This is a genomic window from Streptomyces sp. NPDC107522, from assembly GCF_055657525.1.
This window is the reverse complement of record NZ_JBVKAU010000011.1, coordinates 103,410-159,202: the sequence shown is the minus strand read 5'-3', so window position 1 is coordinate 159,202 and position 55,793 is coordinate 103,410. Positions and strand designations below refer to the sequence as shown.

General features: G+C 71.2%; 52 protein-coding genes, 1 tRNA gene and 2 pseudogenes (2 of these 55 cut by a window edge). 25 read left to right on the top strand and 30 right to left on the bottom strand.

The features are described from left to right. The 3 genes and pseudogenes from rutA to ACZ7L6_RS30185 all read left to right on the top strand — a co-directional run. A protein-coding gene (gene rutA, locus ACZ7L6_RS30195; protein WP_471929284.1) for a pyrimidine utilization protein A crosses the window boundary here: on the top strand, window positions 1–1,044 show its 3' portion. It extends 24 nt beyond the left edge of the window; 1,044 of the gene's 1,068 nt are visible here — the last part of the coding sequence; its start codon lies off the left edge, out of view; it ends in the stop codon at window positions 1,042–1,044. A 38-nt stretch (window positions 1,045–1,082) separates the two neighbouring features. Further along, window positions 1,083–1,775, top strand: a complete 693-nt coding sequence (locus ACZ7L6_RS30190) for an isochorismatase family protein (RefSeq protein ID WP_471929282.1) — start codon at window positions 1,083–1,085, stop codon at window positions 1,773–1,775. Next, window positions 1,772–2,161: pseudogene (locus ACZ7L6_RS30185) on the top strand (NAD(P)H-dependent oxidoreductase); the annotation flags it as partial. The gene ACZ7L6_RS30190 and the pseudogene ACZ7L6_RS30185, both read left to right, overlap by 4 nt. A gap of 29 nt (window positions 2,162–2,190) precedes the next feature. Here ACZ7L6_RS30185 and ACZ7L6_RS30180 read toward each other — a convergent pair. The 3 genes from ACZ7L6_RS30180 to ACZ7L6_RS30170 all read right to left on the bottom strand — a co-directional run bounded on the left by ACZ7L6_RS30180 (window position 2,191) and on the right by ACZ7L6_RS30170 (window position 4,048). Further along, window positions 2,191–2,826, bottom strand: coding sequence for a GtrA family protein (locus tag ACZ7L6_RS30180; RefSeq protein ID WP_471929437.1), 636 nt, complete (start codon window positions 2,824–2,826; stop codon window positions 2,191–2,193). A gap of 293 nt (window positions 2,827–3,119) precedes the next feature. After that, on the bottom strand, window positions 3,120–3,503 hold the full coding sequence (locus ACZ7L6_RS30175; RefSeq protein WP_471929280.1) for a hypothetical protein: 384 nt from the start codon (window positions 3,501–3,503) through the stop codon (window positions 3,120–3,122). 62 nt (window positions 3,504–3,565) lie between these two features. Next, complete coding sequence (locus ACZ7L6_RS30170; protein ID WP_471929435.1) at window positions 3,566–4,048, bottom strand: MarR family winged helix-turn-helix transcriptional regulator; 483 nt, start codon at window positions 4,046–4,048, stop codon at window positions 3,566–3,568. A gap of 116 nt (window positions 4,049–4,164) precedes the next feature. On the opposite strand from ACZ7L6_RS30170, the gene ACZ7L6_RS30165 reads away from it, so the two are divergent. From ACZ7L6_RS30165 to ACZ7L6_RS30150, 4 genes are all read left to right on the top strand, one after another. Beyond that, the gene (locus tag ACZ7L6_RS30165; RefSeq protein ID WP_471929278.1) at window positions 4,165–4,539 is read left to right on the top strand and encodes an HGxxPAAW family protein; all 375 of its coding nucleotides are present in this window, start codon (window positions 4,165–4,167) and stop codon (window positions 4,537–4,539) included. Window positions 4,540–4,677: 138 nt separating this feature from the next. Continuing rightward, entirely contained in the window at window positions 4,678–5,556 is an 879-nt protein-coding gene (locus ACZ7L6_RS30160) for a DUF2797 domain-containing protein (protein ID WP_471929276.1), read from the top strand. Window positions 5,557–5,616: 60 nt separating this feature from the next. Then, window positions 5,617–5,832, top strand: coding sequence for a bacteriocin immunity protein (locus tag ACZ7L6_RS30155; protein WP_471929274.1), 216 nt, complete (start codon window positions 5,617–5,619; stop codon window positions 5,830–5,832). Window positions 5,833–5,943: 111 nt separating this feature from the next. Next, the gene (locus tag ACZ7L6_RS30150; RefSeq protein ID WP_471929272.1) at window positions 5,944–6,351 is read left to right on the top strand and encodes an antibiotic biosynthesis monooxygenase family protein; all 408 of its coding nucleotides are present in this window, start codon (window positions 5,944–5,946) and stop codon (window positions 6,349–6,351) included. On the opposite strand, the pseudogene ACZ7L6_RS30145 reads toward ACZ7L6_RS30150, so the two are convergent. Next, a pseudogene (locus ACZ7L6_RS30145) lies at window positions 6,342–6,428 on the bottom strand (DUF397 domain-containing protein); the annotation flags it as partial. The gene ACZ7L6_RS30150 and the pseudogene ACZ7L6_RS30145 sit on opposite strands and share 10 nt — an antisense overlap. A 232-nt stretch (window positions 6,429–6,660) precedes the next feature. Between ACZ7L6_RS30145 and ACZ7L6_RS30140 the strand changes: the two are divergent. The 6 genes from ACZ7L6_RS30140 to ACZ7L6_RS30115 all read left to right on the top strand — a co-directional run bounded on the left by ACZ7L6_RS30140 (window position 6,661) and on the right by ACZ7L6_RS30115 (window position 15,398). Beyond that, window positions 6,661–7,401, top strand: a complete 741-nt coding sequence (locus ACZ7L6_RS30140; protein ID WP_433043379.1) for a response regulator transcription factor — start codon at window positions 6,661–6,663, stop codon at window positions 7,399–7,401. Further along, window positions 7,398–9,047 (top strand): ATP-binding protein, encoded by a 1,650-nt coding sequence (locus ACZ7L6_RS30135; protein WP_471929270.1) that lies wholly within the window; start codon window positions 7,398–7,400, stop codon window positions 9,045–9,047. The genes ACZ7L6_RS30140 and ACZ7L6_RS30135 overlap by 4 nt, the downstream gene beginning before the upstream one ends. Window positions 9,048–9,061: 14 nt before the next feature. Next, window positions 9,062–10,558 carry a bifunctional glycosyltransferase family 2/GtrA family protein gene (locus ACZ7L6_RS30130; RefSeq protein WP_471929268.1) on the top strand — a complete coding sequence of 499 codons (1,497 nt, stop codon included), beginning with the start codon at window positions 9,062–9,064 and terminating at the stop codon, window positions 10,556–10,558. Beyond that, entirely contained in the window at window positions 10,555–12,801 is a 2,247-nt protein-coding gene (locus ACZ7L6_RS30125; RefSeq protein ID WP_471929266.1) for an ArnT family glycosyltransferase, read from the top strand. The genes ACZ7L6_RS30130 and ACZ7L6_RS30125 overlap by 4 nt, the downstream gene beginning before the upstream one ends. A 91-nt stretch (window positions 12,802–12,892) precedes the next feature. Beyond that, on the top strand, window positions 12,893–14,404 hold the full coding sequence (locus tag ACZ7L6_RS30120; RefSeq protein ID WP_471929264.1) for an MFS transporter: 1,512 nt from the start codon (window positions 12,893–12,895) through the stop codon (window positions 14,402–14,404). 154 nt (window positions 14,405–14,558) lie between these two features. Beyond that, window positions 14,559–15,398 (top strand): TetR/AcrR family transcriptional regulator, encoded by an 840-nt coding sequence (locus tag ACZ7L6_RS30115; RefSeq protein WP_471929262.1) that lies wholly within the window; start codon window positions 14,559–14,561, stop codon window positions 15,396–15,398. On the opposite strand, the gene ACZ7L6_RS30110 is transcribed toward ACZ7L6_RS30115, so the two are convergent. From ACZ7L6_RS30110 to ACZ7L6_RS30095, 4 genes are all read right to left on the bottom strand, one after another. Further along, entirely contained in the window at window positions 15,395–15,868 is a 474-nt protein-coding gene (locus tag ACZ7L6_RS30110; RefSeq protein ID WP_471929260.1) for a PPOX class F420-dependent oxidoreductase, read from the bottom strand. The genes ACZ7L6_RS30115 and ACZ7L6_RS30110 overlap by 4 nt on opposite strands. 5 nt (window positions 15,869–15,873) lie before the next feature. After that, complete coding sequence (locus ACZ7L6_RS30105; RefSeq protein WP_471929258.1) at window positions 15,874–16,698, bottom strand: YceI family protein; 825 nt, start codon at window positions 16,696–16,698, stop codon at window positions 15,874–15,876. Between the two features lie 91 nt (window positions 16,699–16,789). Beyond that, the gene (locus ACZ7L6_RS30100; RefSeq protein WP_471929433.1) at window positions 16,790–19,279 is read right to left on the bottom strand and encodes an MFS transporter; all 2,490 of its coding nucleotides are present in this window, start codon (window positions 19,277–19,279) and stop codon (window positions 16,790–16,792) included. A 125-nt stretch (window positions 19,280–19,404) separates the two neighbouring features. Next, the gene (locus ACZ7L6_RS30095) at window positions 19,405–19,854 is read right to left on the bottom strand and encodes a MarR family winged helix-turn-helix transcriptional regulator (protein WP_471929256.1); all 450 of its coding nucleotides are present in this window, start codon (window positions 19,852–19,854) and stop codon (window positions 19,405–19,407) included. A gap of 206 nt (window positions 19,855–20,060) precedes the next feature. On the opposite strand from ACZ7L6_RS30095, the gene ACZ7L6_RS30090 reads away from it, so the two are divergent. Next, complete coding sequence (locus ACZ7L6_RS30090; RefSeq protein WP_433043349.1) at window positions 20,061–20,252, top strand: hypothetical protein; 192 nt, start codon at window positions 20,061–20,063, stop codon at window positions 20,250–20,252. 45 nt (window positions 20,253–20,297) lie between these two features. Here ACZ7L6_RS30090 and ACZ7L6_RS30085 read toward each other — a convergent pair whose 3' ends face one another. The 9 genes from ACZ7L6_RS30085 to ACZ7L6_RS30045 all read right to left on the bottom strand — a co-directional run bounded on the left by ACZ7L6_RS30085 (window position 20,298) and on the right by ACZ7L6_RS30045 (window position 25,650). Beyond that, on the bottom strand, window positions 20,298–21,062 hold the full coding sequence (locus ACZ7L6_RS30085) for a hypothetical protein (RefSeq protein ID WP_471929254.1): 765 nt from the start codon (window positions 21,060–21,062) through the stop codon (window positions 20,298–20,300). Between the two features lie 49 nt (window positions 21,063–21,111). Further along, entirely contained in the window at window positions 21,112–22,023 is a 912-nt protein-coding gene (locus ACZ7L6_RS30080; RefSeq protein WP_471929252.1) for an RNA polymerase sigma factor SigF, read from the bottom strand. A 268-nt stretch (window positions 22,024–22,291) separates the two neighbouring features. Beyond that, entirely contained in the window at window positions 22,292–23,176 is an 885-nt protein-coding gene (locus tag ACZ7L6_RS30075; RefSeq protein ID WP_471929250.1) for an RNA polymerase sigma factor SigF, read from the bottom strand. A gap of 176 nt (window positions 23,177–23,352) precedes the next feature. Then, window positions 23,353–23,646, bottom strand: a complete 294-nt coding sequence (locus ACZ7L6_RS30070) for a Dabb family protein (protein WP_471929248.1) — start codon at window positions 23,644–23,646, stop codon at window positions 23,353–23,355. A gap of 33 nt (window positions 23,647–23,679) precedes the next feature. Next, complete coding sequence (locus ACZ7L6_RS30065) at window positions 23,680–23,856, bottom strand: hypothetical protein (RefSeq protein WP_471929246.1); 177 nt, start codon at window positions 23,854–23,856, stop codon at window positions 23,680–23,682. Between the two features lie 85 nt (window positions 23,857–23,941). Next, a tRNA-Ser gene (locus tag ACZ7L6_RS30060) sits at window positions 23,942–24,026 on the bottom strand. 55 nt (window positions 24,027–24,081) lie between these two features. Continuing rightward, complete coding sequence (gene tadA, locus ACZ7L6_RS30055) at window positions 24,082–24,513, bottom strand: tRNA adenosine(34) deaminase TadA (protein ID WP_471929431.1); 432 nt, start codon at window positions 24,511–24,513, stop codon at window positions 24,082–24,084. A 77-nt stretch (window positions 24,514–24,590) separates the two neighbouring features. Then, window positions 24,591–25,121, bottom strand: a complete 531-nt coding sequence (locus ACZ7L6_RS30050; RefSeq protein WP_471929429.1) for a tRNA adenosine deaminase-associated protein — start codon at window positions 25,119–25,121, stop codon at window positions 24,591–24,593. 313 nt (window positions 25,122–25,434) lie between these two features. Further along, on the bottom strand, window positions 25,435–25,650 hold the full coding sequence (locus tag ACZ7L6_RS30045) for a hypothetical protein (RefSeq protein ID WP_471929244.1): 216 nt from the start codon (window positions 25,648–25,650) through the stop codon (window positions 25,435–25,437). Between the two features lie 164 nt (window positions 25,651–25,814). On the opposite strand from ACZ7L6_RS30045, the gene upp reads away from it, so the two are divergent. After that, complete coding sequence (upp, locus tag ACZ7L6_RS30040) at window positions 25,815–26,450, top strand: uracil phosphoribosyltransferase (RefSeq protein ID WP_398812124.1); 636 nt, start codon at window positions 25,815–25,817, stop codon at window positions 26,448–26,450. A gap of 106 nt (window positions 26,451–26,556) precedes the next feature. On the opposite strand, the gene ACZ7L6_RS30035 is transcribed toward upp, so the two are convergent. The 8 genes from ACZ7L6_RS30035 to ACZ7L6_RS30000 all read right to left on the bottom strand — a co-directional run bounded on the left by ACZ7L6_RS30035 (window position 26,557) and on the right by ACZ7L6_RS30000 (window position 32,651). Then, the gene (locus ACZ7L6_RS30035; RefSeq protein ID WP_471929242.1) at window positions 26,557–27,198 is read right to left on the bottom strand and encodes a LytR C-terminal domain-containing protein; all 642 of its coding nucleotides are present in this window, start codon (window positions 27,196–27,198) and stop codon (window positions 26,557–26,559) included. A gap of 110 nt (window positions 27,199–27,308) precedes the next feature. Next, complete coding sequence (locus tag ACZ7L6_RS30030) at window positions 27,309–27,605, bottom strand: type II toxin-antitoxin system VapB family antitoxin (protein ID WP_003999914.1); 297 nt, start codon at window positions 27,603–27,605, stop codon at window positions 27,309–27,311. Window positions 27,606–27,907: 302 nt separating this feature from the next. Then, entirely contained in the window at window positions 27,908–28,033 is a 126-nt protein-coding gene (locus ACZ7L6_RS30025) for a hypothetical protein (RefSeq protein ID WP_471929240.1), read from the bottom strand. A gap of 47 nt (window positions 28,034–28,080) precedes the next feature. After that, complete coding sequence (locus ACZ7L6_RS30020) at window positions 28,081–28,404, bottom strand: hypothetical protein (RefSeq protein WP_471929238.1); 324 nt, start codon at window positions 28,402–28,404, stop codon at window positions 28,081–28,083. A gap of 86 nt (window positions 28,405–28,490) precedes the next feature. After that, window positions 28,491–29,162, bottom strand: coding sequence for an HdeD family acid-resistance protein (locus ACZ7L6_RS30015; protein ID WP_471929236.1), 672 nt, complete (start codon window positions 29,160–29,162; stop codon window positions 28,491–28,493). Between the two features lie 620 nt (window positions 29,163–29,782). Further along, the gene (locus tag ACZ7L6_RS30010; protein WP_471929234.1) at window positions 29,783–30,367 is read right to left on the bottom strand and encodes an HhH-GPD-type base excision DNA repair protein; all 585 of its coding nucleotides are present in this window, start codon (window positions 30,365–30,367) and stop codon (window positions 29,783–29,785) included. 25 nt (window positions 30,368–30,392) lie between these two features. Next, window positions 30,393–31,880 (bottom strand): hypothetical protein, encoded by a 1,488-nt coding sequence (locus tag ACZ7L6_RS30005; protein ID WP_471929232.1) that lies wholly within the window; start codon window positions 31,878–31,880, stop codon window positions 30,393–30,395. Between the two features lie 66 nt (window positions 31,881–31,946). After that, window positions 31,947–32,651: a siderophore-interacting protein gene (locus tag ACZ7L6_RS30000; RefSeq protein ID WP_471929230.1), complete on the bottom strand. Its 705-nt coding sequence runs from the start codon at window positions 32,649–32,651 to the stop codon at window positions 31,947–31,949. A gap of 84 nt (window positions 32,652–32,735) precedes the next feature. Between ACZ7L6_RS30000 and ACZ7L6_RS29995 the strand changes: the two genes are divergently transcribed. The 4 genes from ACZ7L6_RS29995 to ACZ7L6_RS29980 are packed head-to-tail and all read left to right on the top strand — an operon-like array spanning window position 32,736 to window position 36,793. Further along, window positions 32,736–34,946 (top strand): penicillin acylase family protein, encoded by a 2,211-nt coding sequence (locus ACZ7L6_RS29995; RefSeq protein WP_471929228.1) that lies wholly within the window; start codon window positions 32,736–32,738, stop codon window positions 34,944–34,946. Next, window positions 34,939–35,559, top strand: coding sequence for a GNAT family N-acetyltransferase (locus tag ACZ7L6_RS29990; protein WP_471929226.1), 621 nt, complete (start codon window positions 34,939–34,941; stop codon window positions 35,557–35,559). The genes ACZ7L6_RS29995 and ACZ7L6_RS29990 overlap by 8 nt, the downstream gene beginning before the upstream one ends. Continuing rightward, window positions 35,556–36,029 (top strand): cupin domain-containing protein, encoded by a 474-nt coding sequence (locus ACZ7L6_RS29985; protein WP_471929224.1) that lies wholly within the window; start codon window positions 35,556–35,558, stop codon window positions 36,027–36,029. Before ACZ7L6_RS29990 ends, ACZ7L6_RS29985 begins: the two co-directional genes overlap by 4 nt. Next, window positions 36,026–36,793 carry an SDR family NAD(P)-dependent oxidoreductase gene (locus ACZ7L6_RS29980; protein ID WP_471929222.1) on the top strand — a complete coding sequence of 256 codons (768 nt, stop codon included), beginning with the start codon at window positions 36,026–36,028 and terminating at the stop codon, window positions 36,791–36,793. Before ACZ7L6_RS29985 ends, ACZ7L6_RS29980 begins: the two co-directional genes overlap by 4 nt. A gap of 61 nt (window positions 36,794–36,854) precedes the next feature. Here the strand turns inward: ACZ7L6_RS29980 and ACZ7L6_RS29975 are convergent, their stop codons facing one another. After that, window positions 36,855–37,403 (bottom strand): DUF1062 domain-containing protein, encoded by a 549-nt coding sequence (locus ACZ7L6_RS29975; RefSeq protein ID WP_471929220.1) that lies wholly within the window; start codon window positions 37,401–37,403, stop codon window positions 36,855–36,857. Between the two features lie 358 nt (window positions 37,404–37,761). Between ACZ7L6_RS29975 and ACZ7L6_RS29970 the strand changes: the two genes are divergently transcribed. From ACZ7L6_RS29970 to ACZ7L6_RS29945, 6 genes are all read left to right on the top strand, one after another. After that, on the top strand, window positions 37,762–39,564 hold the full coding sequence (locus ACZ7L6_RS29970) for a copper resistance CopC/CopD family protein (RefSeq protein WP_471929218.1): 1,803 nt from the start codon (window positions 37,762–37,764) through the stop codon (window positions 39,562–39,564). A gap of 266 nt (window positions 39,565–39,830) precedes the next feature. Then, the gene (locus ACZ7L6_RS29965) at window positions 39,831–41,144 is read left to right on the top strand and encodes an ABC transporter substrate-binding protein (protein WP_471929216.1); all 1,314 of its coding nucleotides are present in this window, start codon (window positions 39,831–39,833) and stop codon (window positions 41,142–41,144) included. Between the two features lie 5 nt (window positions 41,145–41,149). Continuing rightward, complete coding sequence (locus ACZ7L6_RS29960) at window positions 41,150–42,130, top strand: carbohydrate ABC transporter permease (RefSeq protein WP_471929214.1); 981 nt, start codon at window positions 41,150–41,152, stop codon at window positions 42,128–42,130. Continuing rightward, window positions 42,127–43,023: a carbohydrate ABC transporter permease gene (locus ACZ7L6_RS29955; RefSeq protein WP_471929212.1), complete on the top strand. Its 897-nt coding sequence runs from the start codon at window positions 42,127–42,129 to the stop codon at window positions 43,021–43,023. The genes ACZ7L6_RS29960 and ACZ7L6_RS29955 overlap by 4 nt, the downstream gene beginning before the upstream one ends. Before the next feature lie 29 nt (window positions 43,024–43,052). After that, complete coding sequence (locus ACZ7L6_RS29950) at window positions 43,053–44,375, top strand: glycoside hydrolase family 36 protein (protein WP_471929210.1); 1,323 nt, start codon at window positions 43,053–43,055, stop codon at window positions 44,373–44,375. Further along, complete coding sequence (locus tag ACZ7L6_RS29945; protein ID WP_471929208.1) at window positions 44,372–46,378, top strand: beta-galactosidase; 2,007 nt, start codon at window positions 44,372–44,374, stop codon at window positions 46,376–46,378. The genes ACZ7L6_RS29950 and ACZ7L6_RS29945 overlap by 4 nt, the downstream gene beginning before the upstream one ends. A gap of 4 nt (window positions 46,379–46,382) precedes the next feature. Here ACZ7L6_RS29945 and ACZ7L6_RS29940 read toward each other — a convergent pair whose 3' ends face one another. The 4 genes in view from ACZ7L6_RS29940 to ACZ7L6_RS29925 are tightly spaced (each overlapping or abutting the next) and all read right to left on the bottom strand, a layout consistent with a single transcriptional unit that may run on beyond the window. After that, entirely contained in the window at window positions 46,383–48,191 is a 1,809-nt protein-coding gene (locus ACZ7L6_RS29940; RefSeq protein ID WP_471929206.1) for a hypothetical protein, read from the bottom strand. Then, on the bottom strand, window positions 48,188–50,326 hold the full coding sequence (locus ACZ7L6_RS29935; protein WP_471929204.1) for a serine/threonine-protein kinase: 2,139 nt from the start codon (window positions 50,324–50,326) through the stop codon (window positions 48,188–48,190). The genes ACZ7L6_RS29940 and ACZ7L6_RS29935 overlap by 4 nt, the downstream gene beginning before the upstream one ends. After that, window positions 50,323–53,118 carry a hypothetical protein gene (locus ACZ7L6_RS29930; protein ID WP_471929202.1) on the bottom strand — a complete coding sequence of 932 codons (2,796 nt, stop codon included), beginning with the start codon at window positions 53,116–53,118 and terminating at the stop codon, window positions 50,323–50,325. The genes ACZ7L6_RS29935 and ACZ7L6_RS29930 overlap by 4 nt, the downstream gene beginning before the upstream one ends. After that, a protein-coding gene (locus ACZ7L6_RS29925; RefSeq protein ID WP_471929201.1) for a tubulin-like doman-containing protein crosses the window boundary here: on the bottom strand, window positions 53,115–55,793 show its 3' portion. 1,086 nt of this gene lie beyond the right edge of the window; the window shows 2,679 of its 3,765 coding nt (coding positions 1,087–3,765); its start codon lies beyond the right edge, outside the window; its stop codon occupies window positions 53,115–53,117. The genes ACZ7L6_RS29930 and ACZ7L6_RS29925 overlap by 4 nt, the downstream gene beginning before the upstream one ends.

The following is a 55,793-nucleotide window of genomic DNA, read 5'->3' as shown; positions in this document are numbered from 1 at the left end:
ATCGGCAACAACGGTTGGCTCATATCGAAGAGTTCGCCTCAATACATGCCCACCTTCGAGCTGAACAAGGCCATCGTGCAGAAGGCCGAGGAGCACGGTCTCGACTTCGCGCTGTCGATGATCAAGCTCAAGGGGTTCGGTGGCGAGACCGAGTTCTGGGACCACTGTCTGGAGTCCTTCACGCTGATGGCGGGGCTCGCCGCGGTCACCGAGCGGATCAAGCTGTACGCCTCCACGCCCATCCTCGTCCTGCCCCCTGCCATCGTCGCCCGCATGGCCGTCACCGTCGACTCGATCGCCCCCGGCCGCTTCGGCGTCAACATCGTCACCGGCTGGGCGCCCGGCGAGTACTCCCAGATGGGCCTGTGGCCCGGCGACGAGCACTTCGGCAACCGCTACGACCGGGCTGTCGAGTACGTCACCGTGATGAAGGAGCTGTGGCGCGAGGGCGTCAGCAACTTCAAGGGCGAGTTCTACGAGATGGACGACTGCGTGCTGTCGCCGCGCCCGGCGAACGGGCACATCGACATCGTTGCCGCCGGGCAGAGCAACACCGGCATGCGGTTCGCCGCCGAGCACGCCGACTACAACTTCATCCTCGGCAGCGGCGTCAACACCCCGCTCGCCTTCGCCGACACGACGGCCACCCTCATGGACGCGGCGCGCGAGACCGGCCGCGACGTCGGCGCCCTCTCCCTCTTCATGGTCATCGCGGACGAGACCGACGAGGCGGCCCAGGCCAAATGGCGCGACTACCACGACAACGCCGACCGCGCCGCCCTCGCCTACATGGCGGGCGAGTCTGCCTCGGACACCACCGCCGACGACTCCTCGACCGCCCGGACCATCGTGCTGCCCGAAGGCGCGGTCAACTTCAACATGGGCACGCTCGTCGGGTCGTACGAGACCGTGGCGCGGATGCTCGACGAGGTCGCCGAAGTCCACGGCACCAAGGGGATCATGCTGGTCTTCGACGACTTCCTGGAGGGCATCGAGAACTTCGGCACGCGCATCCAGCCGCTGATGAAGTGCCGACGGGGATGAGCGGGTTACGGCGGCCGGCCTCGCGTGAGGCTTCGCGGGTGGTCCCGGGGGAGGCCTCGCGGGACCTCTCGCAGGAGGCTTTGCGGGAGGAGGACTACGAGCGTGCCGGTCTGGTCGGGCAGCTGGCCCCCGGCACGTCCCCCGCCCTGCTTCTGGTGGACCCCGCCCGCGCCTACGTGGACCCCGACTGCCCTCTGTACGCCGGGGTCGAACCGGCCGTGGACGCGATGAGGGCGCTGCTGGCGGCCGCACGGCGCGCGCGGATTCCGGTGGTCGTCACGCGGGTGCGGTTCCGGTCCGACGGCAGCGACGGTGGTGTCTTCTTCCGCAAGGTGCCGATGCTACGGGTGTTCGCCGAGGGAAGCCCGTACGGCGACTTCATCGACGGACTCGCCCCGGCCGCGGACGAGTTGACGGTCACGAAGCAGTACCCGAGCGCCTTCTTCGGCACGCCGCTCGCGGACTGCCTCACGGCCGGCGGAATCGACACGCTCCTCATCGGCGGCCTCTCCACGAGCGGTTGCGTACGCGCCACCGCGCTCGACGCGATGCAGCACGGGTTCGTTCCGGTCGTCGTGGAGGAGGCGGTCGGCGACCGGGATCCGGATGTGCACGCGGCGAACCTCTTCGACATCCGGCACAAGATCGGTGAGGTGTGGCCTATGGGGCGTGCGGAGGAGTACCTCGCACGTGTACGGACCGAAGTCGGGCCGGGAGGTGAACGCCGGTGACGACAGCGGTGGTTGCGGGGAACCCGAAACCCGCCTCACGCACTCTCGACGCGGCCACGAGACTCGCGACGGAGCTCGTCGGCCAGCCGCCGGACACGGTCGTCGACGTGATCACGCTGGGTCCGGGACTGCTCGGCTGGGGCGACGAGCGGGTGTCCGACGCCGTACGGGCCGTCGCGGCGGCGGACCTCGTGGTCGTGGCCAGTCCGACCTTCAAGGCGACGTACTCCGGAGTCCTCAAGCTGTTCCTGGACCAGTTCGCGACCGGCGAGGGCCTGCGGGGCGTGGTCGCGGTGCCGCTGATGCTGGGCGCGGGCCCGGCGCACGCCCTCGCGCCCGACCTGCTGCTCAAGCCGGTTCTGGTGGAGCTGGGTGCGGTCACTGCGGCGCCGGGCCTGTATCTGAGGGACAGCAGCTATGCGACGGACGGGACCATCGGGGAGTACGCGGGGCGCTGGGCGCCGGTGTTGAGGATGTTGACGGCGTCGGCGGTGGAGAGGGCGGAGAGGGTGGAGTGGGCTGAGGGAACGGAGGGGATGGAGCGTGCGCCGCGGGGGTGAGTCTCCTTCTTCCGCTCGGCGAACACGAACAGCCGCAGGACCAGGAACCGGCCGATGCCGGCCAGCCCGGAGGCGGTGAGGTAGACGGCCTGCTCGCGGAGCAGCGTGGGGGACGGCTGGACCGCGTGGAGCATGAGCATCGCGGCGGTCGTCACGAGGTAGGCGGCGGTGGCCGAGCCCGCCGACTGGAGGTGTTCGCGCAGCCCCGGGCGGCGGCCGGTGCCGAAGGTGAACAGGGCGTGCAGTTCGGTGCACAGGAGGGTGGAGGCGACGGTGACCAGGGCGTTCGCCAGCGCCCAGGGCATCGCCGTGCCCAGCAGCGGCACGGCGGCTCCGGCGAGGAGCCCGACACCGCCGCCGCACGCTACGAACCGGGCGAAGGAGGAGAGGGGGCCGGGCTTTGAGGGCCCGGACTTCGAGGGGGCGGGCTTCGAGGGGCCGGACTTCGAGGGGGTCGGCTTTGCCGGGCTCGACTGCCACAGGCTCGGCATCGGCGGGCGGCTCGGCTTCGACGGGCGCTGCGACTCCATGGCGGCTTCCTTCCGGGCCGGACTGTTCCTCTGAGGGACACAGCTCATCCCGGCGCGGCTTCAGCGCTGCCTCAGTCGGACTTCAGCCGGTTTCGAGGCGGCTTCAGCCGGGATCAACCGAGGCCAACGATTCCGTGGTCCGCCCGCGAAAACGATGGAGTGATCTACCGGACCGATGGTGGGGAGGCCCCACCATGGGGGGTCGGGTATTGCCGAGTTCGGCCGGCGCCCAGGCCGGTCAGCGCCGACTGGGGTCACCCCATGAGCGTCACGAAGCCGCCGCGGGACGTGCCGGAGTCCAAAAGCTGGGCGAGGTCGAGCGCTTCGGGTATCCGATCGACCGACAGCACGACCGCGCCGCCCGCCCGCTCGGCGTCCCCGCACCAGTCCCCCATGTCACCGGGCCCGGCAGCGTCGAGGACCGGCGCGGCGAGCGAGGGGACCATGAGGCCGTACTCCCCCGGCCCGTCCACGACGCACAGGGTGAGTTTGGGTACGACGCCCCAGCCCGCGCACAGAGGCATCTGCCCGTCGGACGAGTCGAGGGCCGGCAGGGCGTCGTGGACGGAGGCACCGGCCAGGAGGAGGACGGGAGTCTCGCCCCGTACGAAGAGGGTGTTCTCGGGCTCGTGAAGCATGCGGCCCACTATCTCCCAGTCGTGGATCAGGCCGGTGGGCAGGGCCGGAGGTCAGGCCGGCGTCAGGCCTTGTCCTGGTCGCGCAGTTCGTCGATGTAGGCCTGCGCGAGGCCGGTCGTGCGGGTGAACCAGTCCGTGAGTACGGCGATCTCGTCGGCGGAGTAGGAGGCGAAGAGGTCGTTCAGGCGGGCGTAGTAGGGGCCGTAGAGCTCCTCGGCCCGGGTGACCGCGGAGGGGACGGCGGCCACGCGGACGCGGCGGCGGTCGTTCGGGTCGGGGCGGCGGGTGATGAAGCCTGCGCGTTCGAGGCGGTTGAGGATGCCGGTCATCGCGCCGGTGGTGACGTGCGCGTGCTCGGCGAGTTCGCCCGCCGTGAGGAGGTTCTCGCCGGCCTTCAGGACGCAGGCGAAACAGAGCAGGTCGGTGATGTTCAGGCCCAGCCGCTGGGCCATCTCCTGCTGGCCGAGCAGGTGGGCCGCGATGAGGGAGTCCATCGCCTCCAGCGCCTGGGCCGGGGTGGCGGTGGGGCGCGGCTTGGCTCGCATCTTCCTCATTACCTTAGCTTGTGAGAGATTAAGGCTCTAAACTTCTCACGCCGTGAGGGAATGTCGATCCCTCCGACGCGGGTGATTCCGCTGCCCTACGAAAGGGAGGCAGGCACGTGAGCCAGTATGACGAGGGGCATACGGTCGCAGGATGGACCGGAACCGCGATTGCGACCATCGGTTCCGCCGTGCTGGGCGCGGGGATATGCACGGTCTCGGCGGCGCTGATCGTCGGCGGAGTCGGCATCACGGCGGCGAGTGTCCTCGTCACCTGGGCCCTGCACCTCGCCGGATGGGGCAAGCCGCCGGGCGTACGTCCGCGCGGTCAGTGGCGGATGGGGGCACGTGACCTGACCGCACGGGCCGGGCACGCGGACTGCTGGGGGTGCCGGCTGGCGGGGCGGGGCCGGCGTACGGCCGCGGTGGCGTCCGAGGCGGTGCCCGTGGCGGTCGGGGAGCCCGAGCCGGCTGCCGCTGAGGCCGGGCGCTGAGGTCGGTCATGGAAGTCGGTCGCTGAAGCCGGTCGCTGAAGCCGGTCTCTATATCGCTCGCTGAGGTGGGTCGCGGAACCGGCGGCGCCAACTCGCCGATCCGGCGTTGTCAGTGGTGGCCTCTAGTCTCGAAGAGCGATGGCACAGGCATGGAGATGCTCGGGGCTGCGGTGGTCGGCGGACGGCCCCGCACTGGCGTGGGACGGCGGTCGGCGCTCAGCGCTGACCTGGGGGAAGCGGGTGGCCTTCGGGGTCGCGGAAGGGGGAGTGCGGACATGCGTGGGAGCGCGGGGGCATGCGTGTCCGCTGCGGGCGGTCGTGCCGGGGCGGAGCACGGGAGCGCGGTGCGAGGAGTGTGCGCGGCTGGACCGCGCCCACTCGGTGGCCGCGGACACGATCGCGGACGACCCGCGGCCGTACCACGTATATCTGGCGTGGTTCGGCCCCGGCATGACCAAGGTCGGCATCACCGCCGTTGAGCGCGGCTCGGCACGCCTGCTGGAACAGGGCGCGGTCTGCTTCACCTGGCTGGGCGCCGGCCCACTGATGGCGGCCCGCCGCACCGAGGAACTGCTGCGCGCGGCCTTGCGAGTGCCGGACCGGATTCCGTACGGCGACAAGCGGGCGGTGCGCTCCGCACTCCCGACGTCAGCGGCGGAACGAGCGGCCGAGGTGACAGACCTGCACGCCCGCGCCGTGGCCCTCCCCGGCTGGCCGGAATCCCTTGAGCGCGAGCCCTGCCAACCAGTCGATCACACCGTGGTGTTCGGGCTCACGGATCTACGGCCCGCTGTGGGTGAGGTGACCGAGCTCGTCGCGGGCGGGGTGGTGAGCGGACGGTTGGTGGCGGCTGCCGGGCCGGATCTGCATGTGGAGGCGGGGGGCGGGGTCGTCGTGGTCGATACGCGGTTGATGACGGGGTGGGAACTGGTGCCGACGGGTGGGGACTGCGAACTGACTGTGCCGGTGCGCGCGCTTAGAGAGCAGGTGATGAGTGTGCAGGAGGGGCTGTTCTGACCCGCCGCTGCGCAGGTAATGCCATGCCCACTGGCGGACCCGGCAGGGAAGGAGGGATACGTGGTACCTGAGAAGTTGCGTGAAGAACTAATTCACATGGTTCAACAACTCATCGACGCGGACCTGCCCGAAGAGGAAGAAGACCGCCTCGTCGAGGAGTTGAAGGCGAACGTCCTGCATCCGCGTGTTACGGACTTGATTTACCACAACACTCCCAAGCTGATCGCCGAAGCAGTGGTGGGCAGGGCTCTCGCCTACCGCTGCACTGAGCTGTAGAGGCGGCTGCCTGAGAAAAGGGACGGAGGAGGTAAAGAGTTGGATCCCTCCGGGATCCCTTTCGGCAAGGAACCTGGACGGTGCACGGGGCGGGAGCCGACCCTGGGTGACATGAGTGATCATCGTATTGCACCTGTCGTCCCCGTTCCCGCCTATGAACCTCCGTACTACGCCGTCGTGTTCACCCCCGTGCGCACCGAGGGTGACGGCGGTTACGGTGCGACCGCCCAGCGCATGGGTGAACTGGTCAAGAAGATTCCAGGGTTCCTCGGCGAGGACTCTGCGCGCTCCCCGGGCGGTCTTTCGATCACCGTCGCCTACTTCCGGGACCTCGCCGGCATCGAGCAGTGGCGCGACGATGCGGAGCACCGCGCGGCCAAGGCGCGGGGGCGTGCGCACTGGTACGAGTGCTACTCGTTGCACATCGCCAAGGTCGAGCACAGCAATGGGTTCGAGCGAGGGAGCACCCCGACCGTTGGGCCCTGCGAGGCGGCCTCGCCGGAGAGGGCTCAGCGGTGATGTGAGACCGAGCGAAGGAAGGCCGTCCAGGTTCCCGGCGTGAGCTGGAGGATCGGTCCGTCCGCGTCCTTGGAGTCTCGGACGGCGACGGTGCATCGACGGCAGCTGCATCGCCATCAAGTTCCTCATGGTCGGCAGCACGGCTGCCTGACCAGGGGCGTCCCACAGGAGCCGTTCCCCCCACCCAGACCGGTGGCATCGCCGGCCAAGCGCTTCCCAGGCGCCCCCTGAGAGTCTCCTGTGTGTTTCTTAGGAAAATCACAGGTTGTCGAAAGGGCTCTCTTAGAGGGCACCGACAAGGTGTTCACCATGACCACGACCTCGCCCCAGGGGCGCACCGAACTGCTGAGGCCGGACGGGAGCCCCGTCCGAGTGCTTGTGGTGGACGACGAGCTGTCGATCACCGAACTGCTGTCCATGGCCCTTCGCTATGAGGGCTGGCAGATCCGGAGTGCGGGGGACGGCACGGGTGCCGTCCAGACCGCGCGGGAGTTCCGGCCCGACGCCGTCGTCCTGGACATGATGCTGCCGGACATGGACGGGCTCACGGTGCTCGGCCGGCTTCGGCGGGAGCTGCCCGACGTGCCCGTCCTCTTCCTCACCGCCAAGGACGCCGTCGAGGACCGTATCGCCGGGCTCACGGCCGGTGGGGACGACTACGTCACCAAGCCGTTCAGCCTCGAAGAGGTCGTCGCGCGGCTGCGGGGGCTCATCCGGCGCTCCGGTGCCGCCGACCGGCGGTCCGACTCCGTGCTCGTCGTCGGGGATCTCACCCTCGACGAGGACAGCCACGAAGTCTCGCGGGGCGGGGAGTCCATCCACCTCACCGCCACCGAGTTCGAGCTGCTGCGGTTCCTGATGCGCAATCCGCGGCGCGTGCTCAGCAAGGCCCAGATACTCGACCGCGTGTGGTCGTACGACTTCGGCGGGCAGGCCAACGTCGTCGAGCTCTACATCTCCTACCTGCGCCGGAAGATCGACGCCGGTCGCGAGCCGATGATCCACACCCGGCGTGGTGCCGGTTACCTGATCAAGCCCGCGGCGTCATGAGCGGACGACGACGGCCGCGTGCGCAGAAGCGGCAGCGGCGGGCGGGTCAGCCGCGCACCCTGCGGACGCGGCTCGTCGTCGCGTCCCTGGTGCTGATCGCTGTCGTGTGTGCGGTGATCGGTACGGTGACGACGCTGGCGCTGCGTTCGCACCTGTACGACCAACTGGGCAACCAGCTCGCCGAGGTCGGCGATCGGGCCGCCGGCAAGCCTCCCGGTGACGACCCCGGCAAGAACGATCCCAACAAGGACGACCTGCCCGACAAGGCCGCCGCCCAGAGCTTCAACCTCGGCGAGTTCGCCAAGCGCGCAGGCGGCCCGGGGTCGTCCGGCACGGTCATCGCCCTGGTCAGGAACGGCGTGATCACCGAGGCCAAGGTCGGCCAGAAGTCGGACGACAGCACCGCCGCCGGCGACTTCGGGATGAAGGCCGTCGACCTCACCGAGGCCCAGGAAGCCGCTCTCAACAAGGTCGCTCAGGACGGCAAACAGCACACCGTCGACCTTGGTGGCAGCCTCGGCGAATACCTCGTCCTGTATCGGACCAGCGCCGACGGCACCCGCAGCTACTACGTCGCCATCCCCACCAAGGACGTCAGCAGCACCCTCAACACCCTCATGATCATCGAGGCCAGCGTCACCGCCGCCGCCCTCGTGGCCGCCGGCATCGCCGGCACCGTCATCGTCGGCGTGGCCACCCGCCCCCTCCGCCGCGTCGCCGCCACCGCCACCCGCGTCTCCGAACTCCCCCTCCACACCGGCGAGGTCAACCTCAGCGAACGCGTCCCCGAGTCCGAGACCGACCCGCACACCGAGGTCGGCCAGGTCGGCGCCGCGCTGAACCGCATGCTGGACCACGTCCACGCCGCCCTGCACTCCCGCCAGCAGAGCGAGATGCGGGTACGGCAGTTCGTGGCGGATGCGAGTCATGAGCTGCGTACTCCTCTCGCCTCCATCCGCGGGTACGCCGAGCTGACCAGACGCGGCAGAGAGGACGTCGGGCCGGACACCCGGCACGCCCTCGGCCGTATCGAGTCCGAGGCGGGCCGGATGACGCTGCTCGTCGAGGACCTCCTCCTGCTCGCCCGGCTCGACGCCGGACGGCCGCTGCAGTTCGAGCAGACCGACCTCGTCCCGCTCGTCGTGGACACCATCAGCGACGCCCGCGCGGCCGGCATGGACCACAACTGGCGCCTCGACCTGCCCGACGAACCGGCCCTCGTGTCGGCGGACGCGGCACGTCTGCAACAGGTGCTGGTCAATCTCCTCGGCAACGCCCGCACCCACACCCCACCCGGGACGACGGTCACTGCCCGTGTTCAACGGCGGGGCCCGTGGCTGTGCGTGGACGTGGAGGACAACGGTCAGGGCATCCCACAAGACCTGCTCCCGCACGTCTTCGAGCGGTTCGCGCGCGGCGACTCCGCGCGCTCCCGTGCCACCGGGTCCACCGGCCTTGGCCTGGCCATTGTGCAGGCCGTCGCGACCGCGCACGGCGGTGCCGTGACCGTCGACAGCGTGCCCGGACGGACGGTGTTCACGGTGCATCTGCCGGCGCTCCCCGTGCCGCCCAGCCCCGAAATGAGCTGGCAACAGCACTCACAGGCACAGCACAGCGTCACCACATGGGCGGAACAGGGCGCTTGACGAAAGTCGGTCCCATGCGAACCGACTCTTCTCCCGGCACCCTGCCGGCGCGGGAGCACCTCCCGGCCGGAGACGCCGGTACGCCTGTCCTGGACGTAGTGATCCCCGTCTACAACGAGGAGAAGGACCTCCAGCCGTGTGTGCTGAGACTGCATGATCACCTCAAGCGCACCTTCCCGTACGCGTTCCGCATCACGATCGCGGACAACGCGTCGACGGACACCACCCCCCAGGTGGCGTCGCGGCTGGAGGCGGAGATCCCGGAGGTCAGGTCCTTCCGGCTGGAGCAGAAGGGCCGCGGCCGGGCGCTGCGGACCGTCTGGTCCGCCTCGGACGCCCCGATCCTCGCCTACATGGACGTGGACCTGTCCACCGACCTCAACGCCCTGCTGCCGCTGGTGGCACCGCTGATCTCCGGTCACTCGGACCTCGCGATCGGCTCCCGGCTGGCCCGCACCTCCCGCGTGGTCCGCGGGCCCAAGCGGGAGTTCATCAGCCGCGCCTACAACCTCATCCTGCGCGGCTCGCTCCAGGCCCGCTTCTCCGACGCGCAGTGCGGCTTCAAGGCCATACGACGGGATGTCGCGCAGGTGCTCCTGCCCCTCGTCGAGGACACCGGCTGGTTCTTCGACACCGAGATGCTGGTGCTCGCCGAGCGCGCGGGACTCCGTATCCACGAGGTCCCGGTCGACTGGGTCGACGACCCCGATTCGACCGTGCACATCGTGAAGACGGCGACCGACGACCTCAAGGGCGTGTGGCGGGTCGGCAAGGCTCTGGCCTCCGGTTCGCTCCCGCTGGACCGGCTCACCCGCCCCTTCGGCGACGACCCGCGCGACCGCGAGATCAAGGACGTACCCAAGGGCCTGGCCCGCCAGCTCGTCGGCTTCTGCGTCGTCGGCGGCCTGTCCACCCTCTTCTACCTGCTGCTGTACAGCGGCTTCCGGGTCTTCACCGGCTCGCAGGTCGCCAACGCGCTCGCCCTGCTGGTCTCCGCCATCGCCAACACGGCGGCCAACCGGCGCCTCACCTTCGGGGTGCGCGGCCGCAGCGGCGCCGTACGGCACCAGGCGCAGGGCCTGGTCGTCTTCGGCATCGGCCTCGCCCTGACCAGCGGTTCGCTCGCCGCCCTCAACGCGGCGACCTCCAGCCCCGCGCACTCCACCGAACTGGCGGTCCTCATAGCCGCCAACCTCGCTGCGACGGTGCTGCGCTTCCTGCTCTTCCGGGCGTGGGTGTTCCCGGAGCAGCGCGACACCCCGTCGACGGTGGTCGCCTCGCACCACCCGAGCCCCGCCCCCTCCTCGCCGACCTACTCCACCCGGCAACCCCAGAGCTCACAGGACTTCGGCCCGCTGCCGCAGCGCCCGGTGGCGCAGGGCGCACCCCGGTACTCGTACGAAACCGCTCAGTTCCGCGCCGGTGAAGCCGCGGACGGCACCTGGCGGGACGCCACCCTGCAGCTGCAGCCGGTGCGCCCGCACGACACCGACTCGAGGGACTCCCGATGACCATCCAGTACGACCAGACGAGCCAGACGAGCCAGACGGGCCAGACGGGCCAGACGGGCCGGACGACCTACGACAGAGGCAGCAGCCCCGACACCTGGGGGCCGCCCCCGACACCCCTGCCCGCCGCACCCGCGCCCGACTCCGGTGAACCCAAGCAGCCCTTCGTACGACGCCTGTGGCGCGGCCGCCCCGAGGACCCGCGCTGGGCGCGCCCCGCCTTCCTCGGCCTGCTGCTCGCCACGTTCCTCCTCTACCTCTACAACCTCAGCGCCTCCGGCTACGCCAACTCCTTCTACTCGGCGGCCGTTCAGGCCGGCAGCCAGTCCTGGAAGGCGTTCTTCTTCGGCTCGCTGGACGCGGCCAACGCCATCACCGTCGACAAACCCCCGGCCTCCCTGTGGCCGATGGCGCTGTCGGTCCGCCTCTTCGGCCTCCACTCCTGGGCGATCCTCCTCCCCGAGGTCCTCATGGGCGTCGGCACGGTCGCCGTGGTCTACGCGGCCGTACGTCGCCGGTTCAGCCCCGCGGCCGGTCTGATCGCGGGCGCGGTGCTCGCGCTCACCCCCGTCGCGGCGCTGATGTTCCGGTTCAACAACCCGGACGCGATGCTGGCCCTGCTGATGGCCGTGGCCTGCTACTTCGTCATCCGGGGCCTGGAGGACGGCCGGACGAAGTGGCTGGTGTGGGCCGGTACGGCCATCGGCTTCGCGTTCCTCGCCAAGACGCTGCAGGCCTTCCTGATCCTGCCGCCGCTGGCGATCGTCCACGCCGTCTGCGCGCCGGTGTCGGTGAAGAAGCGGCTCGGTCAGCTCGCCGCGGGTCTGGCAGCCATCGTCGTCTCCGGCGGCTGGTGGGTCGCGATCGTCGAGCTGTGGCCCGCCTCCTCCCGCCCGTACATCGGCGGCTCGCAGAACAACTCCTTCCTGGAGCTGACCTTCGGCTACAACGGCCTCGGCCGTCTGAACGGCGAGGAGACCGGCAGCGTCGGCGGCGGTGGCGGCAACGGCGGCGGCAACTGGGGCGAGACCGGCTGGGACCGCCTCTTCAGCTCCAGCATCGGCGGCCAGATCTCCTGGCTGATCCCGGCCGCGCTGATCCTGCTGGTCGCCGCCCTGGTGGCCACGCGCAAGGCACGTCGTACGTCGGTGACGCGCGGTGCGTTCCTGGTCTGGGGCGGCGCGCTGGTCACGACCATGCTGGTCTTCAGCTACATGCAGGGCATCTTCCACGAGTACTACACGGTGGCCCTCGCCCCCTACATCGCCCCGCTGATCGGCATGGGCGCCGCGCTGCTCTGGGAGAAGCGGGACAAGGCGTGGGCGTCGCTCACCCTGGCCGGCGCGATGACGGCCACCGCGGCCTGGGGCTACGTCCTGCTCAACCGCTCCTCCGACTACCTGCCCTGGCTGAAGTGGGTCGTGCTGGTCGGCGGCCTGGCGGCTGCGCTGGGCCTGATCTTCGCCTCGAAGCTCGGTCGCCAACTGACCATGGGCGTCGTCGGGCTGGGTCTCGCGGCCGCGCTGGCCGGCCCGACCGCGTACACCCTCACCACGGTGAACGAGGGCCACACCGGCTCGATCGTCACCGCGGGTCCCGCGGTCTCGGGCGGCCGTGGCGGCCCCGGCGGTGGCGGCGGCATGGGCGGCGGTCCCGGTGGGGGCGGCATGCCCGGCCAGAACCAGCAGGGCCAGAACAACCAGCAGGGTGGCCAGAACCAGCAGAAGGGCAACGGCTTCCCCGGCGGAGGTATGCCTGGCCAGAACAACCAGCAGGGCCAGCAGAACGGCAACGGCAGCACCCAGGGCCAGGGCATGCCCGGCGGTCAGACCGGCGACGGCGGCCGCATGGGTGGCGCCGGCGGTATGGGCGGTCTGCTCAACGGCGCCAGCGTCAGCGACGAGGCCAAGGCGCTGCTCGAGAAGAACGCCGGTGACTACACCTGGGCCGCCGCGGCCATCGGCGCCCAGAACGCCGCGAGCTACCAGCTCTCCACCGGCGACCCGGTCATGGCGATCGGCGGCTTCAACGGCACCGACCCGTCCCCGACGCTCGCGGAGTTCAAGAAGTACGTGGCGGACGGCGAGATCCACTACTTCATCGCGAGCGGCAGCGGCGGCGGCATGGGCGGCAGCAGCAACGGCACCTCCTCGCAGATCAGCTCCTGGGTCCAGGAGAACTTCGAGTCGGTGACCGTGGACGGCACCACCTTCTACGACCTGACGCAGCCGAAGAGCGACAGCTGACGGTCTCCTGCGAAGGGGCGGTGGCACAGGCCACCGCCCCTGCTCGTATTTCCGTTGTACGCCGTATGGGAGCTGTTCTACGGTGTACAACATGACGACATCCCCCCAGGAACAGGCCCCGGCCGCCCAGCCCGAACCCCAGGCGCAGGTCCAGGGCCACCCCCAACGCTGGCTGATCCTCGGTGTCATCTGTCTGGCGCAGCTCACCGTGCTGCTCGACAACACGATCCTGAACGTGGCGATCCCCTCGCTCACCAGCGAACTGGGCGCCGCCACCTCGGACATCCAGTGGATGATCAACGCGTACTCGCTCGTGCAGTCCGGTCTGCTGCTGACCGCGGGCAGCGCCGCCGACCGCTACGGCCGCAAGAAGATGCTGGCCATAGGCCTCGCCCTGTTCGGCATCGGCTCGCTGGTGGCCGGGCTGGCGGACAGCTCCGGCCAGTTGATCGCCGCACGGGCCGGTATGGGCGTCGGCGGCGCACTGCTGATGACCACCACGCTCGCCGTGGCGATGCAGATCTTCACGCCCGAGGAGCAGCCGAAGGCGATCGGCATCTGGGCGGCCGTGAACTCGCTGGGCTTCGCGACCGGACCGCTCCTCGGCGGCTTCATGCTGGACCACTTCTGGTGGGGTGCGATCTTCCTGATCAACCTGCCGGTCGCGGCGCTCGGCCTGGTGGCGGTCGTGGTGCTGGTGCCCGAGTCCAAGAACCCGCAGGGCGACCGGCCCGACCTCCTCGGCGCCCTGCTGTCCACGATCGGCATGGCCTCCCTGGTGTTCGCGATCATCTCCGGACCCGAGCACGGCTGGACGTCCGGCCGGGTGCTGGCGACGGCCACCGTCGCGGTCGTGGTGCTGGGCGCCTTCGCGTACTGGGAGAGCCGGATCCCGTATCCCATGCTCGACATGCACTTCTTCCGGAACCGGCGGTTCACGGGAGCCGTCGCGGGCGCGGTGCTGATCACCTTCGGGATGGGCGGATCGCTTTTCCTGCTCACCCAGCACATGCAGTTCGTCCTCGGTTACGGCCCGCTGGAGGCGGGGCTGCGCACGGCGCCGCTCGCGCTGATGATCGTGGCTCTGAACTTCACCGGTCTGTCGGCGAAGTGGTCGGGCAAGCTCGGTACCCCCGTCTCCATCGGCCTGGGCATGACGGCGATGGCCGCCGGCCTCGTCTCCATCGCGACGCTCACCGAGCACGGGTATCCGGGCACCCTGCTGGGTCTGGTGCTGATCGGGGCGGGCGCCGCGATCGCCAGCCCGGCGATGGCGCACGCGATCATGAGTGCGATTCCGCCGGAGAAGGCCGGTGTCGGCGCCGGCATCAACGGCACGGTGGCGGAGTTCGGACAGGGGCTGGGCGTCGCGGTGCTCGGGGCCGTACTCAACTCCCGCTTCGCGGCACTGATTCCGGTCGCCGCGGTGTCCCTGCCGGGGGCGTTGGCCGAAGCGGGCGGCTCCGCCGAGAAGGAGCGGATTCTGGACGCGTTTGCCTCTGGCCTGGAGACCAGTCAGTTGGTGGGGGCGGGGGCTGTGTTGCTCGGGGGATTGGTCGCTGCCGCGTTGTTGCGGCGGGCTGAGCGGGCAGAGTTCGCCTAAGAGCTCGGGGCATTCGGTTGTTGGGCGACTGCGGGTCCATCGTGGCTGGTCGCGCCCACGCGGCGGAGCCGCACATCAGGCAGAGTCCCGCGCCCCTTTGAGGGCGTTGGCGCCTAGCATCTTGATCAGTTCACGGAGTCGAGGAAGGTGCGCCATGGCTAGGGCAGCTCAGCGGTCCGCGCGTACGAGCGTCTGGCTTGAGGGCAAAGCCCGGCGGGGCGGACGCGGTGGGGGGCAGCCCTCCGGGCTCGACCGGGAGCGGATCACCTCGGCGACCGTGCGGCTGCTTGATGCCGAGGGGCTGGCCAAGTTCTCCATGCGGCGGCTGGCCGCCGAGCTGAACGTGACCGCGATGTCCGTCTACTGGTACGTCGACACCAAGGACGACCTCCTCGAACTCGCCCTCGACGCCGCCTTCGGCGAACTGACGCTGCCCGACCCGGAGGCCGACGAGGACTGGCGGGTCCAGCTGCGCGAGCTGGCCGGCGCGTACCGCGCGCTGCTGGTCCGGCACCCGTGGCTCTCGCCGCTGATCGGTACCTACATCAACATCGGCCCGAACAGCATCGCCTTCTCCCGCCTCGTACAGCAGATCATCCGCAAGACCGGCCTGCCCGCGCACGGCCTGGTGGCGGCCATCTCCGCCGTCTTCCAGTTCGTCTACGGCTTCGGCACGATGGAGGGTCACTTCATCACCCGCAGCGCGGCGTTCGGCATGACTCCGGACGACTACTTCCATCACGCCATGAACACGGTGACGCAGGCTCCGGAAGCCGCCGAGGTCATCCAGGAGTCCGCAGAACTCATGGAGGCCCGAGGCGGCGACACGGTGGAGGAGATGTGGGAGCGGGACTTCGAGTTCGCCCTGGACCTGTTGGTGGCGGGCATCGAGGCGATGGTGGCGCGAAGCGCACCATCAGGGGCGCGGGGAACTGCGCGACCAGCCACGACGGACCCGCAGTCGCCTGACGATCCGTATTACCCGAGCTCTTAGGCGCCACCCTCCACCAGCCGCGCCGGAAACCCACCGGTAGCCACCGGCCCCCACCTCTCCGGCGTCACCCGAATGATCGACTTCCCCTGCTTCACCATCGCCTCCCGGTACTCGTCCCAGTCCGGATGCTCCCCGGCGATGTTCCGGTAGTACTCGACCAGCGGCTCCACGGACTCCGGCGAGTCGACGACCTCGGCCGACCCGTCGATCTGGACCCACGGCCCGTTCCAGTCGTCACTGATGACCAGCAGACTCACTCGCGGATCCCGCTTCGCGTTCCGCGTCTTGGCCCGCTCCGGGTACGTGGACACCACGATCCGACCCGAGTCGTCGACCCCACAGGTCAGCGGCGAGGCCTGCGGACTGCCGTCCGCCCGCCTGGTCAGCAGGATGGCGCGGTGCCGGGGCCGTACGAAATCCAGCAACTCTTCGAGCGAGACGCGCGTGTTCGTCGCGATGTTCGGTGCCATGCGGCTCAGCCTAGGGGCAGCGACTCCCCCTGCACCGCCTGGATGTCCAGCTCGACCTTCAACGTCGTACCAATGGCCGCGATGCCCGCCTGCACCACCTGGTTGTAGTTCATCGCGAAGTCGTCCCGGTGCAGCTCCGCCGTCGCCCGGAACGCGGCCCGTGTCCCGCCCCACGGGTCGGCGCCGGTCCCCAGACAGGCGAGATCGAGCTCCACCGGCCGTACGACACCGTGCATGCCCAGTTCCCCGTGCACCGTCCACCGGTCGGAGCCCGTGGCGGCGGTCAGCCCCGTCGAGCGATACGTGATCTCGGGATACCGCTCCACATCCAGAAAATCCGGCGACTTCAGATGCCCGTCCCGCATCCCGTTCCCGGTGTCGATCGAGTCCGCCCGGATCACGGCCTCCACCCGGGACTTGGTGACGTCGTCCGGCGCGATCTCGATGGCGCCGGAGAACCGCGTGAACCGGCCGTGCACGCTGGAGATCCCCAGGTGCTGGGCGACGGCGGCCACGCTGGAGTGCGCCGGGTCGATGGTCCAGGGCCCCGGCGGCGGCAGCTCCGTGCCGCCCTGCCGCGCCAGCGTCACCGTGCCGACCTCGGCGCGGCCGCTCGCCGTCACGATGGCGCTCGCGGCGGCGGGCGCGTAGCCGACGGCGGTGACGATGACGGTGTACGCCCCCGCGGGCAGCGGATTCGGGTCCCGTACGGCTCCCTCCGCGTCCGCCTCCAGCCGCAGCACCTGCGCTCCGGTCATGTCGGTCACCGTGACGACCGCGTGCGACACGGCCCATCCGTCCCGGGTGCGGATCCTCGCGGTCAGTCCCATCTCAGGTCACTCCTCAAGCTCAAAGAAACCGGCCCGTGGCGGCGGCGCACCTCCGCTCGGAGCGCGCCGCCCGCCACGGGCCGGGGTCGAACTACTCGCCGGGGTGGGCGAGTTCGATGTCGTGGTCGTCGACGCCGCGGCCGGTGACCGTCAGTGCCGTGGCCACCGGCGGGTAACCCGTCGCGATGACCGTGTACTCGCCGCCGTCCAGGTCGGTGAAGGCGTACGCCCCGTCCGTGCCGGTCGTCGCCGTGCCGACCACGTTGCCCGCGGCGTCGACCAGCGTGACCCGAGCGTCGGCCAGCGGGCCGTGCGGTGCCCGTACGACGCCCTGGACCTGGGCGCCGGCCTCCAGGTCGACCTCGATCCGGGTGACCCCGGTGCCGCCGATCTCGACGGGCAGGGCGCGCGGCCGGAACCCGGCGGCGTTCACCGCGACGGTCACGGCACCCGGCACCAGCTCGGCGAAGCCGAACTCGCCCTGTTCACCGGTGGCGGCGGTGGCCAGCAGATCTCCGCGGACGTCGGTGACGATCACCATCGCGTCCTTGACCGGCAGCGCGCTCCCCGCGGCCCGCACCACGCCGCTCAGCCCGCTGGTGCCGCTGAGCAGGATGTCGTACGCCACCGGCTCGTCGCCGTTCACGACGATCGTGGACGCCTGCGGCTGGAAGCCGTCGGCGGAGGCGATCAGGACGTACGACCCGGCGCCCGGCGCGTCGACGGCGTACGCACCGTCGGACTGCGCCACCGACCGGCCGAGCTGCCGTCCGGCGAGGGAGATCAGCGTGACCGCGGCCTGCGGCACGGGCGCGCTCTCGGCACCCCGGACGAAGCCGCTGACCGGGACGCCGCCGGAAGAGCCGGAAGAACCGGACGTCTCCTCGGACCGGGCCACGGTGGCGACGGCGGCGAGCTTCTGGGTGCCCTGGGGAGCGGCCTCGGTGTCCGAGGTGACGGCCCAGCTCGGGACCCGCTCCTGGGCGGCGGCCGTTGCGGGGGCCGTTGCGGGGGCCGCTGCGGGAGCCTCGGCGGCCTCGGGAGCCCGGGGTGCGGTGGTCTCGGCGGCCCCGGACTCGGCGGCCTGCGCCAGCGCGCCCTTCGTCTTCAGCGGGACCTCCTTGATGAACAGGGAGAACAGCAGGGCGAGGAAGGCGATCGGCGCGGCGTACAGGAAGACGTCCGCGACGCCGTGGCCGTACGCGCTCTCGATGACCGTGCGCACCGGGCCGGGCAGTGCGTCGAGGTCGGGGATCTCACCGTGGCCGGAGGAGCCGCCCTGGACGCCGAGCTGGGTCAGGCCCTCCTCGGCGTAGTGGGTGATGCGGTGGCTGAGGACCGCGCCGAGCGCCGAGACGCCCATGGCGCCGCCGAGGGAGCGGAAGAAGTTCACGACGGAGCTGGCGGCGCCCAGGTCGCTCGGGTCCACCTGGTTCTGCGTGGCCAGGACCAGGTTCTGCATCATCATGCCGACGCCGAGGCCGAGCAGGGCCATGAAGATCGCCACGTGCCAGTACTCGGTGTCGTAGCGGATCGTGCCCAGCAGCCCGAGGCCCGCGGTCACCAGCACACCGCCGGCGAGCAGCCACGCCTTCCAGCGGCCGGTGCGGGTGATGACCTGTCCGGAGACGGTCGACGACACGAACAGGCCGACGATCATCGGGATGGTCATGACGCCGGACATGGTCGGCGACTTGTCGCGGGCCAGCTGGAAGTACTGGCTGAAGAAGATCGTGCCCGCGAACATCGCGATGCCGACGAACAGGGAGGCCAGCGAGGCGAGGGTGATGGTGCGGTTGCGGAACAGGCGCAGCGGGACGATCGGCTCGCTCGCCCTGGACTCGACGAAGACGAAGATCAGCAGCAGCGCGAGCGCACCACCGGTCATCGCGTACGTCTGCCAGGACAGCCAGTCGTACTTGTCACCGGCGAAGGTCACCCAGATCAGCAGCAGGCAGACCGCGGCGGTGATGAAGAAGGCGCCCGCCCAGTCGACCTTGACCTTCCGCTTGACCACCGGCAGGTGGAGGGTGCGCTGCAGCACGATGAGCGCGATCACGGCGAAGGGCACGCCGACGTAGAAGCACCAGCGCCAGCCGAGCCAGTCGGTGTCGGTGATGACACCGCCGATCAGCGGGCCGCCGACCATCGCGGTGGCGAAGGTGGCGCCGAGGTAGCCGTTGTAGCGGCCGCGCTCACGCGGGGAGATCATCGCCGCGAGGATGATCTGGGCCAGCGAGGACAGGCCGCCCATGCCGATGCCCTGGACGGCCCGGAAGGTGATGAGCGTGCCCGGGTTCTGGGACAGACCGGCTGCCGCGGACCCGGCCACGAAGATGACCAGCGCGATCTGTATCAGCAGCTTCTTGGAGAAGAGGTCGGCGAGCTTGCCCCACAGCGGCGTGGACGCGGTCATCGCCAGCAGCGACGCGGTGACCACCCAGGTGTAGGCGCTCTGGCCGCCGCCGAGGTCCTTGATGATGTCGGGCAGGGCGTTGGAGACGATCGTCGACGACAGGATCGCCACGAACATGCCGAGCAGCAGCCCGGTCAGCGCTTCCATGATCTGCCGATGCGACATCGGAGCGCCGTGGGCGGGCGGGCCTCCTGAGTGCTTGGCGTGGGCCCGCACACCGGCTGGTGTGGTCGTTGCCATGGGCTTCCTTCTCTTACGGGCTCTACAGGCTCTACTGGCTCTGCTGGCTCTTACTGGGTGATCGCGGGTGTACGGCAGTCGTCGAAGCTGGCCCTCAGCCGGGCCATGAGCCGGGTGAGCTGGGCGACCTCGTCGTCGGTCCAGTCGCTCAGCCGCTCGGCGAGCAGGTGCGTGGTCCGCCGGGACATCTCCCGGACCCGCTCCTCCCCCGCCGGGGTGAGGCGCAGGATGCGGCTGCGTTTGTCCGCCGGGTCGGGGGAGCGCTCGATCCAGCCGCGCTCGGCGACGTGGGCGACATGGCGGCTGGTGACCGACATGTCCACGGCGAGCAGCTCGGCGAGCCTGCTCATGCGCATCTCCCCGTGGCGGGCCAGCAACGTCAGTACGGCGGCGGAACCGGCGGGGCAGTCGGACGGCAGCGTCCGTCCCATCTCCCGCTTCACGGCGCCGAAGGCGCTGAACTGGCGGACCAGCTCCTCGTACTGCGCCTGCTCGGCCATCACACCTCCCGTATTTGTTGCTTAGGGCAACCATAGGGGAGTTTGGTTGCTACAGGCAAATAAATCGGGATGGGTTCGCCGCAAAAACTTGGCAAAGGCAAGTATTGCGACCGTAAATGTGCAGGTGGGGTGGGTCCTGTGGCCCGCTGTGCAGGGCCGGAGCCCCCACTTGGGCCGAACCGGCGGATTCGCTAGGGTCTCAGGCCATGGCTAACACCCACGGCCCCCAGGGCAACCACGACCCCGCAGGCAGCACCCAGATGTTCCGCGCGTTCGTCGACGAGGGCCCGCAGGGCGGTCGGCAGCAGGCGTCCTCGGGCCCCCGCGTCGGCCTGATCGTCGGCGTGATCGCCGCGGTGGCGATCGTGGCGGCGGTGGCCTACCTGGCGTTCATGTAGGCCCTACGCCATGTAGGCCCTACGGCCATGTAGGCCCTACGGCCCTTACTCCCACCGGACGGTGACGTCCCGCGTCTCGATGTGCATGCCCAGCGGCACGCGCCAGGCGTCGACGCACACCGTCCAGGTCTTTTCCTTGCGTGCCCCGGCCGCGATCGGCGTTGGGAGCTGCTCCGTCGACTCGATCGTCGCCCAGTCGATGCCGAGCGCGCCGATGACGTGGGTGCCGAAGGTGACGGTGCCCGAACGCACGGCTGTGCCGCCGGAGTTGTGGAAGGCCAGCGTCACCTTCTCGCACCAGCGCTGGTCGGTGGGCTTCCGTGTCGGGTCGCTCACGGTGAGCTTCGCGGGCGCGTCGGCGGGAGCGTCGGGTGTCTCGGGTGCCGGGGGCCTGGGTGAACCGCTCGACGGGGCGGTGGGGTCGGTCGGCGTGGCCGCGGGTTCGGGGGTGCCGCCCGATGGTCGCGCGGAGTGCTCTGTTCCTGCCGGAGAAGGTGTCACCGTCACCTGACTCCCGTTTCGCCCGGGGGAGTTGCCGGCGCCGCCATCCCTGTCGCCCGCGCTGCCGCCCCCGCCCGTCGGCGCGTCGAGCGGCACCAGCGTCACCTTGCCCGTCGGCAGGTTCGCCGTATCGGAGACCCTCGCCGGCCCGCCCGCCGCCCCGGTCGCGACGTACCCGTCACCGTCCCCGCCGCCCCCGCACGCGGCCACCACTCCGCCCAGGCAGACGACGGCCGCCGACGCGCCGATCAGGGCGCACCGACGGCCATGTGTCCATGTCGTCCATGTGGTCCACGGTGGCCGAAGCATCCGGCCATGGTGGCTGACACCCCGTCAATTATGAAGGGGCCGGAAGGGATCAGTCGGAGATGAGGCCTTCGCGCAGCTGCGCCAGGGTCCGGGTCAGCAGCCGGGAGACGTGCATCTGGGAGATGCCGACCTCCTCGCCGATCTGCGACTGGGTCATGTTGGCGAAGAAGCGCAGCATGATGATCCGCCGCTCGCGGGGCGGGAGTTTGGCCAGCAGCGGCTTGAGGGACTCGCGGTACTCGACGCCCTCGAGGGCGGTGTCCTCATAGCCGAGCCGGTCGGCCAGGGAGCCCTCGCCGCCGTCGTCCTCCGGGGCCGGGGAGTCCAGCGAGGAGGCGGTGTAGGCGTTGCCGACCGCGAGGCCGTCGACGACGTCCTCCTCGGACACGCCCAGTACGGTGGCGAGTTCGGTGACCGTCGGCGAGCGGTCCAGCTTCTGGGAGAGCTCGTCGCTGGCCTTGGTGAGCGCGAGACGCAGCTCCTGGAGGCGGCGCGGGACGCGCACCGACCAGGACGTGTCGCGGAAGAAGCGCTTGATCTCGCCCACGACCGTCGGCATCGCGAACGTCGGGAACTCCACGCCCCGTTCGCAGTCGAAGCGGTCGATCGCCTTGATCAGGCCGATGGTGCCGACCTGGACGATGTCCTCCATCGGCTCGTTGCGCGAGCGGAAGCGGGCTGCCGCGTAGCGCACGAGCGGGAGGTTGAGCTCGATCAGGGTGTCCCGGACGTAGGCACGCTCGGGGCTGTTCTCGTCCAGGGCGGCGAGCCGCAGGAACAGGGAGCGGGACAGGGTGCGGGTGTCGATGTTCGCCGAGGCCGGCAGAGCCGGGACGTCAGCGGCCGGCAGGGCCGGGGCCGGGATGGCCTCAAGGGCCGAAACGTCGTCGAGCGCGGCGTCGGGCGCGGACTCGCTCTTCGTGAGCGTGAGCACCTTCGAGCTGCCCTGGTCTGCGGACATGCCACCCCCTTTGGGTCGCGGGACGGTCGCGGCGAACGCTCCGATCGAGGAACGCCAGCCTTCACCTGAATACCGGAGCCGAAGCCACGGCAAACGCGCTTCCCGAAGAATGTCACATGTCGGCAACACGCTGTAGTGACATGTCGACATGTGAGACCCGAATCCGCCCTGGATAAAGGGGGTCTGACGGTTTTTCAACGCAGAACTGTCGGGATCCGCCCTGGTGAGCGATTCGCTCGCGACGGTTACCGGTCGATCCTGTTTGCGGTTACGCGTCGATCCGGTTCGCCGAACGCAGCCGCTGGAAGCTACGCGCGAGTAGCCTCGAAACGTGCATCTGGGAGACCCCGAGTTCGGCACTGATTTGCGACTGGGTGAGGTTGCTGTAGTAGCGCAGCAGAAGGATTCTCTGTTCACGTTCGGGGAGCTGCACCAGCAGGTGCCGGACGAGGTCCCGGTGCTCGACGCCGTCCAGGGCGGGGTCCTCGTAGCCGAGCCGGTCCAGCAGCCCGGGCAGCCCGTCGCCCTCCTGCGCGGCCTCCAGCGAGGTGGCGTGGTACGACCGTCCGGCCTCGATGCAGGACAGCACCTCGTCCTCGGTGATGCGCAGCCGCTCGGCGATCTCGGCGGTGGTGGGGGTGCGGCCGTAGGCGGTGGTCAGGTCCTCGGTCGCGCTGTTGACCTGGACCCACAGCTCGTGCAGCCGGCGCGGTACGTGGACCGTGCGGACGTTGTCGCGGAAGTACCGCTTGATCTCGCCGACCACCGTCGGCATCGCGAACGTCGGGAACTGCACGCCCCGGTCGGGGTCGAAGCGGTCGATGGCGTTGATGAGCCCGATGGTGCCGACCTGGATCACGTCCTCCATCGGCTCGTTGCGGGAGCGAAAGCGGGCGGCCGCATAGCGCACGAGCGGGAGGTTGGCCTCGATGAGCGCCCCGCGCACGCGGTTGTGCTCCGGCGTGCCCGGCTTCAGCTGCTTGAGCTCACCGAAGAGCACCTGGGTGAGCGCACGGGTGTCGGCACCGCGGCTGCGGGGCGGTGCGGATACGGGAGGGTCCTCCTGACCGGGGGTTTGCGGGGTGGGGGCTTGGGGGCTCGGGGCTTGAGGCGCAGTACTGGCCGGCACGGTCAACTCCACCTCGTGATCCATCAACTCATCGGTCAAAAGCGGTCATAGCATCACAAGACAGTTCATTGTGTTCAAGCACCGCATAATTCCGTGTTGGGGATGGATCGGTGCGCAAGACACGCGAAAGCCCCCCGCCGTTACGGCGGAGGGCTGCGGGGAGATCCGGGTGGATCCCGGCGGATGCGGGGTGCCGCGGCTCAGTATTCGTAGTCCGCGATCACCCAGGTGGCGAACTCCCGCCACAGGGTGACGCCCGCCTGGTGTTCGGGGTGCTCCGCGTACGCGCGCAGGGCGGCGGTGTCGTCGAAGGCGGAGTTGATGGCGAAGTCGTAGGCGATGGGGCGGTCGCTGATGTTCCAGCCCAGCTCCCAGTGCCGGATCTCCGGGATCTTGCCCTCCAGCGAGCGGAAGGCCTCGACGCCCTCCACGACCCGCGGGTCGTCGCGCTCGACGCCCTCGTTGAGCTTGAAGAGGACGAGGTGGCGGATCATGGGCACTCCCAGGAGGTACGGCGGAGGTACGGCCTACTCGGCCCCGTCGGCGAGCCAGGTGAAGAACTCGCCTATGGCCTTGGCGGCGTCCGATATGCCCTCGAAGCCTATCTGGACGTAGTCGGCGGCCTTGGCCGGGTCCGTGATGATCACGTAGAGCACGAAGACCACGAGCACATAGATGGCGGCCTTCTTCGAATTCACCGCCATCGCGGCCTCCCCAGTCACTTTCGTCCCAACGACCGCACATGATCGCACGAAGGGCCCCGTCTTTCGACGGGGCCCTTCGGGAGAGCGGTAGCGGAGGGATTTGAACCCTCGGTGACTTGCGCCACACTCGCTTTCGAGGCGAGCTCCTTCGGCCGCTCGGACACGCTACCGAGGGAGACCTTACAGCACGGTGGGGCCTGCTCTGAAATCGGTATTCGGGGCCCGTCACCGAGCCCGGAAGAAGTCCGTGAGGAGACGGGCGCATTCCTGGGCGAGCACGCCCTCGATCACCTCGGGACGGTGGTTGAGCCGCCGGTCGCGTACGACGTCCCAGAGGGAGCCCGCGGCGCCGGCCTTCTCGTCCCGGGCGCCGTAGACGACCCGGTCCACGCGGGACTGCACGATGGCGCCCGCGCACATGGTGCAGGGCTCCAGCGTGACGACGAGCGTGCAGCCCGACAACCGCCACTCCCCTGCCTTCGCGGCGGCCCTGCGGATCGCGAGCACTTCGGCGTGGGCGGTCGGATCACCGGTCGCCTCACGCTCGTTGTGGCCGACGCCGAGCACGGTCGTCCCGTCCGCGGACAGCACGACGGCGCCGACGGGGACGTCCCCGCCCCGGACGGCCAGTTCGGCCTCGTCCAGGGCGAGCCGCATCGCGGCCCGCCAGCGATCGCGTACGGGGTCGGGCACCTCGGGCACCTCGTCGGGTGCCGACCCCCTTTCGAACGAGGTCAGCGGACGGTCTCCAGCACCTCCGAGGCACCCAGCGCCTCGGCGATCGCGTTGAGCGCGTCGTCGGCGTCCAGGGCCTTCAGCTCCTTCTCGCTGACGCCGAGGTCGTCGAGGATCTCGCTGTCGCCGACGGGGCTGTGCGGGACCGCCTCGGCGGCGGCGCCGCCGTCCTCGTCGTCGGAGTCGCCGTCCGGCTCCTCCGTGCCGTCGAGGTCGAGGGCGTCCAGGTCGGGGCCGTCGTCGCCGGGCTCCCGGCCGAGCAGTTCGTCGGTGAGCAGGATCTCGCCGTAGCTGCTGCGGGCAGCGGCGGCGGCGTCCGAGACGTAGATACGAGGGTCGTCCTCGCCGTCGACGCGGACGACGCCGAACCACGCGTCCTCCTGCTCGATGAGTACGAGCACCGTGTCCTCGTCGGTCGAGGCCTCCCGGGCCAGGTCGGCCAGATCCGACAGGGTCTCCACATCGTCGAGCTCTGTGTCGCTCGCTTCCCACCCGTCTTCGGTGCGCGCGAGCAGTGCGGCGAAGTACACCGTGACTCTCCCACTGGTCATAGGCGTGCCGGTTGGGCTTCCCCCCGGCGGAGGTTGCGGGCGGGGAGGCTCGGGGTCCGAGGCCCACCCACTCGGAATCGTGGCAGAAACAAGGCGTTCAGGGGACGTCTTCGGCTCCCTGTGTCCGGCAGTTTTGATCGCGTTGGCCCGCGGAGTTCCGCGAGCACGTCCCTGAAGGACTCCAGCACACTCGTTGCCGCCACGTGCGGATCGTACGCGGCTTTCCAGGTGTCCACGCACGCCCACCGCTCAGGCGCCCCCGAGAGCCGCGGATCTTCCGCCGCGGCTCGCTCTACCAGCGGAACGTTCGCATGCGCATCGCGTGCCGCAGGCGGGCCGCCTTGGCGCGGCGCGGCTGGACGCGGTCACGGAGTTCGCGGGCCTCGGCGAGCTCCCGCAGGAACTGGGCGCGGCGACGGCGGCGCGCGGCGTCGGTCTCCTCCTGCGTGTCCCGCGTGTCCCGCGGGGGACCCGCCGTGGGATCTGCTGGGGACTCAGGTTCAGGCATAGGCTCACCACCCCCGGTACGTCCCTCCCACTTTCCCTCCGACGGGCGGTTTGATGCCAGCGCTCGGGTGATGCATCGGCCTCGGGTGCATGAGTGACGCGTTGGCCTTGGGCGTCCCCGCGCGCGGCACGCCGGGTGCCCCCGGCCCGGTTACTGTTGTGGACATGCGTCTCCACGTCGTCGACCACCCCCTGGTCGCCCACAAGCTCACCACGCTGCGCGACCAGCGCACCGACTCCGCGACCTTCCGCCGGCTCGCCGACGAACTGGTCACTCTGCTCGCCTACGAGGCCACGCGGGACGTGCGCACGGAGGCGATCGACATCGAGACTCCGGTCGCCCGCACCACCGGCGTCAAGCTGTCCCGTCCCCGCCCGCTGGTCGTCCCGATCCTGCGCGCCGGCCTCGGCATGCTCGACGGCATGGTCCGGCTGCTGCCGACCGCCGAGGTGGGCTTCCTGGGCATGATCCGCAACGAGGAGACGCTCGAGGCCTCCACGTACGCCACGCGCATGCCGGAGGACCTCTCCGGGCGCCAGGTGTACGTCCTGGACCCGATGCTCGCGACGGGCGGGACGCTGGTCGCGGCGATCCAGGAGCTCATCAAGAGGGGCGCCGACGATGTCACGGCCGTGGTGCTGCTGGCCGCGCCCGAGGGTGTCGAGCTGATGGAGCGGGAGCTGGCGGGGACGCCGGTGACGGTGGTGACGGCCGCGGTGGACGACCATCTGAATGAGCACGGGTACATCGTGCCGGGGCTGGGGGATGCGGGGGATCGGCTTTACGGCGCCGCTGAGTAAGGGCGGCTTCATGGCGCCTTGGCGCCGTAAGGGGTGCGGTTCTGTAGCGGCTTGCCTGTTCGTTGTGGCTGGTCGCGCAGTTCCCCGCGCCCCTTCAGGGCGTTGTTCAGCAGCCTTGTTGTGAGGCGTCGGGCGTCGGCTTCGGGTTGGTCAGTGCGGCCAGCGCCTTGTCGGCGTCCGCCTTCTTCGTCAGCGTCTTGAAGGCATTGCCGAGGATCAGATCGACCTCGCTGCCCTTGCGGGACGCATCCGTGCGGGGTTCGGCCGCCGTGAGCTGCGTGGCCAGGACGGGCAGCGAAGTGTTCTCGGACGAGGTCGGGCCGAGAAGTATCCCGGTGCCCTTGACCTTCTTGTCGAACTTCTCGGTCGCGTTGCCCACGTCACCGATCTTGAAGCCCCGCTTCTTCAGCTCGTCCGCCGTCTGCTTGGCGAGCCCGCTGCGGGTGGTGGCGTTGAAGACGTTGACGGTGATCCCGCCCGGCTTCGGCAGGGGCACCCCGGCGGTGGCCGAGGGAGTCGCGCCGGTCGAGCAGTCGGACTTCGGGCCGACTGCCGAAGCCTTTCTGCCGTTGCCGGTGAAGACGTCGATGAGCTGCAGCGTGCCCCAGCCCATCATGCCGAGTACGGCGACGGAGGCGACGGCCATGACGACGAGCCTGCCGCGTCGCCGGGGCCGGCGCATTCGCGGGTACTTGTTCCCCCGAATTCGGTACTCGCCGCCCATGCCCGGGGGAGTCAGCATGCTCATGGGGCGCAGCGTAGTGCGCCCGAGCGGCGATGCCTACTAGATGATCATTCGATGCCGCTCAGTCCAACCCAAAAGGGGCAACAGGTTGACGTGCCGGGCGCGGCCCGGGGTCAGTCCAGTTCCAGGACTCTCGCGTGCAGCACCTGACGCTGCTGCAGCGCCGCGCGCACCGCGCGGTGCAGGCCGTCCTCCAGATACAGGTCGCCCTGCCACTTCACGACGTGCGCGAAGAGGTCGCCGTAGAACGTCGAGTCCTCGGCGAGCAGGGTTTCCAGATCGAGCTGGCCCTTGGTCGTCACGAGCTGATCGAGGCGGACCGGGCGCGGCGCGACGTCCGCCCACTGCCGGGTGCTTTCCCGGCCGTGGTCGGGGTACGGCCGGCCGTTTCCGATGCGCTTGAAGATCACACGGAAAGCCTACCGGTCCAGACGTTCCGGGCGCAGCCATGGCGACGGAGTGTAGCGATGGAAAAAGTGTTGCAAACCGGTGTGAAGCGGCGAGGCGTGAGGGAACCGTGGCCGGATCGGAAGCCGGAACGGGCGCGGACGGAAGCCGGTTGACCCGAAAGGGGGCCGCGTCTTCTTCGTGACGCACGCTGGGCTGTTCGGGCGATATGCACAGGCTGTGGACGGGGCCTGGCCGGAGTGCGATCGGGGGGCGGCGGAGGCTGTGGCTCCGGGGTGGGAGTCGTGCCTCCGCCGCGCCGGTGTCAGCCGCGCTCCCGCTTCTTCGGGGGCTGCTGCGGCTTCTCCTGCTTCATCTGCGGCTTCGGTGTGTTGCGTACGGCCTCCGCGCGCAGCAGGGCACGCAGGACCGCGTAGTGGTCGGTGGGCATGGCTGTGCTCCTTGTGTCGTGCTGACTGACCTCGTTGCGGGGGTCTGTCAGCAGCGCAGGACCACAGTGCGCAGGATGTCCGGGACGTACGGCGGCCGCGGCGGCGCGCAGTGGGGGTGGCACACCGGGGCGCCGGGCGCCGGCTTCGGCACGGGCGCGGGACGCAGCCGTGCGGGGCTGCGCCGGTCGGTGCGGGCCGGGGGCCGCAGAACCGTGTCCAGGACGTCCTGCTCGGCGACCTCGGTGGAGACCTCGGCCACGGCGGGCAGGGCGTGCGCCTGGGCGTGCGCGCCCGGCACCAGGAGGGCGAGCAGCAGCACGAGGATCCGCAGCCAGGTACGGCTGCGCGGGAGGCTTCGCGCGGTGCTCACGGGAGGTCATCTCCCCGGTGGCCGTGCCATGGTCATCGCTTCGGGCCGGAGATCCGCCCGCTCGGCGTACCGGGGCGCGGCGCGTGTCACAGCTCGTGCGGGACCTGGCGGGCCCGTTCCCGCATCCGGAACCCGGTGACGATCTCCACGGCGCCGACCGCCACGAGCCACCAGCCGCCGAGCAGGGTGAGTACGGTGACCGACTCGATCGGGGCGTCGATCAGCACGATTCCGCCGACGGTGGTGACTACGCCGAGGAAGATCTGCCAGCCGCGGGCCGGCATGGACCGGTCGGAGGCGGCGGCCAGGGTCTGGGTGATGCCGCGGAACAGCCAGCCGATGCCGATCCACAGGGCGAGCAGCAGGATCGACTGCATCGGGCGGCGGAAGCAGAACAGGCCGAGGAGGACCGACAGGGCGCCGCTGATGAAGGCCAGGACACGCAGGGACGTCGTCCTGTGCGTGCCGAAGGCGGCGACCAGTTGGAAGACGCCGCTGATCAGGAGGTAGAGGCCGAACAGGACACCGGAGACGAAGAGCGAGGCGTCCGGCCACACCAGGATCAGGATGCCCAGGACCAGGGAGCCGACGCCGGTGAGCAGGACGACCTGCCAGGCGGCGCGGGACAGTGCGTGCAGGGGGCCCTCGAGGGGAGGCTCGGGCTCGTGGGACACGCCTGGCCCGGGGGGATGGCCGGAGTGGACCCGGCGGTCGTCGTAGTCCCGGCCCCAGGGAGAGCCGGTCGGTGCCTCGCTCATGGTCCATGCTTGGACCGCGCGTGATGGCACCGCCATTCGGGGCGGGCCACTTGAATGACGGTTGCGGCTGGGTGGGGGTGCGCGTGGCCGATGCCTGCGGCGCCTGTGCGGCCTCGGTGGGGGTGCGCGTAGCGCCTGCGGGTCGGTGGGTGGGTCGGGGCCGCGCCGGGGGGTGTCCGTCCTCGGACCGGCGGCCGGGGCCGGACAGGGAGGTGCCGTTCCTTGACGCCGGCCACTGCGGGCGGACACGCCCCGACACGTCCCCTTCCCGCCGTACGCGACCGCAGGCCCGTGGGGGTACGCGCCATCGCTGCGTGGCCGCAGCAGCGTGCCTGGCTGCGGGCCCTGCGGGGGTAAGCGCCAGCGCCGCGCGCCTGCGGCTGCGTGCCTAGCTGCGGGCCGCCCCCGACCCCGCCGCGGTCCGCGTTGCCTGCGTAGCTGCGTGCCGTCACGCCGGTCCTGCCGCAGCCTGCGCAGCTGTGGCCGTCATGCCGACGTAGGTGCGGGCAGTCGCGCCGCTGGGGTGGCTGCCGACCCACAGAGGCGGCACCCCGTCAGCGCCGGGCTGCGCGACCCGCCCCCGGCCAGGCCCCAAGCCGACGGCACCTGGTGGTGCGCTTCTACTTGCGGGACGCCTTTGCCGCTGCCTTCATCTCCTGTTTGTGGGCGCGGACCTTGGCCAGGGACTCGGGGCCGGTGATGTCGGCGACGGAGCGGAAGGACTTCGGTTCGCCGTAGGAGCCCGCGGCCTCCTGCCAGCCCCTGGGGCGTACGCCCAGCTGCTTGCCGAGCAGGGCGAGGAAGATCTGTGCCTTCTGTTTGCCGAAACCGGGGAGTTCCTCCAGGCGGCGCAGGAGCTCCCGGCCGTCGTCGACGCCCTTCCAGACGCGCTCGGCGTCACCGTCGTAGTGCTCGACGAGGTATTGGCACAGTTGCTGGACGCGCTTGGCCATGGAGCCGGGGTAGCGGTGCACGGCCGGCTTCTCGGAGAGCAGGGACGAGAACGCCTCCGGGTCCTGGGCGGCGATGTCGTGCGCGTCCAGGTCGTCGGCGCCGAGCCGGTCCGCGATCGTACGGGGGCCCTTGAACGCCCACTCCATCGGGACCTGCTGGTCGAGGAGCATCCCGACCAGCGCGGCGAGCGGGCTGCGGCCGAGGAGTGCGTCGGCCTCGGGGTCCTGGGCGAGGTGAAGCGTGACGTCCATGACCCCGATCATGCCTCTGCCCGCGTCACATCTCCACGTGAGGGCTGGTCAGGGCCGCGCCGAAGTAGCCCTTGACGCCCCGGACGGTGATGCCGGCGTTCTTCCCGCACAGGTTGACCGACCCGCTGAGGACCGGTCCGGACGCGGAGCCGCGGGCGACCCAGACGCAGCCGTCGCTGTTCTCGGTGGGCGCTCCGACGACCGTCTCGGCCTTGCCGTCCTTGTTGAGGTCGGCGAGGTGCACGGCGGCGCCGAACTGGTCGCCGGTCTCGACCCCGCCGGGCACCCCGGCCGTGTCCTGGGTGTAGCCGGCCGCCTTGGCGGTGGTCAGGCCGGTGGCGGAGCCGCGCAGCAGGACGGCCGTACCGGCGCCCTCACGGGAGCCGACCGCCTCGTTGGGCGAGCCGACGAGGACGTCGGCGTACCCGTCGGCGTCGACGTCACCGACGGACAGCGACTGGCCGAACATGTCGGTGTACTCGGCGGTGCCGGGGACGCCCGCCGTGTCCTGGTGGAACACCTTGGGCTTCTGGTCGGCGGTGATGCCCTGCGCGCTGCCGTAGAGGACCTGGATCTCGCCGCCCTTGTGGGCGGCGCCGGACGTCCCCGCGAGGGAGTCGTCCTCGGCGATGCCGGTGACCAGGTCGCCGTACCCGTCGCCGTTGACGTCGCCGATCTGTCCGGCGTGGCCGTCGGCGTACGGGAGTTCGGTGGGCCAGGTCTCACTGGGCTCGTCGGGACCGGGCGCGCCCCTGTCGAGGGTCACCGGGCCGCGGATGTCGCCGTCGGTCGGGCCGGCGAGGTAGAAGCGCTCCGCCCTGCCGTCGCCGTTGACGTCGCCCATCACCACGCCGCGGGAGTTCTCCCGCCACTCGATGTAGCGGGAGGCGGCCTGGCCGGTACGGGTGAAGGGGCCGCTGTAGGAGGAGGCCTCGCAGGCCGAGCCGACGCCCACCTCCGGGGCGCCGTCGCCGTTCATGTCGCCGGTGGCCACGGACAGGCCGAACCGGCAGTTGTTCAGGAAGCCCTCGCCGAACCCGCTGGGCGGGGCGATGCTGGCGCCGCCCTTCAGCCCACCGGAGCCGCCCCACACGACGGTCACCGAGCCCCGGCTCAGCTTGTCGCCGATGTCCTCCGACGGGGTGCCGACGATCAGGTCCGCGTACCCGTCGCGGTCGAGGTCGGCGCTGGTCACCGTCGTACCGAAGCGGTCGTCGGCCTCGGGGTCGCCGGGGATGCCCGTGGTCGCCTGGGTGATGACCGTGCGGCGCGTGGTGCTGACCGAGGAGGCCGAGCCGTAGAGCACGACGACCGAACCGGCTGACTCCACCGTGCCGTTGGCGGCGAAGGGCGCGCCGACGGCCAGGTCGCGGTACCCGTCCCCGTTGAAGTCGTCCTGTACGGCGGCCGTGTTCGCGCCCTTGTACGGCGACGCGGCCGAGGACGTCACCGGGGTGAGGCTGACGGCGACGGAGGCGGTGAGCACGGCGGCCGCCGTGACTGCTCTGCGCAACGGGACTCCCAGACTTGAGTAGCGGATGCCCCACTGGACACACGAGCCACGCGAATGGTTGTGCGGTCAGGGCCGCCAGTATCCGAGCGCGTTCACCCGCTGCTTCGGCACGCCCAGCTCCTTGCGCACGTACGACGAGAGCGCCCGGGTCGTCGCCGTGTCACAGGCGATCCAGACGTACGGGTCCGGGCTGCCCTTCAGCAGCTCGGGCAGCTCGGCCCGCACCCGCTCGACCAGCTGGGCCCCGGCCTCCCGGCGCGGCACCGGGCGCGCCTCGGCGGGGACCGGCAGACCGTCCCCGTCGCCCTCGAACCACACCGTCGCCGGCGCCGGGGCCAGCGCCGCCAGCAGGGAGTTGATGGCCGGCAGCGACGCCGGGTCGCCGATCGCGAAGACATGGGAGGGAGACGGGCTCGGCTGCTCGAAGCCCGTGCCGTGGACCGTGGCCTCGATCGTGTCGCCCGGCTTCGCCGCCCGCGCCCAGTCGCTCGCGCAGCCCTCGTGCAGGGCGAACTCCAGGCTGAAGGTGCCGGCCGCCGGGTCCGGGTCGACCAGGGTGTAGGCGCGCTGGTGGGGCTTGCCCGCGTTGTCGAACCACAGGCGGACCCACATCGTGGGGTGGACGCCGGTCGCCGCCAGCATGCCGCCGTCCGTGAAGTGGACCCGGCGGTAGCGCGGGGTGACGTCCTCGGCGTCGGTCACCGTGCACACGAAGTCCTTCGCGCGCAGCAGTTTCAGGACCGCGCCCTCCCAGCCGTGCCCCTGCCCCATGGCGTCTTCACCCTTCGCGTACGATTCCCGCACTCATACCAATTAGTTAGGCAAGGCTAACCTTAAGCCAAGAGGAGACACAGGGTGACCGGCGAGATCTACCGCGATGCCTGGGGCATCCCGCATCTGCGCGCGGGCGGCGCGGTCGAACTCGCCCACCTCCAGGGGCGCGTCACCGCGCACGACCGGGCCTGGCAGCTCGAGGTCGAGCGCCACCGGGCGCGGGGCACCTCGGCGTCCTTCCTCGGACCCGAGGCACTGTCCTGGGACCGGTTCGTCAGACAGGCCCGGCTCGACGACACGGCCAGACGCTGTTACGCCGAGCTGGAGAGACGGGACCCGGAGACGGCCGAGTGGGTGCGGGCGTACGCCGACGGGGTCAACGAAGGGCTGGCCGAGGGGGCGCGGCGTACGCCCGAGTTCGCGCGGACGGGGCTCGCTCCCGGCCGTTGGGAGCCCTGGACTCCCCTGGGCATCTGGCTCTGCATCCACGTCCTCTTCGCCGGCTTCCCGGCCAAGCTCTGGCGCGAGCAGGTCGTCCGGCATCTCGGCGCGGACGCGGTGGGGCTGTTCGCCACCGACGGGCCCGGTACCTCCGGCAGCAACGGCTGGCTGGTGAGCGGGGAGCGGACCGTCACCGGGCACGCGGTCATCGCGGGGGATCCCCACCGGTTCATCGAGGAGCCGGGCGTCTACCAGCAGATCCACCTGTCCTGCCCCGAGTTCGACGTCGTCGGCCTCGCCGTCCCGGGCATCCCGGGCATCGCCCACTTCGGGCACACCGGCACGGTCGCCTGGGCCATCACCAACGCCATGGCCGACTACCAGGACCTGTACCGGGAGCGGTTGCGGCGTACGGGGGCGGGGGTGGAGGCCCTCGGGCCCGACGGGGTGTGGCGGCGCGCGGCGCGGCACACCGAGGTCGTGGAGGTGGCGGGGGAGGAGCCGGTCGAGGTCGAGGTGATCGAGACCGAGCGGGGGCCGGTGATCATCGGGGGGCCGGAGGGGTTGGAGAGTGGGGTGGCGGAGGTGGATGCGGCTGGTGCGAGCGGTGAGGTGGCCGCCCCCGCCGCCCCTACCCGTCCCGTCCCCCAGGGGCTCCGCTCCCTGGACCCCCGGCGGCCCGAAGGGCCTCGTCCTCAGACGCCGGACGGGCTGGTGTCCCTTGCCGTCTCCCTTCGCTATCCGCCGCGCGTCACCGGCGACCTCGGGTTCAGTGCGCTCCTCCCCCTCCTCCGCGCCCGCAGAGTCGCCGACGTCGACCGTGCCGTCGAGCTGTGGGCCGAGCCCGTCAACGTCGTCCAGGCCGCCGACACCGAGGGTGGTCTGCTGCACCGCGTGGCCGGGAAGGTGCCGGTGCGGGCCGAGGCCAACCGGGTGCGGCTCGTGCCCGCCTGGGAGCCGGGGCACGACTGGCAGGGCTGGCACGAGACGCCCCGCGGCGGGCTCACCGACGGCATCGCCGCCATGGCCAACCAGCGCGGGCTGGCCGCCCCGCTCGGCGTCGAGTTCGCCCCGCCCCATCGCGCCGACCGCATCAGGGAACTGCTGGGGGAGAAGGAGCGCTGGGCGGCAACCGACATGCCGGCGATCCACATGGACACCCGACTGGCGTCCGCGGAGCCGCTGTTGGACCTCCTGCGCACGGTCGGCTCACTCACTCCCGAGGCCGACCGCGTCCGGCAGACCCTGCTGGCCTGGGACCGCCGTATGGACGCGGACAGCGAGGCCGCGGCCGTGTACGCGGCGGTGCGTGCGGCGGTCGTACGACGACTCGCCGCACACCCGGCCTTCGCCGCGCTGTCCCCACCGCCCGCCTACCCGGAGGTCCTCCTCCCCTGGCTGGCGCTGCTGCCGCGCGTCGGCTTCGCCCTCGAACACCTCCTGCGCACCGAGGAGTTGTACGGCATCGACCGCGCCGGCACCGTCCGCGCGGCGGTGGAGGACGTGGCCGCCGGGCAGCGCACCGGAACCTGGGGCGACACCCACCGCCTCGCCCCCTGGCGGGCGCTCCCCGACCCGTCGTACGACGCACCCGGCCTCTCCGGCGACCACGACTGCGTCCTGTGCACCTCCGCCGTACCCGGCCTCACCGACCTGAGCGCGCGCGGCCCCGCCGCCCGCTACGTCTGGGACCTGGCCGACCGCGAGGCCAGCCTCTGGGTGGTCCCGCTCGGGGCCTCCGGCATCCCCGGTTCAGCCCACCACCGCGACCAACTCCCCTTGTGGCTCAAGGGAGACCTGGCTCCGGTCGTCACCGATTTCACCCAGCTCGAGAAGGAGTCCGATGTCTGAGCCGGCGATCGTCCGCGAACCCGTCCGCGAAGCCGTTCACGAGCAGGCCCTCGACGGCTTCGGCACCGTCCGTATCCGGCCGCTCGACCCGCAGGCCGACGCCGAGGTCGTGCACGGCTGGGCCGGCGAGGAGCGGGCCTCCTTCTGGGGCATGAACGGCCTGACCAGGGACCAGGTGGCCGACATCTACGCCCACATGGACACCCTCGCCACCCATCACGCCTTCCTGGTCGTCCGGGACGGGGACCCGGTCGGGCTCCTCCAGACGTACGAGCCGGAGGCCGACCGCGTCAGCGAGTGCTACGACGTCCGTCCCGGAGACATCGGCGTTCACCTGCTGCTGGCGCCCGCCGGTCCGGGGGGCGAACGGCCCGGTTGGACGGCCGCGCTCCTGACCGTCATCACGTCGTACGTCTTCCTCACCCTGGACCGGCAGCGGGTCGTCGTCGACCCCGACGTGCGCAACGAGAAGGCCATCGCCCGCTTCTTCAGGCAGGGCTTCACGGCGGGACCGGCGGTCGTGCTGCCGGAGATCGACCTGCCGGAGGTGTACATCCCGCGCAAGGACGCCCAACTCGCCTTCCTGGAGCGGGAGGTAGCCTTCCCGGTGTGACCCCGGAGGACCTCGTCGCGCACTACGAACTGGAGCCGATCCCGCGCGAGGGCGGGCTGTTCCGGCAGACCTGGGCGGGACCGGAGCGCGCCGACGGGCGGCCGGAGGGCTCGGCGATAGTCGTCCTGCTGACCGCGGACGACTTCTCGGCCCTGCACCGCCTGCCGTCCGACGAGGTCTGGCACTACTACCTGGGCGACCCCCTGGAGCTTCTCCTCCTCGCCCCCGACGGCACAGCGCGCACCGCCGTGCTCGGCCCCGGCATCCTGCACGGCCAGCACATCCAGCTCACCGTCCCCGCCGGAACCTGGATGGGCGCGCGGGTGGTGAAGGGCGGATCCTGGACCTTCTTCGGCTGCACGATGGCGCCGGGTTTCACCTACGAAGGCTACGAGCACGGCGTCTTGGCCGAGCTGACGGCGTGCTATCCCGCCGAGGCCGCCCGGATCGCGGCACTGTGCCGCCCATGAGCGGACTCCTCGAAGGACAGGTCGCCCTGGTCACGGGCGCGGGCGGTGGCATCGGGCGGGGGATCGCGACGCGGTTCGCGCAGGAGGGGGCCGCGGTCGTGCTGCATTGCCGTACGGCGGTGGAGGCGGCGGGTGCCGTGGCGTCCCGCATCCGGGGGGCCGGTGGGCGGGCCGTGGTGGTGCGGGGCGATCTGACCGACGAGGACGCGTGCCGGCGGGTGGTGGGGGAGGCCGCCGAGTGGGGTGGCGGACGCCTGACCGCGCTGGTCAACAACGCGGGGGTGCAGCCGACGCAGGAACTGCCGGGTATGACCACGGCGGAGTGGCGGGCGGTAGTGGACGCCAACCTGTCGAGTGTCTTCGCCTGCACACAGGCGGCGGCCGAGATCATGCGGGAGCAGGGCGGGGGCGGCTCGGTGACCCACATCGCCTCCATCGAGGCAACGCGACCGGCACCCCTGCATGCCCACTACTGCGCATCCAAGGCCGCGGTGCTGATGCACGCCCGTTCGGCCGCCCTGGAGTACGGCCCCTTCGGTATCCGCGTCAACACCGTCTCGCCCGGGCTGATCCACCGGGAGGGGCTGGAGGAGGCGTGGCCGGAGGGGGTGCGCAGGTGGGAACGGGCGGCGCCGACGGGGAGGTTGGGGCGGCCGGAGGACGTGGGGGACGCGTGCGTGTTCCTGGCGTCGGGGCTCGCGTCGTGGGTGACGGGACACGATCTGGTGGTGGACGGTGGGGTGTCGGCACGGCCGACGTGGTGAAGGGAGCGGCCGGGGCCTGTCCGGCGGTTCCTGCCGGACAGGCCCCGGTCCCTGGGAGGGCTCAGCGCTTGAGCATGAAGGTGAAGTCGCTGGAGAGCTTGCCGCTCAGCCGGACTGCCGAAACGAGTTTGCCCTTCGTGCTCAGTCTGTCGACCTCGGCCCGTGAAAGACCGCAGCCGTCGGCGATCAGTCGCACCGGCCGGACGGGGATCCGCGCCGCGAAGCGAACCGAGACGTCGATCACCTCGCCGTCCAGGTGATCCGGTCCCCCGGTGTCGAGGCGCCAGGCGTCGTCCCAGTCGAGGGCGATGCGATTACGGCGCCGTACGACCGGGTCCTGGAGCAACTCGGCTGTCAGAGCGAGGTCGTTGTCATGCAGCCGGTCCAGCAGCTCGGGCCGTACGGAGCGCACGTTCATCCGTTCCAGGACCGTGAGCTTCGCGGTTTGCCCGCAAGCGGTACAGAGCACGAGGAGCCAGGCGTCGATGAGCTTGTGGTTCGCGTTGACGCGAAACTTGCCGTCGGCCCGGAAGCGCCCCGACGCGCACGTGTGACAACGGCGACGGACGAGCGGCAGGCAGGTGGGCGTGACCACCCAGTTCTTGAGCACAGAAATACACCGGTTTCAGTGAGAAATCCGCAGCAGAAAGGAGCGCGGCGCACATGCGCGACGCGCGACGAATCAGCGCTCGGGAGGTCTCACACGGTGTACAACGGCACGTCCTTGACTGGGCGACTCGGTCCGGCAGCACGGTAATGGCGGACGGCGGCGCTGCTCCACCGGTTTTCGGCCTGCTCCGCAGCCGCCGTGACGGGTGTCGAGAAGCGCGGGTGAGCGTGGAACGCTTCGCATCCGTACGTAACCGCGAGGCGGCGAGTCCGACGACGGAGATGTGACTGACGTGGGGTGCGATGACCGACGACGACCGCGGTGCGGGACTCGAGGGCGGCGGCGACTTCAACGGCTGGTGCTGCTGGGCACCCTGCTGGTCCTGTTCCTCCTCGGCGGCACAGGCCCCGCGTCGGCCCACGCGGCCCTCCGCGCCACCGACCCCGAGGACGGAGCCCTCCTCAAGTCGGCCCCCCGCCACCTCACGCTGACCTTCACGGAGTCCGTCGGCCTGCTCGACGACTCCTTCCGCGTCCTGGACCCCGACGGCCGCCGTCTGCGCACGGGCGAGCCACAGCACTCCCGGGGCAGCGGTGACACGGCTCGGGTGATGTTGCCCGGGAAGCTCGCCCAGGGCACGTACACCGTTGCCTGGCGGGTGGTGTCGGCCGACAGCCACCCGGTCTCCGGCGCGTTCACCTTCTCCGTCGGCAAACGCACCCTCACCACGGCCACCGTGGACACCGGACCCACCGAGGACCCGGCGACCAAGGGCCTTTACAACATCGCCCGCTACCTGGCCTACCTCGCCGCCACCCTGCTCATCGGCACGGCGGCCTTCATGGCGGTCTGCCGCCCACCGGACGCCCCCCTGCTCACCAGGCTGCTGAGGTCGGGCTGGTGGACCCTCCTCGCCGCCACCCTCGCGCTGCTGGTGCTGCGCGCCCCGTACGAGACGGGTGAGGGGCCCCTTGGATCCCTGGGCATCGAGTCCCTCACCCGCACCCTTACCGGCCGACCGGGCGTGGTCCTGCTGGCGCGGCTGGCCCTGCTGCTGGTGGCCGCCGCCTATTTCGTACGGCTGTCCCGGCGCCGTCAGCCCTACGGCTGGTCCGGCGCCGCCCTCGCCGTCGGCCTCGCCCTGACCTGGGCCGCCGGCGAGCACGCCTCCGCGGGCATCCAGGTGCCCTTGGCGATGACGTCCTCGGCCCTGCACCTGCTGGCCACGGCGGTCTGGCTGGGCGGCCTCACGGCCCTGCTCGGCACTCTGTACCGCGCCCACCTGACCCCGGCCGCGGTCACCCGCTTCTCACGTCTCGCGTTCGCTTCCGTGACCGTCCTGGTCGTCACCGGCGTCTACCAGTCCTGGCGCGGCCTCGGCTCCTGGGACGCGCTCACCGGCACGACGTACGGCAGGCTCCTCACCCTCAAGCTGGCCGCGGTGTGCCTGCTCCTCGGCGCGGCGGCCCTGTCACGCCGCTGGACGGCACGGCTGGCGACGGCCGACGCGGAGACGGCCGTAAGGGAGGCGGAAAGGGTCCCGGAGCCGGTCGGCGGCCCGCCGCTGCCCGAGCCGCCGCGGACCGACGCAGCGCGGACCGACGCAGCGCGGAGCGACGCGGCGCAGGGCGATGCAGCGCAGGCCGACGGGCCGCGGAGCGACGCCCCGCCCGCCCCGGATCCGCAGCGCCGCGCCCTGCGCCGCTCCGTCCTCGCCGAAGTCGCCGTCGGCGCCGCCGTCCTGGCGGTCACCACGATCCTCACCAGCACGCTGCCCGGCCGGGCGGAGGCCGAGGCGGCGGCTCAGGCGCCCGCCGTGGTCGGTGCCTCCGTCACCACCGTCCCCTTCGACGTCGGCACCCCCGGCGGCCGCGGCAAGGTGCAGATCACCCTCGACCCGGGCCGGGTCGGCGACAACTCGATCGAGGCCCTCGTCTACGGCCCCGACGGCGGCGTCTCCATCGTCCCCGAACTGCGGATCTCCTTCACTCTCCCGGCCAAGGACATCGGCCCCCTCGACGCCGGGCTCACCGACAAGGGCGGCTACTGGGGCAACAGCTTCCTCAACCTGCCCATCGCCGGGACCTGGGAGATGAAGGTGACCGTGCGGACGTCGGACGTCGACCAGGTGAGCGAGACCAGGACCGTGGTCGTCCGCTAGGCCGGACACGGCCTGGCGCGGCAGCAGTTCCACGGCCGAGGCGTTGCCGTCCCGTCTCGATTCGATCTTTCCGTCGGTCTTCTCTTCGGTCTGTACCAGTTCGAGATATCGGTCACGTTTCCGAAACGGCGATCGACACCTCTTGACGCATGACCAGACATACGGCTGTTATTGCGCCACTGTGTTCGGTCAAGTTGATTTCTGATCGATTACGACGGACTTCATCGCGCCGCCGCCACGGCCGTCCCTGCCCTCAGGAGCCGCAGATGCACCACACCTCCCCTTCCGGTCTGTCCCTGCCCTCGCCCAGCCGCCGCACCCTGCTGCGCGGCGTGGGCGGCGCCGCCCTGCTCGGCGCCGGGATCCCGCTGCTGAGCGCCTGCGGCGGCAGCGGTTCGGCGAGTGACCCCAAGACCGTCACGGTCGGCTCCAACGCGTCGGACGCGGTGCCGAAGAAGGCGTTCGCCGACATCTACGCGGCGTTCGGGAAGCAGTCCGGGCTCACGGTCGACGTGAACACCAAGGACCACAACACCTTCCAGGAGCAGATCAACTCGTATCTGCAGGGCACGCCGGACGACGTGTTCCACTGGTTCGCCGGGTACCGCATGCAGTTCTTCGCGGCCAAGGGTCTGGCCACGCCGATCGACGACGTGTGGCAGAAGATCAGCGGCAACTTCCCCGAGGCGATGCAGAAGCTGAGCAAGGGCGAGGACGGCAAGTACTACTTCGTGCCGCTGTACACCTACCCGTGGGCGCTCTTCTACCGGAAGAGCGTCTTCGAGGAGAAGGGCTACGAGGTCCCCACCACCTGGGACCAGCTGGTCGCGCTGTGCAAGCAGATGAAGAAGGACGGCCTCGTCCCGATCGCCTTCGGTGACAAGGACGCCTGGCCCGCGATGGGCACCTTCGACCAGATCAACTTCCGTGCCAACGGCTACGACTTCCACGTCGAGCTGATGGCCGGCAAGGCCTCCTGGACCGACGCCAAGGTGCGCAAGGTGTTCGACCTGTGGACCGAGCTCCTGCCCTACCACCAGGACGGCGCCGTCGGCCGCACCTGGCAGGACGCCGCGCAGACGCTGGCGTCGAAGAAGGCCGGCCTGTATCTGCTGGGCACCTTCGTGGGCCAGCAGTTCACCAACGAGGCCGACCGCGAGGACCTCGACTTCTTCGCCTTCCCGGAGATCGACCCGCAGTTCGGCCAGGACACCGTCGAGGCGCCCACCGACGGCTTCATGCTCTCCAAGGCGAAGAAGAACCACTCCGGTGCCGTGAAGCTGCTGGAGTACCTGGGCACTCCGGCCGCGGAGGAGATCTACCTCAAGTCCGACCCGAACGTCGTCGCCGCCTCGACGAAGGCGGACACGTCCTCGTACAGCGCGTTGCAGAAGAAGGCGTTCGAGATGATCTCGGGGGCGAAGAGTCTGACGCAGTTCATGGACCGTGACTCGCGCCCGGACTTCACCTCGACGGTGATGCAGCCGGCGTTGCAGAAGTTCATCCGTGATCCCAAGGGCATCGACGGCATCCTGTCGTCGATCGAGCGTCAGAAGAAGCAGATCTTCGCGTCCGGCTGACCGATATGACTACCGAGATCCCCACCAAGTCCCCGGAGGCGGCCGACGTGCCGCCTTCGGGCGCGACGTCCCCCGCCAGGCGGGCGCAGACGGGCCACCGGCGTCTGCTGACCCGCCGTGACCGGCTCACGCTCGGCCTGATGGCCGGGCTGCCGACGATCCTGCACGTGGCCCTGGTCTGGGTCACCGCGCTCGCCTCGATCCTGCTGGCCTTCACCACCTGGGACGGCATCGGCTTCGACGCCATCCAGTGGGTCGGCCTGGACAACTTCAAGGAGTTGTTCACCAACAACCCGCAGTTCTGGCCGGCCGTCGAGCACAACGTCGTCTGGTTCGTCGTGCTCATCCTCATCCCCACGCCGCTGGGGCTCTTCCTGGCCGTGCAGCTGGACAAGAAGATCCGCTTCAGCCGCGTCTACCAGACCGCGTTCTTCCTGCCCGTCGTGCTCTCCATGGCCGTCATCGGCTTCGTCTGGCAGCTCGTCTACAACCCCGACACCGGCCTGATCAACAGCCTCATCGGCGCCAACGAGCCCGGCAAGTACATCGACTGGATCGGCGACCCGGACCTGAACCTGTGGGCCATCCTGATCGCCGCCTCCTGGCGCCACACCGGCTACATGATGATCCTCTACCTCGCCGGGCTGAAGGGCGTCGACCCCGCGCTGCGCGAGGCCTCCGCCCTGGACGGCGCGAACGAGTGGCAGACGTTCAAGAACGTCATCTTCCCCACCCTGCGCCCCACCAACACGATCGTCCTGGTCGTCACCATCATCGAGGCCCTGCGCGCCTTCGACCTCGTCTTCGTCTTCAACAAGGGCGCCGAGGGCACCGAACTGCTCTCGATCCTGGTCACCAACAACATCATCGGTGAGTCCAGCCGCATCGGATACGGCTCCGCGATCGCCGTGGTCCTGCTGCTGATCTCCCTCGCCGTGATCATCCCCTACCTGATCGCGACCTTCCGGAAGGAGCGGCGCGCATGAGCACCGTGAGCACCGTGAGTGCGCTTGGCAAGCAGCGCACCCCCCTGCGCCCCGCCCGGATCCTGCTGCACCTCTTCCTCGCCGGAGCGGCGCTGGCCTGGCTGGCGCCGCTGCTGTGGGCCGTCTACGCCGCCCTGCGCCCCTACGGCGAGACGAGTGAGAAGGGCTATGTGTCCTGGCCGGACAAGCTGACGTTCGAGAACTTCACGAACGCCTTCACCCAGTCGGACATGACGCACTACTTCACCAACACCCTCATCATCGCCGTCCCCGCGGTGCTGCTGACCCTGTTCCTGTCGTCGATGGTCGCCTTCTACGTCGCCCGCTTCGACTTCCGCGTCAACATCGCCCTGCTGCTGGTCTTCACCGCCGGCAACCTGCTGCCCCAGCAGGTCATCATCACCCCGCTGTACCGCCTGTACCTGCTGGTGGACCTGCCCGGCATCACCATGAGCGGCAAGCTGTACGACTCCGCCCTCGGCCTGGTCCTCATCCACGTGGCGTTCCAGTCCGGGTTCTGCGCCTTCGTGCTGGCCAACTACATGAAGATGCTCCCGCACGAACTGACCGAGGCGGCCCTGGTCGACGGGGCGTCGGTGTGGCGGCTGTACTGGCAGATCACCCTGCCGCTGTGCAAGCCCGCGATGGCCGCCCTGGCGACCCTGCTGTCCATCTGGATCTACAACGACTTCTTCTGGGCCCTCGTGCTGATCTCCACCGGCGAGAACATGCCGATCACCTCGGCGCTGAACAACCTCTCCGGCCAGTACTTCACCGACCCCAACCTGATCGCCGCCGGCGCCCTGATCACCGCCGTCCCGGTCCTGGTCGTGTACTTCCTCCTCCAGCGCCAGTTCGTCAGCGGCCTCACCCTCGGCGCCAACAAGGGCTGACCAGCCCGGACTTCCGAAAGAGAACCACCGTGCACCACCCCTTCACCCCCGTCGCCTCCGTGCCCGTGGACGCGGCCCGTGCCCGCGTCCACGAGGAGGGCTGGCAGTCCTGGAGCCCCAGCGGCGGCTACGCCCTCGGCGACAAGCCGTACCGCCCGACCAACGACAACTGGGCGACGGTCTGTTACCGCCCGGGCGTGACCGTCCCCGAGGGGACGTTCCAGGGCGAGGGCCTGCTGGTGCTCGACCCGGGCGACGGGTCGCCGGTCCGTTTGTGGGCGGCGCTCGACCCGACGCGTGAGGTGCCCTCGATCCGGCTCGTCGTGACGGACGGGGCCGTCGCGGAGGTCGGCGCCGACGGCCCGGTGAAGGAATGGACCGGCGCCACCGTCCAGTCGGTGCTGGGCGACTGGGCCGACAGCCTTCAGCTGCCGGCGCCCCGCCCGGCCCCGACGGTCTGGTGCTCCTGGTACGAGTACTTCACCGCCGTCACCGAGGACGACATCCACGAGAACCTCCGCGCGATGGAGACCCTCGACCTGCCGATCGACGTCGTCCAGATCGACGACGGCTACCAGAAGGCCCTCGGTGACTGGCTCACCCTCTCCGGCCGCTTCCGCTCCCGCGCGGGCATCGCGGACGCGATCAGGGCGAGGGGCCGCCGGGCCGGCATCTGGACGGCACCCTTCCTGGTCGACCCGGCGAGCGACCTCGCCACCGAGCGCCCCGAGTGGCTGGTCCGCACCCCCGAGGGCGGCTTCACCCACGCCGGCCGCAACTGGGGCCACGACCTGCGCGTCCTGGACACCACCCACGCGGACGCGGCGGCGTACCTGACGGACGTGTTCCGCACGCTCCGCGCCGAGGGCTACGACTACTTCAAGGTCGACTTCCTCTACGCGGGCGCCCTGGACGGCGTACGGCACGACACGGAGGCGGACGCGCTGACGGCGTACAGGTCCGGCATCGAGCTGATCCGCGAGGCGATCGGCGAGGACGCCTACCTGCTGGGCTGCGGCGCCCCGATCCTGCCCTCCATCGGCCTGTTCGACGCGATGCGGGTCAGCCCCGACACGGCCCCGCACCGCCGCCCCGAGGCCGGCGACTACAGCCAGCCCGGCCAGGACCCGGCCGAGTTCACCGGCGCCGGCCGTCAGTGGCAGCACGGCCGCCTCTGGATCAACGACCCCGACTGCCTGATGGCCCGCCCAGCGGTGGAGACCCGGGAGCAGTGGGCCGCGCACGTCGAGGCGACGGGCGGCCTGATGGCGTCCAGCGACCGGCTGCTGTCGCTGGACGAGTGGGGCGTGGAGACGACGCGCCGGCTGCTGTCGTCGGGAGGCGCCCGATGAAGCGTGAGCTGTCAGTGGAGGGCATCGCCTACGGCGGCGACTACAACCCCGAGCAGTGGCCCGAGGAGGTCTGGGCCGAGGACATGCGCCTGATGCGCGAGGCCGGGGTCACCATGGTCAGCGTCGGCATCTTCTCCTGGGCGCTGCTGGAGCCGAAGGAGGGCGCGTACGACTTCTCCGTGCTGGACCGCGTCCTCGACCTGCTGGACGCCCACGGCATCGCGGCCGACCTCGCGACCCCGACGGCGGCGCCCCCGGCGTGGTTCTTCCGCGCCCACCCCGAGGCGCTGCCCGTGGACAAGGACGGCAGGGGGCTGTCGTACGGCAGCCGTCAGACGTTCTGCCCGAGCAGCCCCGCGTACCGTCAGGCGGCCCTGCGCATGGCCGGCGAGATCGCCCGCCGGTACGCGGACCACCCCGCGGTGAAGATGTGGCACGTCCACAACGAGTACGGCTGCCACAACGCGGAGTGCTACTGCGACGAGAGCGCCGCCGCCTTCCGGCGCTGGCTGCGGAGGCGGTACGCGGACGACCTCGACGCCCTCAACGACGCCTGGGGAACCCGCTTCTGGAGCCAGTGGTACTACGACTGGGACGAGATCCTCCCGCCCCGCGCCACGGGCGCCGTCCCGAACCCCACCCACCGGCTGGACTGGCGCCGCTTCTGCAGCGACGAACTGCTGGCGCTGTACGAGGCGGAGCGCCAGGTGCTGCTGGCGGCGGCCCCCGAGATCCCCACCACCACCAACTTCATGGTGATGTACAACTTCGACGCCCTGGACTACTGGCGCTGGGCCCCGAAGCTGGACATCGTCTCCAACGACCACTACCTCCAGTCCGCCGACCCCGAGTCGGAGATCGACATCGCGCTCAGCGGCGACCTGGTCCGCTCCCTGGCGGGCGGCCCCTGGCTGCTGATGGAGCACTCGACGGGCGCGGTGAGCTGGCAGCCGGTGAACCGGGCGAAGAACCCCGGTGAGTTGCGGCGGAACGCGCTGGCCCACGTGGCACGCGGCGCGGACGGCATCGCCTACTTCCAGTGGCGCGCGGCGAAGGCGGGTGCCGAGCAGTGGCACTCGGCGATGCTCCCGCACGCCGGGACGGACAGCCAGATCTGGCGTGACGTGGTGCGACTGGGTGCGGATCTGAGGGCGTTGGCCGAGGTGCGCGGCAGCGTCGGTACGGCCGAGGTGGCCGTCGTCTGGGACTGGAACGCCCGCTGGGCCATGGAACTCCCGTCCCAGCCCAGCGCCGAACTGCGCTTCCAGGACCTGGTCCGCGCCTGGTACGAGCCGCTGTGGCGGTCCGGGGTGGCGGTGGACTTCGTCCGCCCGGACGCCGACCTGTCGCCGTACCGCCTGGTCCTCGCCCCGAGCCTGTACCTGGTGGACGACGCGGGCGCGAAGAACCTGACCGCCTTCGCCGAGCGCGGCGGCACCCTGGCCGTCGGCTTCCACAGCGGGGCGGTCGACGAGAACTGCCATGTCCGGCTGGGCGGTTACCCGGGCGCGTTCCGGGACGCGCTGGGTGTGCGGACCGACGAGCTGTTCCCACTGCTGCCGGGGGAGTCGGTGGGGCTCAGCGGTGGCGGTACGGGAGTGCTGTGGTCGGAGCGCGTGCGCCTGGCCGGCGCCGAGGCGGTCGAGTCGTACACGACCGGCCCGCTCGCGGGCGTCCCCGCGGTGACGCGCAACTCCCTCGGCGAAGGCACGACTTGGTACCTCGCCACCCAGCCCGACGCGGCGACCCTGACGGGGCTGCTGGACCGCATCCGCGCGGATGCGGGCGTGCAGCCCGTCCGTACGACCCCCCAGGGCGTCGAGGCGGCCCTGCGGCGCGGCCCCGACGCCGACTACCTCTTCCTGATCAACCACACCGACCGCCCCGCCCACATCGCGGTCGCGACGGACGCCACGGAACTGCTGACGGGCAAGCCGTTGCCGGGATCGGTCACGGTGGCCGCGGGAGAGGTCGCGGTCGTACGGGAGCCGCGCGTGCGCTGACGCGTCAGATGAAGAGCATCACCACCAGCCCCACCAGTACGACACCCAGGACGACGATGCTTCCGATGAAGCAGCCCGGATTGTTGATCATGTCGGAGAGCCGGGCCGTGAAGCCGATGGGGTCCGCAGTGAGGTCCGGTGGCTGTGGGGGTGGGGCTGTGGGTGCTTGAGCCGGGCGGGGCGGTGAGGGCGCGGTGGGGTGCCTGCCGTTGCGGTTCAGCGCGTCCCGCAGCAGCTCTCGCCACAGTTCCGGTGGCAGGTCGGGTACCTGGCCGTTCGGCGGTTCGATGATGCTCTGCCGGAGCCAGTTGAACGCCGTGGGGTGGGTGCTGCGGCTCATCAGGTGCAGCACCTCGCCCAGTTGGGGCAGATGACGCCGGTCCCGGGCCACCGGGGCGACGGCCCAGGTGAAGAGGTCGGCCGCCCGGTCGGCCATGGCCATTCCCTGCGGTCTGAAGTACAGGCCGTTCCGGAGCACCTCCGCGCACAGCGCGTGCTGCATGTCCGGATGGCGTACCTGCACGCGGTCGGGCTTGCCCAGCTCCCTCAACACCAAGTCCAGGGAGTCCGACGGCAGTTCGCCTGAGCTCAGCACGTCCAGCAGCACCTCGTCGGGCTGGTCGCTCAGCCGCGCCATCAGGAGACTGCGGCGCATTCCGTCGCTCTGGTGGTTGTCGCGCAGATCCTGGTGGAGGGCGTAGGTGTCGTGGCCGTTCGGGGTGGGGGCCGCGGTCGCGTGCGCGTACGGCTGCCCGTAGGGGTCTTCGTACGGAGCCGTCGGGTACGCCTCCGGGACGGCCGTGGTCTGGGAAGGCGCCCCGGCTCGGTCCAGTTCCCACTCCCGTTCCTGTGCCCTCTCCTCGGTCCGCTCCCGGGAGCGGACCCGTTCCTGGCGGTCCGGGCCGAGGATCTTCCTGAGGCGGTCGCGGCGGCTCTCCCAGTCCAGGGCCGCGCCGTCGGGGAGCGCCTCGGTCAGTTGCGGTACGCCGGGAGGCGCCTGTGGGTGGGCGAGGAGGTGGGCCACCAGCTGTGCCGCCGCCTTGTGTTCGAACTGGAAGGTGGCCGGTCGGCGTCCCATGACCCGGGCCAGCGGGCCGGACCCGCCCGAGTCCGGCTCCCAGCGCGGGACGGACATCAGCCGCAGGGGGTGGCTGTCCACCGTGTCGTACGTGGCGAACGTCCACTCCTCGGCCGGCCAGGATCCGAAGATCCGGAACAGCCCGAGATAGACCAGCGGCACCATGGCCGGGTCCGGCCAGCTCTCCGGTGTCTTCTCCTCCAGCAGCAGCGACACCCGCTGACTCGGATCGCGCAGCAGCTCCGCGCCGGCGAGGATCAGCGCGCGCTCGACCTCCGGCAGCCGCTCCACCATGCCGGGCAGCCGGCCCCTCGCCAGCTCTTGCAGGTCCGTGAGATCGAACTTGGACAGCCGGCCGGACTCCTGCTCGGCCCTCTCCTGCTTGCGCCAGCCGCCGTTGTACGCCAGCCCGAGGCAGCGCGCGGGCGGCAGGGTGCCGCGGTCCCCGACCAGCACATGGCTGACCGTGCTGGGCCGCCCGCCCCGGTCGGTCGTGGGCCAGCGCTGGACGAGCAGGACGTCGTCGTCGCGGGAGAGCGTGCGCACGACGCTCGGCCGGGCCGCGGCCGCGCCGGACACCCACAGCAACGGGCCCAGTTCCCGGCCCAGTTCCTCGGCGCGCGCGGCGTCGCAGGAGTGGGCGACGGCGTTCATGCCGGTGCCCTGGCGGCCGTGGTTGCCGTCCCAGCGGAAGACGATCTGGTGCACCGAGTCCCGGTCCTGGAAGTCGTTCACCGGTGTTCTCCTTCCTCGGATCCGTCGGGCTCCTCGGGCCCCTCAGAACGCTCGAACCGCTCGGCTTCCCCGGCCCCGTCCCACGGCACCGCTTCGAGCGCCGGGGCCTCCCCGACCGCCAATGCATCGGCACCGCCCGGGACTTGGATCAGGCCGTGCATGGCCAGCAGGGCCACCAGCGGCTCCAGGACCCGTCGGGGCCCGGCCCCCGCCGGATAGCGGCCGTGGTCCTCCTGGCCGCCGGTGGCGGAGGCGATGTGCAGGGTGCAGCGGCGGATCGCGTCGAAGGGGCGCAGCCACGCCTGGCCCGCGTGCCGCCGCAGCAGCCCGTAGACGTCCCGGCTCTCCTCACGCATCAGCTCGGGGTCGAGGGAGGTGGCCGGCGGGCGGTTCAGCCAGCGGTCGACGGGCGGCTGGAACCTGAGGAGGTCGGCCTTGCCGAGCACCATCGCGGACGGCACGTCCAGGTATCCGCCGTTCTTCGGCAGCCGGTCCAGGACCGTGCCGAAGGCGAGGTCGCCGTCCCGGTTCACCTCCACACCCCAGCGTTCCCGGGCGTGGTCCAGCTGCGGCAGCGGCAGGGCGAGCGCCGGGTCGACGACGAAGACCAGGGCGTCGACCCCGAGCAGGAACCGCAGCGCCGCGTCGGTCCGTACGAGGTCCTCGCCGCCGAGGTCGAAGAAGGCGACCGGGCGCACCTGCCCGCGGGCGTCGGTGATCAGCAGGGACTCCACGAAGCGGGCGAAGTCGTCCATGCCCAGCGCCGCCGTGTGGTCCAGGACCTTGCCGCTGCGCAACGGCTGCACCCGGTCCCGGACGAACCGGGCGTGCTGCTCCGGATTGACGGACTGCCACTTCAGGCCGAACGGCTCCAGACCGCCGTCGGTGATCGCCGCGATCATCTGGGTCAGCAGATGGCTCTTGCCGGTGGAGGACTGGCCGACCATCGCGACGGTCAGCGGACGGCCGTACGTCAGATAGGGCACCGGGATGTAGTGCGTGGGGAACTCCGGGTCCGCCGTGCACTTCTGGACGGCGCCGCGCATGACGTCCGTCCGCCGCACGGGGTTGTTGATGCCCTTGAGGTCCAGCGGCTTGTACTGCATCCGGCTGTCGGTGACGAACAGTTTCGTGAGGTCCAGCCGGATGGTCTCCAGGCAGTACGGGCAGAGCACCTCGCCGTTCTCCGGCTCGGGCCGGGGCCGGGCCGCGGGTGCCTGCCGTTTGAGCCGCAGCGCCTCCTCGAAGGCCTCGTGGTGCGGGCCCGTCTCGTCGGGGGGCACGGCGAGCCGGACGCGGCGGGCGGCGCCCGGCGCCACCACGTCGAGCACCTGGGCGGGCGTCGGCCGGTCGCCCGCCCGCGGCGCGAAGGCGGGCCGCAACGTCTGGTCCAGCTTGCGGTGGTCGCGCAGGTCGGCGGGCGGCTGATCGGCGGGGCCGGGCCGTCCGGTCACCAGCTGGTAGAGGACCTGGGCCGCGCTCCACACCGCGTCCCGCGCGTCGGCGAGTGCCTCGCCCCGGCGCTGTTCCGGCGAGCAGAAGGGCGCCCGGCCCCACGGGCGGCGCGGGCGTCCGGTCCGGGTCACCGACTCCAGCCCCCAGAGCTGGACCTTGGCGCCGTCCCAGAACACGGTGGCCGGCGAGACGCCGCGCGGCACCAGGCCCTGACCCTCCAGCAGGCACAGGGCCAGCATCAGGTCCCGGGTGAAGATCTCCTGGTCGGTCGCGGACATGACGTGGATCCGCGCCACGGGCGTGCCGCGCGGCGGGTCGTACAGCAGGTACGGCTCGGCGGTGTCCAGCTCGTAGCCGACGAGCCTCGGGAAGAGGGCCGCGTACTCCGTGTCGCCCAGCAGCTGGTTCAGCTGCAGTGCCGTGCCCGCCTCGGTGTCCAGCAGGGCGCGCGCCGCCGGGTTCGCCGCCTCCTTGGCGCTCAGGCGTACCTGCACGCACTGTTGTCCCTCGTCGTCCAGCACGGCCTTGCGGATCAGCTGGGGCAGCAGCCGGTCCCGGCGGAACTCGCGGCCGACCCGGACCGGGGTGACGCGCCGCCGCCCCGACGGCACGGTGAACGCGAGCTTGTCCGGGGCCGGTCCGCCCGGCCCCGGCAGCGGGGAATGCGTCGTGCTCGTCACCAGCGGTCGCCGTCCCCTCGTGCGTCGCTCTCCGGCCAGCCGTCGCCCGAGCTCAGCCAGTCGTCGTGCGAGTCGGTCCGGTCGGTCCGGTCGTACGCATCCGTCCGCTCGTACGGCTCTGCTCGCTCGTACGGCTCTGTCCGGCTGTACGGGTCTGTGCGTTCGTACGGCTCTGTCCGGTCGTACGGGTTCGTCGTGCCGTACGTCTCCGTCCCGGCGTCCGTGTCCCTGGCCGGTTCCCTGTCCAGGTCCGTCCCGTCGGGACCCGAGCCGTGACGGGGGCGGACGGTCTCCACCACGCCCACGCGCAGCGGGGTGAGCCGGACCAGGCCGGCGTACCGGCCCGACGACGTCCACAGGACCTCCTCCGGGTGGACCGAACCGCTGGTCCGCCAGGCCTTCTCGACCTCGTCGCGTACGGCCATGGGGGCGAACCTGAGCCACACCGCGGCCGCGGGGTCGCGGCTGAGCAGCGTGCCCTGCTCGGGTGTGGACAGCTGCACCACGGCCTGCCGGCCTGCCTCCGCGCCGACCAGGTCGGCCGGTCCCTGCGGGTCGGTGCCGAGCAGGTTGGCCGAGGTGGCGCGGACGCGGCGCGCGGCGGCGAACGGGGGCGGGGCCAGCACCCCGTTGTGCTGGAGGTGATGGCGGGCCGTCGACAGCAGCTCGCGGACCCGTTCCTCGGTGCGCCGGACGGCGCGGGCGCCGGCCTGGCCGCGTTCGACGGCACCCCAGTAGTGCTTCATCGCCTCCAGGGCCGCGTCCGTCAGATCGGCGGACAGGGTCGCGACCAGCTCCGGCCCGCCCTCACCGCTCTCCCGCTCCAGCCAGCGCGGCACAACTCCGTTGGTACGCCGCTCCCTTGGCGCGCCCGCACTCTCCCGGTCCGGCTCCTTCCCCTTTTCCCCGGCGGGCTCGTCCTCCCACGCGTACACGCTCGCCCAGTCGCCGTCGTCGGCGTCGGTGAAGGCGTCGTCGAGCTCCAGGTCCGTGTCGTCGTCGAGCCAGCGGTCCTCGTCCGACGTCCCGGCGCCGGACGCCCCGAAGGACGCGGACACCCCGGCCGCCACCCGCCGCTCCGGCTCGGGCACCGCCTCCGCCTCCGCCGCGGCCGCCGTCGCCCGCAGCATGCCGGCGACGGAACGGGCGGCGTCGGCGCAGTACAGGCGCTCCTCGACGGCCCAGTGCTCCCGGACCGCCTCTGCCAGCAGGGCGTCCAGACCCTCGAGGGCGTGGCGCAGTACGGCGGTCGCGTGGCCCGGCGCCCAGGCGGCGGCCGCCGCGCGCCAGAGCCGGCGTACCGTCTCCTCCGCGACGCCGAGAGCGACCAGCAGGCCGATCGTGCTCACCGAGACGGGGGGTTCGGTCGCGTACGCCACCGCCGCACCGACGAGCGCTCCGCCGAACGCCGCGACCGTGGGAGCCACGCCCCAGCGGCCCGGGCGACCCGCACCCTTCAGCCGGGCCGAGCCCAGCACCGCCATCCCGACGAACAGCAGCGGCACGACGACCGCCAGCGGGAGGAGCGGCCCCCACCACAGCGCGCCGAGCAGCCCCGCCCCGGCCGCCGCGAGCGGACCGGCCACCGGCGGTCCGGGCACGGCGGTGCCGGCCGCGCCCGCCGTCTGCCGGGCCACCGCCTCGGCGGAGTGCGGGGCGAGCTTCGGCAGCAGTGCCGAGCCGGGCAGCGGCTCCACGCGTCCGGCCAGACCGGTGAAGCGCTGGGCGACCGACCGCAGGGCGAGCCCCTGGCCCAGCAGCTTGTGGGCGAACTCCCGCAGTCCCTCGCCGATCCGCTCGCCCATGCCCTCGGCCGACGGCACCCGCAGCCCGAGGGCGGCCAGCCGGGTCGCCGACTCGGCCGCCGACGGTGCCGTGCCGCCGCCGCTGCGCAGGGCCGTGGCAACGAGGTCGCGGTAGTTGTCGAGCGCCTGGCGCGCCTGGTCGACGTCCGTCTCGAACGCCTCCCGGCGGGAGGCCCGCAGCAGACCGGGCAGGGACCGCAGCCCGGCCAGCGCCTTTTCGGCGTACTCGAGGGCGTCCGCGCAGGCACGGTAGGCGTCGTCGGCCACGCCGCCCGGTTCCCGGTGCCCCAGGTCCCGGCCGCCCCGGCCCGCCACCAGTCCGCGCAGCGGCTCCGGCAGGTCGGCTCCGGAGGAGGCGGTCAGCAGCACGTCCGGTGCCAGGTCGGTGTCCTCGCCGGCGAACCGGGTCAGCGCGTCACGCCAGGCCCGGTCGCGCACCTCCGGCGGCAGGTCCTGCTCCAGCAGCCGTACGCCGGGCGCGGCGACGGCCTCGGGCAGCGACTGGATGCTGTCCAGCACCGCGAGATAGACGTCCGGGACGGACAGGACGTCCACCAGGACCGCCAGCGCGTCCGGGTCGTCCGGCTCGGGCCGCTCCAGCGCGGTGCGGGCGGAGCGCAGATCGCCGGCCCACAGCAGGCCGGTGCCCGTGGCCCGCAGCACCGAGGGGCGCAGCAGCCGGCGGTCGGGCTGGAAGCCGCCTTCCGCACCGGCGAACGCGCCCGGCGCGCTGCCGACCAGCAGCACCAGCAGCCGGACCTCGCCGACCGCCCGGTAACCGGTGAGCAGCTCGTACTGCAGCTGGTGGTCGGTGAGCCCGGCCGGGGTGTCGACCACCAGGAACAGTGGGTCGTCCGGCTCCGGCAGCCCGGCCCGGCCCAACTCCTGGGCGACTCTTGCCCGCACCGCCGACGGGTCGTGCAGCGCCGCGGCCCCGGCACGCAGGTCCAGATGAATGACCGTACTGAAGTCCTGGGACCGGCTCACCGCACGTCACCGTCCCAGGGGGCGCCGCCCCGGCCGGTGTCGCCGGGCTCGTCGCGGTCCCACGGCGCGCGCCGCCGACCGCCCTGACCGTCGTCGTGCCCGCCGTGGCGGCGGTCGCTGTCCGGGTCGGGCCGGTCGTAGTCGCCGTAGCCGTCGCGGCGGCCGTCCCGGCGGTTGCGGTCGCCGAACTCGTCGTATCCGTCGCGGCCGCGATCACCGTCCGGGTCGGGCTTGTCGTACGCGTCGCGGTGGCGGTCGGCGTCCGGGTCGGGCTTGTCGTACGCGTCGCGGTGGCGGTCGGCGTCCGGGTCGGGCCTGTCGTACCCGCCGCGGTGCCGGGCGCTGTCGGGACCGGGGCCGTCGTAGTCGTCGTAGTCGTCGCGGCGGTTGCCGGCCCGGGAGCCGGCGTCGCTGTCGCGGCGGCTGTCCCGGGCGTCGGGGCCTTCCCGGTCCGCTGCGCCGCGCTCGCCGTCGTACGGCGTGTCGGAGTCGGCGCCGTAGTCGTCGTAACCGCCCCCGCCCCGCGAGGAGACCGGTGTCGTCCCCCAGTCGTCCTCGTCGGGTGCCGGGCGCCGGGGTGCCGAGAGGCCCCCGCGGGGGCGGGGGTCGGTGGGGGTGCCGCCGCGGACGTGTTCCAGCAGGGTGCGCAGGGTCGGCTGGACCGCGCGCTGGTCGCCGAACTCGGTGTCCAGGGCGGCCGGGAGGGTCTCCGCCCAGAACTCCCACAGCGGGCGCACCCAGCCCTCGACCCGCTCGCCGCCCCGCTCCCGGCGCTCCGTGAGCAGCTCAAGCTGGCGGGGGGCGACCTTCTCGACCAGGTCGACGAAGAGGGGATGCGGTTCGCTGCCGGTGCGGGCGAGGCCCAGCGGCTGAGCCGCCATCAGCTCGCGGCAGTAGTCCTCGACGATCCGCTCGTCGTCCAGGACCGTCCAGCGTTCGTACGAGCGCAGCAGCTCGGCCCAGCTGGACACGCCGCCGGGGTAGTCGCCCAGCCGCAGCCGCACACCGGGGACGTTCGTGCCCTTCTCCGGGTGCAGCCGCAGCCGGATGCGTTCCGGCGACGCCGGGTCGCCGTCCATCACGTCCACCTGGCCGTTCCACATGCAGCACAGCAGCCGGTGCAGGATGACGCGCCGGTCCTCCTCGCTGCTGACCATCCAGCTGTCCCGGTAGCCGAGCCGCTGCCGCCACCGCAGGACGTCCTGGGCCTGCTCGTTGTCCTTCGCGCGGGCCCACTGGCGCAGCACCTTGCGGGCCTCGGGCACCTGGGTGAGGCTCATCTCGCTGCGGAAGAGGACCACGGTGATGGAGTCGCTCTCCACGCCCCGGTACTCCACGGAGTTCTTCGCGTCCGAGGGCAGCCGCAGGGTCTTGCCGAGGAACTCCTGCACCTCGTCCACGGCCTGAACCCGCGGGTAGGTCACCAGGACCCGCAGCAGCCCGGTGCCCTCCGGGGTGAACCCGACCGGCAGCAGCCCGGTGAGCTTGCGGCCGAACAGGTCTAGCGCCTCCTTGCTGACCTGGTCCTTGGCGTCCGCGTCCCCCGCTGCCGCGGCCAGCAGCGTGCCCATGGACGGCAGCAGCGGCCGCTGCTCCAGATGCGCCCCGCTCTCGGCGAAGAGCCGGGTGATCCGGGCCTCCAGCTGTCCCTTGACGCGGGCCACCGCGCCCTCCGGATCGCGCCGGCTCTGGGCGTGGACCTGGCGCCAGGTGTCACCGTCGACCAGCTTGAGCAACAGGTCCGACTCGTCGTCGTGCTCCCGCAGCCCCTCCCGGTGGATCAGCCGGCCCACGACGTCCTCGTAGAAGTGGTTGAGGCTGCGCTGCGGCGGCAGCAGATACGAGATGCCGGTGCGGTCCTCGTACAGTTCGCGGCCCTTCTGCTCGGCCGTCTTGCGCTCCTGGTCGCTGTGCCGGCGGAAGGCGTTCACCAGGCGTCCGAGGTCGGCGCCGGCCGCGTCGGCGTGCGGCTGCCAGTGCTGTTGCTGCTCGCGCCAGGCCTCGTGCCACACCAGCCGGCAGCGCCACTGGTACCAGGCGTCCTGCTCCTGGATGGCCGCCTGCACGTCGTCGTCGCCCCAGCGGGCGGGTGCCAGGCCGCCCAACTGGCCCTTGATCCGGGGGATCTTCGGCGGCTGCTCGGTCACCCCGGGCGGGCGCTGCGGGGTGCGGGCGCGGCTGTCCAGCATGCCGAGGAAGCCGAGCTTGGCGATCGGTTCGTCGCTGTCGGGGACGCCCCGGACGACGCGTTCGGCGAGGAAGGGGTCCACGGTCTGCAGCAGCTTGTCGATGGCGGGGCGCGGGGCGAACCGGTCGGCCATCGCGATCGCGGCGCGGTCCGCCTCGGTGCGCAGGTCGGACAGCAGCCGCTGCATGTCCGCGATGCGCTCGCCGAGCGCCTGCTCGATGTTCTTGCCGCCGCGCGGCAGCGGATCGGGCTCGGGCACCGCCAACTGCCTGCGCTCCCACAGCTCTTCGAGGTGGGAGTCGGCGAACAGCTGCCGGATCAGCGGGACCGCCCCGTCCCGCAGCTCCGCCCGCGGCCGCTCCACGAGGTCCGTGACCGCCAGCCGCAGCAGCCGTCCCGCCACCAGGTCGGCCAGCTGGTCCATCGGCGCGGTCATGGAGGCGACCAGGCTGGTGGAGACGCCCTGCCGGCCGATCCCGGTCGGGGA

Bases quoted from the DNA above. Each gene is read 5' to 3' on its own strand.
- ACZ7L6_RS30180 (WP_471929437.1), bottom strand. From the start codon at position 2,826: ATGCCGAGCCTGTGGCAGTCGAGCCCGGCAAAGCCGACCCCCTCGAAG.
- ACZ7L6_RS30175 (WP_471929280.1), bottom strand. From the start codon at position 3,503: ATGCTTCACGAGCCCGAGAACACCCTCTTCGTACGGGGCGAGACTCCC.
- ACZ7L6_RS30170 (WP_471929435.1), bottom strand. From the start codon at position 4,048: ATGCGAGCCAAGCCGCGCCCCACCGCCACCCCGGCCCAGGCGCTGGAG.
- ACZ7L6_RS30160 (WP_471929276.1), top strand. From the start codon at position 4,678: ATGGCACAGGCATGGAGATGCTCGGGGCTGCGGTGGTCGGCGGACGGC.
- ACZ7L6_RS30150 (WP_471929272.1), top strand. From the start codon at position 5,944: ATGAGTGATCATCGTATTGCACCTGTCGTCCCCGTTCCCGCCTATGAA.
- ACZ7L6_RS30140 (WP_433043379.1), top strand. From the start codon at position 6,661: ATGACCACGACCTCGCCCCAGGGGCGCACCGAACTGCTGAGGCCGGAC.
- ACZ7L6_RS30135 (WP_471929270.1), top strand. From the start codon at position 7,398: ATGAGCGGACGACGACGGCCGCGTGCGCAGAAGCGGCAGCGGCGGGCG.
- ACZ7L6_RS30130 (WP_471929268.1), top strand. From the start codon at position 9,062: ATGCGAACCGACTCTTCTCCCGGCACCCTGCCGGCGCGGGAGCACCTC.
- ACZ7L6_RS30125 (WP_471929266.1), top strand. From the start codon at position 10,555: ATGACCATCCAGTACGACCAGACGAGCCAGACGAGCCAGACGGGCCAG.
- ACZ7L6_RS30120 (WP_471929264.1), top strand. From the start codon at position 12,893: ATGACGACATCCCCCCAGGAACAGGCCCCGGCCGCCCAGCCCGAACCC.
- ACZ7L6_RS30115 (WP_471929262.1), top strand. From the start codon at position 14,559: ATGGCTAGGGCAGCTCAGCGGTCCGCGCGTACGAGCGTCTGGCTTGAG.
- ACZ7L6_RS30110 (WP_471929260.1), bottom strand. From the start codon at position 15,868: ATGGCACCGAACATCGCGACGAACACGCGCGTCTCGCTCGAAGAGTTG.
- ACZ7L6_RS30105 (WP_471929258.1), bottom strand. From the start codon at position 16,698: ATGGGACTGACCGCGAGGATCCGCACCCGGGACGGATGGGCCGTGTCG.
- ACZ7L6_RS30100 (WP_471929433.1), bottom strand. From the start codon at position 19,279: ATGTCGCATCGGCAGATCATGGAAGCGCTGACCGGGCTGCTGCTCGGC.
- ACZ7L6_RS30095 (WP_471929256.1), bottom strand. From the start codon at position 19,854: ATGGCCGAGCAGGCGCAGTACGAGGAGCTGGTCCGCCAGTTCAGCGCC.
- ACZ7L6_RS30090 (WP_433043349.1), top strand. From the start codon at position 20,061: ATGGCTAACACCCACGGCCCCCAGGGCAACCACGACCCCGCAGGCAGC.
- ACZ7L6_RS30085 (WP_471929254.1), bottom strand. From the start codon at position 21,062: ATGCTTCGGCCACCGTGGACCACATGGACGACATGGACACATGGCCGT.
- ACZ7L6_RS30080 (WP_471929252.1), bottom strand. From the start codon at position 22,023: ATGTCCGCAGACCAGGGCAGCTCGAAGGTGCTCACGCTCACGAAGAGC.
- ACZ7L6_RS30075 (WP_471929250.1), bottom strand. From the start codon at position 23,176: ATGGATCACGAGGTGGAGTTGACCGTGCCGGCCAGTACTGCGCCTCAA.
- ACZ7L6_RS30070 (WP_471929248.1), bottom strand. From the start codon at position 23,646: ATGATCCGCCACCTCGTCCTCTTCAAGCTCAACGAGGGCGTCGAGCGC.
- ACZ7L6_RS30065 (WP_471929246.1), bottom strand. From the start codon at position 23,856: ATGGCGGTGAATTCGAAGAAGGCCGCCATCTATGTGCTCGTGGTCTTC.
- tadA (WP_471929431.1), bottom strand. From the start codon at position 24,513: ATGCGGCTCGCCCTGGACGAGGCCGAACTGGCCGTCCGGGGCGGGGAC.
- ACZ7L6_RS30045 (WP_471929244.1), bottom strand. From the start codon at position 25,650: ATGCCTGAACCTGAGTCCCCAGCAGATCCCACGGCGGGTCCCCCGCGG.
- upp (WP_398812124.1), top strand. From the start codon at position 25,815: ATGCGTCTCCACGTCGTCGACCACCCCCTGGTCGCCCACAAGCTCACC.
- ACZ7L6_RS30035 (WP_471929242.1), bottom strand. From the start codon at position 27,198: ATGAGCATGCTGACTCCCCCGGGCATGGGCGGCGAGTACCGAATTCGG.
- ACZ7L6_RS30025 (WP_471929240.1), bottom strand. From the start codon at position 28,033: ATGCCCACCGACCACTACGCGGTCCTGCGTGCCCTGCTGCGCGCGGAG.
- ACZ7L6_RS30015 (WP_471929236.1), bottom strand. From the start codon at position 29,162: ATGAGCGAGGCACCGACCGGCTCTCCCTGGGGCCGGGACTACGACGAC.
- ACZ7L6_RS30010 (WP_471929234.1), bottom strand. From the start codon at position 30,367: ATGGACGTCACGCTTCACCTCGCCCAGGACCCCGAGGCCGACGCACTC.
- ACZ7L6_RS30000 (WP_471929230.1), bottom strand. From the start codon at position 32,651: ATGGGGCAGGGGCACGGCTGGGAGGGCGCGGTCCTGAAACTGCTGCGC.
- ACZ7L6_RS29990 (WP_471929226.1), top strand. From the start codon at position 34,939: ATGTCTGAGCCGGCGATCGTCCGCGAACCCGTCCGCGAAGCCGTTCAC.
- ACZ7L6_RS29980 (WP_471929222.1), top strand. From the start codon at position 36,026: ATGAGCGGACTCCTCGAAGGACAGGTCGCCCTGGTCACGGGCGCGGGC.
- ACZ7L6_RS29965 (WP_471929216.1), top strand. From the start codon at position 39,831: ATGCACCACACCTCCCCTTCCGGTCTGTCCCTGCCCTCGCCCAGCCGC.
- ACZ7L6_RS29960 (WP_471929214.1), top strand. From the start codon at position 41,150: ATGACTACCGAGATCCCCACCAAGTCCCCGGAGGCGGCCGACGTGCCG.
- ACZ7L6_RS29955 (WP_471929212.1), top strand. From the start codon at position 42,127: ATGAGCACCGTGAGCACCGTGAGTGCGCTTGGCAAGCAGCGCACCCCC.
- ACZ7L6_RS29945 (WP_471929208.1), top strand. From the start codon at position 44,372: ATGAAGCGTGAGCTGTCAGTGGAGGGCATCGCCTACGGCGGCGACTAC.